Below are 57,671 nucleotides of genomic sequence, written 5' to 3'. Positions count from 1 at the left end.
CCACGACGTACCCTCTCTCCGTGTCGACAAACGGTACCGAGAGCATCGCCTTCGTAGCCGCGTAGTGCATGTGATAGCCGCGTTTCGCGCGCAGCGGTATGCGGTATCCGAGCGGCGCAAAAACCTTGTCGGACCACGGGCCGAGTGCCACGACCACCTCTTTGGCACTGATCCTGCCTTGCGACGTCTGCACGGTCCATGCGTCGGTTTCCAGACGTACCGTGGTCGCCTCTCCGGTCAGAAACGTGCCGCCGCCGTCTTGGAATAGTCGCGCATATCCCTTCGTCAACGCCCCCGGATTGGAAATACTCTTCGGGTCCTGCCAATGCAAAGCGCCACAAAAACCCTCTCCTAAGCCAGGTTCGCGCGCCAGAAGTCGCGCGGCATCGAGCGACGCCGCCCGCAACCCATATTGACGCGCCGTTACTTCGGCGGCTGCCGCCTGCCGTTCAAATTCCGTTCGCGTGCGGAATGCCTCCAGCCAGCCGCCGTCATGTGCGAGCCTTTCGAGGCCAGCACGCCCGATCAGCACGTTGTGCTCGGCGACGCTCTCGCGGATCAACGGCAGCATGTCGCGCGCGGCCGCCTCGAGCCGCTCCGGGGACGACGCCCACCAGAATCGCGCGAGCCACGTGGCGAAAGACGGCAAGGCCTTGTAGTCCCAGTAAAGGTCGGTAGATCGATTACGCATGTAGCGCAGCAGCGTACCGAGATCGCGTGGAAAGGCGTATGGGACCACCGACGAGCGCTCGATCAGACCTGCATTGCCGAAACTCGTCTCTTCTCCTGGGCCACGCCGATCGACGAGGGCCACACGGCGCCCGCCATCCTGCAGATGCAGCGCCGACGACACGCCGACGATCCCAGCGCCCAGCACGATCACATCGAAATCCATAAGCTCGCTCGAATCTGCGTATCGGACTCACGAGCCTGCATTTGATAACGCGCGCCCGAGTCCGGAAAACTCACTACAAGGTCTGAACGCCCGGTGCGATTCGTCTCGCACCGGGCCATGAACGCATTACTTCGCGATGATGTCGCGCTTGAAGTACTTCTGCGAAAGCATGCTGAGCGTACCGTCCTTTTTCAAAGCGACGAGCGCGGCATCGATCTTTCCGGCCAACGCCTTGTCGCCCTTGCGCAAGCCGAAGCCGGTCCCTTCGCCAAGCGTTGCCGGATCGCTGAGCGGCTGGCCGACAATCGCATAGTCATGGCCCGACGGCTTGTTCAGGAAACCATCCTCAACCGTCTGTGCTTCCTGAACAGCCGCATCCAGGCGCCCGGCAACGAGGTCGGCATACACCTGATCCTGGTCCTGGTACGAGACGATCGATACGCCGGCATTCGCCCAGTGGGCCTTGAGGAAATCTTCCTGCGACGATCCCTGCAGGACGCCGACGCGTTTGCCCTGGAGGCTCTTCACATCCGGCAGCAAGGGGGAACCACGCTTTGCCACCATCACGATCGGCACCACGTAGATCGGCGGCGTGAAATCGATGGACTGTTTGCGCTTGTCCGTGATGTTCATGGCGGAATTGATGACATCGAATTTGCGCGCCTGCAACGCGGGAATCAAGCCGTCGAACGAATTCTCCACCCACTCGCACTTCACGCCCATCTTCGCGCAGACCGCGTTGCCGACGTCGACGTCGAATCCCTGCAATTGCCCGCTCGGCGACTTGCTCTCGAACGGCGGATACGCTGCCTCGATCCCGAAACGCAAGGTGCTTTGAGTCTCCGCGCTGACGGTGCCGACCGAACCGATTAACGCAGCAGCGACGAAAAGTGTGAGTGAAAGCTTCAGAGGCATGGTGGTTCCCAGTGTAGTTGAAGGGTCGCGAATTCAGGGTACGGACGGTCGCTAACGGTGCAACCTCGAGAAGCCGCGTGAGATGCAAAGGAGACGGCCTCTCACACTCGCTCTGGAACAACAGTCTATTCTGGACATCCGCAAATGCAAGCGATTTTCACAATAAAAGTCCAGACTGGACTTTTTGACTTTAGAATTGTGTTGACGCCGCAAGCCGGCAACGATGTGGAGAGCAGGCCCATGAGCAGCACAGACAAAGTATTCCCGTTGATCGTCCAGCAGGACGCGGTGCGTAAAGCGCTGCCCCATCTCGATGTGCGCGGTGCGTTGACACGCATGTTTCTCGCGCTGGCGAACGACTCCGCGGTGCAGCCGCCGCAGACCTTCACCCCCTTTCCGCAAGGGGCCGGCGATTTCATTACCTACCTCGGGGTCATGGCGGACGCCAAGGTATTTGGAGCCAAGTTGTCGCCGTGCATCGTGACTGAATCGAAACCGGTCGTTACGGCGTGGACCGCACTGATGTCGATGGAAACGGGCCAGCCTTTGATGTGGTGCGATGCGGGTCTGCTCACCATCGAGCGCACCGCCGGTGCGACCGCATTAGCGGTGGATCACCTTGCGGTGCCCCACGCGCGCCGGCTCGCCATCGTCGGCGCGGGTGCGGTGGGACAGGCCCATTTGCGCCACCTCGCAGCGCTACGGCCATGGGACTCGATCAACGTGTTCTCACCCGAGCTTGCGGGGAACGAAGCGAAGCGCGCGGCGATCAGCGCCCTTCATGACCGTGTGCTGGTTTGCACCAAGCTTGAAGACTGCTTGCGCGATGCTGATGTGGTGGCGTTGTGCACGTCCTCAGGCACGCCGGTACTATCGGAAGAAATGCTGACGAAGCCGGCGCTCATTACGTCGATCAGCACGAACGTCGCGAATGCTCACGAAATTCCGCCCGCGTGGCTTCGAAACATGGATGTTTATTGCGACTACCGGCAAACCACGCCGGCCAGCGCGGGGGAAATGAAATTGGCGGCGCAGTTGCATGACTGGTCGCCGGCGAGCGTGCTCGGCGACCTGCCTGAGTTGGTGTCCGGCACTGCCAGAAAACCCTCCTGGCGACAGCACGCTTTTTTTCGCTCAATTGGACTTGGACTTGAAGACGTGGCGATCGCCAACGAACTATTCAGACACCTGGCCGGGCAGCGCAGCGATTAGGAAAACGTGATTGGGCAAGCCGGCAAGCGTCCCGTGAGAAAGAAAGATGCAGACAGTCTGCGATTCGATCTTTAACGACGGGTTGAAACCCGCCTGATGGCGGGTACGTCGCTCATGGCAAAATGGCGCACAACATGCGGATTCGCAGCACCGTGGCGCAACACGTTGCAGACTTTCCGGAAACTGGAATTGCACCCATCCCTATGCGAAAGACTAAGACAACGGCCGCACGCAGGCTTCTTCTGGATCGATACGGCCGTGTCGCCGACGGTATCGCCCTGCTCTTTTTTCCCTACGTTGAAATCGTCCTTCATGACTTGCAAAGCCAGACCGTTGCTTACATAGCAAACAACCTGTCCAAGCGCGAACTGGGCGACGAATCGGCACTGGAAGAAATCGACCATTCGGTGGAATCAGGCACGATTGGCCCATACGAAAAAATCAATTGGGACGGCCGGCGGATGCGCTGTGTCAGTACGGTACTCTTTGACGATGCTGGCGTTGCCGTTGGTGTGATGTGCGTGAACTACAACATTGCGGTCTTCGAGGACATGAAGCATGTCATCGACCGCGTGATCTCCGGCGCCGGCTTGATCAAGCAGCCTGAAGAATTGTTCAAGGACGACTGGCAAGAACGTATCAACACGTTTCTTCACGCATGGCTTCAGGAGCGTCAGCTGGCGCTGAACTCACTGACCCGCGACCATCGTCGCGAATTGGTCGAAGCTCTTTGGGCCGAAGGCGCGTTCAAAGGGAAAAGTGCCGCAAACTATGTGGCAAACGTGCTGGGGATGGGACGCGCGACCGTGTATCAACACATAAGAGATCTGCGCGACGCGGCAGCCTGAGAAGGCGCGGATAGGGGCGGCCAGGTTTTTGATTGTGGCGGCGACGCTGCTGCCCTGCATGGCCGTTGCATTGAAAAAACGAGCCCGGCGATCGGTCCTTAGCCGGAACGCGTTGGTCGACGCGCCGCCCCTCTTACCAGCGGCGCGTCGATACTACTCAGCCTTATTGGCCCGTATACCCGACCGGAACAGTCGCATTGGTTTTGGCAACCGTCGCGTTGTTCGAGACGATGTACTGCGGCACCTCGGTGAGAGTCAGCGTGACTTGGCCGTTGGTATAGGCAACCGTGCTGGTATTGCCGTAACCATCGATCTTCGTCACGTTGCCCGACGTACCGGGGCTGTCGACCTGAAGCGAATAGCTCGTCGAGTATGTCTGGCTATAAACGCCGCCACTCGCAGGCCACTGCGCATTGCTGTGCGCCCAAGCAGCAGTCACCACCTTGCCGTTACCGAGTTGCTGGAACGCATACGCAAAGGTTCCCGACGGCGTACCCGTGACTCGACCCAAGGTATTCGTGCCGTCCAGCACACGTGTCATCGTGGCAAAGGCCATCGCTTCGGGCTTCGGCGAGAGGTTCGTCGCACCGTAGGCGCCTTGTGCGTCATTCAGGTCGAAGAACGAGCCGTATCCGACTTCGCCCGGATAGTCAGGACCATAGAAAAGCGTCGTCAACTGTGCGCCACCGCCAAGCACAATGATGTGCGACCGCACGCCAACCGCGGCGTGAGCAAACAACTGGTTCTGCGACGGCACCGTGGGGCCGTAGTTAAGACCCGGATCGTAGCTCGTGCCAGCTTCGGTGAAGAAGAGCTTCATGTTCGGCTTGCCCGCTTGCATCACCGAACGCAACTGCGTCATCTGGTTGTCGAGCGCGTTTGCCTGATTCGCCGGATCCGGATCGGAATCCTGCAATTCAGGCGGATGAGCCGGATAGGTTCCCGCATTCCAGTAGCCATGCGTTGAGACTGCATCGATGTAATTCCACAGGCCCAGCGCACCGAACTTCTGCAGATAACCGGTTGTGCAGGTGTCGCAATTCGCAGGGAACGGGTTGCCGGTGCCCATCACGACGGCATTCGGATCGGTCGAGTGAATGCCCTGGTAAGCGGCCTTATACATGGCGACGAAGTTCGCGTCGCTATCCGCCCAGCCGAGGCTCGGCTCCCACGTCACCTGATAGTAGTTGCTTTGCTGGTTCGGGTAGCTTGCAGCGCGGATCAGACTCGTATCGGTACCGACCTTGGCCATGAAACTCTGGAACTCAGGCATGTTCAACGGCGCATAGTAGCTGTCGTTGAACTGGCCCGTCTTTGAATCCCATGCAGGCAGTCCATCGAGACGCACGATTCGCATCTGATCCGGATTAGCCTTATAGAACGGATCGAGGTCATTTACGCTCGGCGTGTACGTGTTGGGGCCATTGGGTTCCATGGCCGATACTTCACGGTCGTCGATGGTCCACGAGATTCCGAGATCGTGCAGCGCGGCGATGTTGCCGTTGAAGCCCTGCATGCCGAAGCGGTGCTGATCCTGATGCGCATAGGTAACGGTGCCGAGCACCGACGTCAGGTTCGGCAACACACCGAACGTCGCGATACCCACCGGACGCGTGCCGGTGTTTGGCAACGTGCCGCCGTTCGAGCGCAGCGTCGCGGTAAGCGCGCCATAGCCTGACCACGTCGACGTGCATGGAATCGAGTTGGTTTGCACGCCGGCGCTAACCGCAAAACTGCCCTGCGTCTTGATCGCGCCATTCGAGTCCGCCACGGACCAGACAACCGTGTCCGCGCTCGGCGCGTTCGTCGTAATCGCGAGTGTGAACGGTGCGTTGTTCTGGAAAATGCGCATGCCGTCGGTCGTGGGCGTATCTGCGCTGATCACTCCGTTCGCGGTTCCGCCAGCTGTGTGTGTGGGCGTGCCGCACGAGAGGGTCGAACTGCCCGGCGTTGGCGTTGGCGTTGGCGTTGGCGTCGGCGTCGGCGTCGGCGTCGGAGTCGGAGTCGGAGTCGGAGTCGGAGTCGGAGTCGGCGTCGGAGCCGGTGCCGGAGTCGGAGCCGGTGCCGGAGTCGGCGTCGGCGTCGGCGTCGGCGTCGGCGTTGGCGTCGGCGTCGGCGTCGGCGTCGGCGTTGGCGTTGGCGTTGGCGTTGGCGTTGGCGTCGGCGTTGGCGTCGGAGTCGGTGTCGGTGTCGGTGTCGGCGTCGGGCTAGCGGAAGCCGCTCTCATCCAGCATGATTTGCCGTAGCCGTATGCGGGATCTGTCTGCGATACCGCGCCGACATAGCATCCGACGCCGTTGCTGAAGGTAGCGGGGGCCGTCAACATAACCGACGGCGAGGTGGGCGGAACCGCACCGAACACCACCGAGGCTGTTCCGAGGAATTTGCAGGTGCCGTTCTCTTGTGCGCACGACTTGTATTGCAGTCCTGCGACGGTGATGGTGCTCGTTGCAGCCAGCGTGTTTTCTGCACCAAACCATGCAAACACTGTTGCTGCCGCAACCCCCAGAAGTTTGAAATTTCTCGTCATTGACCGTATGTATCGCTAAGAAGCAGGTTATCCCCGAGGATTCAGCAAGATCGATCTAAGCCGTCCAGCTTTGGCGTTTTTTGAGTACAGAGAGAGTTGAAGCGGCGAACGCGATGATCGCGTTCATTGCTGATGAAGCTGGCGCTGCCGATGTGTTATCCGCTGGCAGATACCGTTAGGCATTCGAGCAACGCTGAGCGCGGCCAGGCGACAGCGCGCTCAACATTTCGATCTGTCATGGGCCAACGGATATTTATTACGTAATCCTTACCATCAACCAAAAAGATCTGCGTGATGCCGTTCTATCAGTGATTTATGGCGAACCCGGCGGCCTCGATGTCGGTCGAGGAAAATCGAGGAAGCGGCAGGCACGTCCGGAACCCGAAACTAATTAGGTTTCGAGCCCAATTCCGGCAATGCAGCTCCGTGAAAGTCGCTGACAGGTCACGTTAAAGTCGCTCGACTCATTCGCAACCCATTCGTATGAAGGACGTTGACCCAGCACCGCGCGAACGCCTACCCGTGCAAGCTTTACTTGATCGATGCGGATTCCGGCACAGGCTCGGCATTACTTACAGCCATCTTTTTGGCAGACGAATTATAAACGTTTCATCTATGTAACGTGCCCACGACCCTGGGTGATAAGTAGTAGTTCAAAGAATTTTCCGAAAAATGCTCCCGACGATTTTCAAAATGAGAAGAAACGGAAAATCTCTGCCTCAACAGGGCGCGGAAAACGGAAGTCTTTGACTCTTGTCGAAGGAAAAATAAATCGGTCGAAGCAAAGAATAGCGTCTCTCGTTTTATATTATTAATACTAATACGAGCGAGCAGTAGATGCTTAGACGGAGAGAATCGAACGATGCGAATTCCACGAAGCGTGGAACGCGCACCGCCTTTCTTTTCATCTGATCATAGTCTCGAAGTAAGCCGATCAAGGCGTCCAGCGATAGACAATTACGCTGGAACCGTTGTAGTTGTCTTTCGTGATCACATACTCACCGGCCGCTCTGATGTACGCCCTGAGGCCATACATCGAATCCACGTCGTTGCCCACGTCGACCGTACCCGCACTCGAGTTGATCAGCGTCGTATCGAGGTGGCCCGTCGTGAGATTGAAGGCGTCGATGTTGGGCACCGTATGCACATAGCCAACGAAAAGATAATTCCCGGCGGCCGTGATCGACTTGGGATTGACACTGGTAAGGTTGATCACCGGATCGGGCTTCGTGGTGTTGCCCGCACTCCAGCCGTGATACACCTCGATCCTCGATTGCATCGCCGTCCAGTCCCAGCTCCCGGCGATGCCTTGCGCGAGAATCATGGTGTCGCTCTCGGGCAGGTAGATGATGCGCGTCAATGGCCGGATGCTCTGCGGAATGGAGATGGCAATTCCCGGTCCCCATGTCGGCTTGCCGCTGCCATCGAAGCTGACCAGCGGGTAGTGGTAGATGTGATTCGTCCTGTCCAGACCGGCCCATACGTCTCCTCTGCTGTCGATGCAAAATCCGCCTGTGACCTGCCGGGTCGTATTGAACGCGGGACCTGGAATCGACGCGTCCGGAATGGCGATGTAGCCGCTCGCCGCGTTGAAATGGAAGAAGTAAAAGATGCCTGGGTTCTGGCCGGACGCGACGAGGATCCGGTTTCCGCCGACGCTGACGAGCTGACCGAAGTGCTCGTCGCGCTGCGTATCGTTCATGTTGAGGCGTGGATCGGACGGATAGGTGATCGGGTCGACGGTGTTCGCGACGAAGGTGCCTCCAGCAGTGCCGGTGTAAATGTTGGTGCCGCTATAGAAGTAGGCGCCGTCTGTAACCGGGTCCGGCGCGGCGACCGCCTCGAAGTTGAGGGACTGAAGCTTCCATTGCAGATTGCCGGCACGGTCATACGCGTGAATATCGGTGCCGCCGTTGCGGCCAAGGTCCCAGCCTCCGCCCCATGGATTGTTGAGCACATACAGGTTGCCCGCAGCGTCTTTACCGATGCCGGCAACACGCGTGAAGCGCCTGTCGCCAACCTGGCCTTTGATGCCTGTGGTGTTGTCGAGATAGCCGCCCTGAATGCCGAACGTGCCGACCAGGGTCGGCGTACCCGAGACGTTGTAGCGTTTGATATTCATGTCGGGCCCTTCGTCACCGACCATGAGCTGTCCCGATGATGCATCAAAGTACAGCGCGGAAGGTCGCGAGGTCGCGGACATCTGGATAGTGTTCAGCGGCGCGCCGGCCGGACTGAATTCGACGACCGCGGCTGCGCTTTGCTGCGCGACCCAGAGATTTCCCGCGCCATCCAAAGCGAGTGCACCGGGGCTCGACACGTTGATGTCCTGCTGCCACACGCCGTCAGTAGTGTAGACGCGCACGCGATTGCCAAAAAAGTCGCTGGCATAGAGGAGAGAGCCGGTTGTCGCGAGTCCGGTGATGACATCGGCATGCTTGACGGCGTTCCAAACGCTCACCTGGATGAGAAGATCGCGCTTCTGAGTCACGCGGTTGTATCGTCCTACCGCCCCGCTGCCCTGCGCTTTGCTGAACTGCAACGCACCGAAGATCGACGTGGTATTCCCCGTGATAGCCGAACCCTGAAACTCGCTGTTGATTCCAATGGAACCGATGCTCTTGCCGTTCTGGTAGATCGCGACGCCACCCTCGTTTTCGTCCCATAGGGAGGCCGTATAGATCACGCCTTCGGGCGCGACCCACATCGAGCGCGCGGTATTGCCCACGTGCGCGGCAAGGGTTCCGAATGTGTTCGCCAGCCAGTCGGTGCTGTATTGCGCCTGACACGCTGGCGCAATCACGGTGATCACGATGATCACCGCGCCAAACAGCGCAGCACGGATTCGTTTCTTAACCATGAGTGATGCTCCCAGACAGTTGTCCCTCGATAACATAAATCGCCGTAAATCATCGAGTGAAACGTGAGAAATTCAGCCGGCATATTTTTGCCGGCCATTCGCAAGTTCGCGAGTATCGCTCAAGTTATTGCCATTGCGTGTCGTATATATTTCCAGATCCACCCCTTCGCCAGGACAGGACATGACATGGGCACGACCCCGCTCGTGTCGGGCCGCCGCGTGGGCGAAGGGCTGATTGATCAGGAGCGGCGGGACGCACCGTCGAAAGACTGGCACACGAACAACGGGCGGGACTGAAAAGTCCCGCCCGTTGTTCGTGCGCATGGGTTCCGTTACGGCCGGATCTTGCCCGGCGAAACCATCCCGTCCTTAGACCAATAACTCTCCCTGCCGTAAAACTCGTAAAGCGCCGTTTCGTAGTCCCGATCGACAGGAATCGCATCGTCGTACGCTGGACTGTGTTTGATTGCTTCGCGTGTCAATGTAGTGGAGACGGTCGAGCCAAACCAGTCGATCAGCTCGATCCAATCAGTCGCCAGCAGCACTTCCTTGCCGCCGGGCCACCAGTTACGTGTATCAACAGTCAAGTAGCGGATGACCCAGGCTTCATCGTCGAAGACGAAGCCGGAAACGTGGCCGATGGTGCCGTCAATCGTTTCGATGTGGTAACCCTTGACCTCCTCCGTGCTGCGCAGATGGATGTCCGCCGGCGGCTCGTCGGTGTCCGGCTCCACCGCCGGGGAAACGCTCAATGCACCCAAGGGCAGTCCCATCGTTGCAGAGGGACTGTCGAAGGCAGGATAGGCGCCCATTCCCCATACGTTGGCGCCGCCCCAATACGTCGGATAGCCGTAGTACCGCAGGTACTCAGTTTCATGCTGGCGCGACACAGGCTTGTGCGCATCGATATTCGGACTGTCGCGCACCTGTTGCCGCGTGAGTTTCACGTGCACGGCGCTTGAACCTGGATCGGTGTGAGAAACAGCATACGGCGAAATCAGCACCTGCCGGTCCCTGAGCCAGTCGCCGGTTTCAACAACCAGATAGCGAACGCCCCACTTTTCGTCATCAAAATAAACTTGCGTGACCTTCCCGACGTCGCCGTCGCGCGCCGTAACGGTGGATCCCTGCAGAAACTCTATGTTTCGCAACATGTTCGATACTCCGGTTCTGCTTCGCGACAGACTGTTCGCCGCCTCGGCTTCCCGCTGAAAGACGTGCGTTCAATGAATGTGGCTTCCGAAAAGCCCGAGCAGTCCAATCACGATCAGATAGATCGCTACGATGTAGTTCAACAGACGCGGCACGACAAGAATCAGGATGCCGGCGATCAGTGAAACCAGCGGACCGGCACTGGTGAGCATATGCATGATTGTCTCCTCGCTCCTCGCGCGCACGCGGCAGGCGCCGCTTGCGCGTCCCAGCCAGTCTGCGTCAAAGGGTCTTGAGCCGGCTGACCTTCGTGCCAACGAGTGTCGCCCCGGCCATGAGTCCAGTGTTGGTCAATACAAACGCGTCCACCTGCCCGGTTGCCGTACTCGTATCGAGGTTGCCGTTCGCACCGACCTTCAGCAAGGCCACTGATGCATCGCCGCCCGCTGACCAGCCTTCGCTGCTACGGAATTTCGCCAACGATTCTTCAGTCATGAACAGAAATACGATCGCCTTCGACTGTGCGCCGATTTGCCAGCCGATCGAACCCGTTGCCGTGCTGTAGTAGCCGACCGTGTGGCCGCCGACACGCAGCGAGCCCTCTCCGTACTGGCCGCCGACGACAAAGCCTGCGTCGATGACTGACGGGAACACCAGCACCCCGCGGGCCTTGCCGACCAGTTCGCGCGACCCGTTTGCGACGTTGTAGAGGCGTCCTAGAGTCGAATCCACTCCGGCGTCAATGCTGTGTCGCTTGTCCATCTGCGCGCTGCTGGCGTCGGAGGTGCCCGTCGTCGTACAGCCTGACACCGCAAGCCCGATCGCAAGGATCGAACCGGGTGTAGTCAAGATAAATGTTCTTCGCAGCATGATGGCCTCCACCATTCCAGATGATGGCTCCCACACTACGCCGGATCGAGCCGGTAAGCGGTACGTCAGCGTACAAACTGCCGGACGCGCTTACCCTCACCACGCCCGCCCCAGACGGACGCCGGCCCCGTCGGATAAGCCTTCAATTGTCTTCGGCGTCTTACCGCGGGTCTGTGTTCAAGATCCGAGGGCGGCCTTGATCGCACGCGCCGCCGCGTCCAACGCTTCGGCCGTTGCATGTGGCGCGCGAGGGATGGCGTTGCCTGCTGCAGTGCTCGTCGGGCGGGCGGCTTGATCCGGATATGATGAAAACTTGACGATCGTGATCCCGGCTACAGGATTCACGAGAATCGACTGGCCAAACCGCCCGCCGGCCGCGAATGACCTGTCACCATCGTTCACCTGGTACCTGTAGTCGTGATAGGCATATCCGGGCCGGCCTGCGGCAAGATTGCCCTTCGCGAATGCGCCGGCGTTGTCGCTGGGTTTTAGGGCAAGACGATGCAGGTTCATGGTTGTCGCTGTGTTGTCCCTGTCGCCTTAGCAGCAGCAAGGCTCGACGTAGCACGATATGAGGTTTCTCAATGCCACTAGAGCGACGGTCCGGAAACGCGAACGAAATTCTCCACAGTCTTGACGCCGTCGACTTGCCTCGCGGCATCAGCAGCCAACGAGACTTGCTCGTTATCGGTTACCGAGCCGTTTAACGTGACATGCCCATCGCGAACTTTGACGAGAATGCGGGCCGCGTTCAGTCCGCGGGTCCTTTCGAGCACGGTAGCAATGCGGTGGGCAAGCTTCCTGTCCGCAGCCTTCGAGGCCTTCGTGGAGACCACGGCAGAGGCACTAGCGGACGCCCCTTCTGCCGGCGTGGGCGTGGGCGTGGCCTGCGCCATGGCATTGCCGGCGAATACGAGAAGCGCCGCGGCAAACAGGGCATGCAGGTTCTGGTGTGGGTTAATCATGCCAGTCCTTCGGTCAATGTGAATAAGTAGGGAATACGAACGCTGATCAGGTCGCCATGAATGCCTAGAAGCGGGTCATCAGACCGACTGAAACGCCGGTCAATCCATGGCCGCCAGGATTAAGACCCAGGGCTGTGATGTTGGCAGCGTCATAGCGATAGGCGCCCGAGAAGCCGTTGTGATCCACCTCCGCATACAACTCGGTCTGCTTGGAAAGGAAATATTCGGCGATCGCAAATGTCGTGACCTTGTGGCCGCTAGCAGACTGAACATTGCCGAGGTCGTTGGCAATATCGTCAATGAACGCCGCCGTGACCTGGAATGAAGGCGTGACGACCCACACCAGGCCGCCGCCCGGAATTTTGTCGCGACGCCGGGGCGCGCTCGGCGTCGCGCCGGTGACCGTGAGGTCGGCATAGTTCAGGTAAAGGCGCGCCGGCCCGATTTGCAGCGTGCCGCCTGTCTGGAACGTTTGCGCCCACTCCATCGCGCTGGCGCTCCAGGTCTTCTGATAGGACACGCCGCCGAGCGCCGGTCCCCATTGATACATGGCGGCACCGGAGTAGTTTGTACCGGCGCGAGAGTTGCCGGCCACGCCGCCTGGCGAATAGCTGGCGCCGAAGCGAAATCCGCCGACCTGCCCGAGATACTTGATGGTGTTATTGAAGCGCGAATCGAGCGTGAAATAGTTCGCGCTGTACACCACGCCGGGTTCGATTGCGATGGACTGCCCCCGCCCGCCAGCAGGATCGATGAGAATGCCAAAGTCTTCGTTGGCGTTGAGTTGCCGGCCCAATGTCAGGCGCCCGAAATCGCCGGTCAAGCCGACATAAGCCGCCTGAGAAAACAGCGTACCCGTGGTTTTCACCGCCCCCGTGCCGCTATTGAATGCGCCCTCGAGCTTGAAGATCGCCTTGAGACCGTCGCCCAGATCCTCTTTGCCGGTGAAGCCGAACTGGTTACCGGCAATGATATTGTTGTTGAAGCCGACTACGCTACCGCCCTTGGCACCGTTCGTCCATCGGACGCCTCCACCGGTGTCACCGTACAGCGTGACGCTCGATTGCGCATGGGCTGCACCGGAAAGCACGCTCATCAGCGTCGCATACAAGACCTTCTTCATACGTCTCCTTGATTATTTTATATATGTTCATATGGATAACTAACAAAGCAGAAATCTGTCACGTATCCCGAGGTACGCGACGAGAAACATTCTTGCTGGTGCCGTCAGCCCCGCTCGACCAGGTTGAGCTCCCCCGCTACATGTGTCGTGCCGAGGGCGAGGCGGCGTTGCGAGCGTTGCGGGTCGAGGCAGAAAGCGCAGAGCACGCCGCATCCCAGCAACACCACGCCGCTCGCGACGCTCGCCTGTTCGAACCCGACCGCCGTCGACCGGCCGGCGCCTTCGATCAACAAGCCGGTCACGATTGGCGCGGCGAGTCCGGCGAGTGACGAAAAACCGTTGCTTAGCGCGAGAATGCCGCCACGCTGTGAATCGGGTGTCACTTCGCCGAGCATGGCTGGCCCAATCGAGTACGTCACGAGCGTCATGCCGCTGCCGAGCGTCAGCAAGACGAACCTGAGCATTGGCGGGAGACCCGGCCACGCCTGTGCGGCAAGCAGCGCACCCGCTACGACCAGCGTCACAGTCAGGAATCCGCCACGCCCAAGCCGCGACGGCACGCCGCGCGCCAGCAGCCGCTGGGACAACCAGGCCAGGCCCAGGCTAAGCGGCGCAGTAATCGCCACGAACAACGCGAACATTCGGCCCGCCATCTGGGGTGAGTAACCCATCCCCAGTTGCAGCCAGGTCGGCGTCCAGGTGAGCGTCATCGCGAGAATCCAGTTTGCAGCGAAATGCCCCGCGAAAACGCCCAGGACCGTTCGGTCCGTCAGCAGCAATCCATAAGGAACCCGCGCGGTATGGCCCGATCGCACCGGAGTCGACAGTTTCCCCTCGGCGCCGAACACCAGCCACGCGACGCACCAGAGGCTGCCAAGTGCGGACAGCACGAGAAAATTGACTCGCCAGCCCCAATGGGCGGTAATAGCCGGAATCGTCAGGCCGGCCACCAGCAGGCCGAGGGCGCTGCCTTGATGAAGTACCGCGACGGGCAGGTTGCGCTTTGAGTCGGGAAACCACTTGTAGAGCGCGTGCACGGCAACCGGCGACGCGGGCCCTTCGCCCGCGCCGAGCAGGACACGGCACGCGATCACGCTCCAGATCGAGCCGGCAACGAGCATCGGCAATTGCAGCGCGGTCCATGCGCCTGCCATCAGCAGCAACAGCCATTTTGTCGACGCGCGATTCGCCGCGAGGCCGCCGAGCACTGCCGAGATCGAGAACAGCCAGTTGAGGCTGCCGCCGATCAGCCCGAATTGCGTGGGCGACAGATGAAGCTCACGCATCATCGGTACGGATACGAGGCCAAGCACGACCTTGTCCAGAAAATTCACCAGCATCATCAAGGCCAGCATGATCGCAATGGACCACGCCCGCCAGGGCCGATACCGGTTTTGTTCGGTAGCCATTCGGTTTGCCTCCATGATTGTCGGAACGTCTTTGCGTCCCTGGTGTTGCGTTGCCTCAGCCGTCGTGCTGACCAAGCAGCGGGACGGTGTCGCTTGCGTCGGGCAGACCTGCGGAGAACTTCACGGGAAAGCGCACCGCCATGGATCCGTCGTGAGCGAACTCGCGGACTATGCCGCGTGTGCGCACGTGCGGATCGAGAAACAGCTCGTGTGCGTCAAGCAGCGGTGAAACCGGCAGATCGAAAGCCCTCAGCGTTTCGAGCCATTCGGCAAGCGTGCGCGCCGAGAACATGTGCGCGAGCAGCGCGTTGACCTCGCGCTTGAACTGTTGCCTGCCGAGGCGCGATGCGAACCGATCGTCCATCAACGCTGGGTAGTCGGCACCGAGTGCTTCGCGCAGGGTCAGCCAGAATTTGTTTTCCAGAATGCCGAGCGCGAGATGCCGCCCGTCCCGGGTTTCGAAAATGTCGTTCTCGGGCATGACCGTCGGCGAGGCCATGGGCTCCTCTGCATAGTCGCGCGACGTCCACGCGGCAGGCGCTGTCCACGCCATCACGCAGTCGTGGATCGACACGTCGAGATGCTGGCCACGGCCATCCTGGCGTGCGCTGAGAACCGCCACGGCCAGCGCGAGCGCGGCATGACTCGACGCGGCGTAGTCCGCGAGCCGAACCCGTGGACGCGCGACACGCTCGTTGACCTGAACCGGTATCGACCAGAAGCCGCCGAGCGCCAGATAGTTGAGATCGTGGCCGGGCAGCGCCGAGTACGGTCCGGTCTGTCCGAACCCGGAAATCGAGCACATGACGATGCGCGGGTTGACCTCGGCGAGCGTGGCGTAGTCGAGTCCGAGCCGCTGCATGACGCCCGGCCGGAAGCCTTCGACGACAGCATCCGCGTCCCGTATCAGATCGAGAAACGCCGCCTTGCCGGCGGCACTCTTCAGATCGAGCGCGACGGAGCGCTTGCCGCGATTGAGCTGCGCGAAAACCGCACCGCCAAGTTGCCGCGCCGGATCGCCCGTGCCCGGCGGTTCTACCTTGACGACGTCCGCGCCCAATTGCATCAGCATTGAAGTGGCGTGCGGCCCGGGCAACAATTGACTCAGATCGACAATCTTGACGCCGTTCAGGCATGACCAGTCCGGTTTCATCTGCATCGTTTCCTTGCGAAAGGTGCGGCGAGGTTCAGCGTACTGTGCTGACCTGTCATGCCGCGCTGCCGGCGGGGTCGAGAATCACGCGGGCGATCGTATTGCGCTGGATCTCGCTCGTGCCGGTGAAGACACGGAACATGCGCAGTTTGCGGAACGTCTGTTCGATCGGATGATGCCGCGTCACCCCGACGTTGCCGTGAATCTGCACGGCCTTGTCCGCGATTTCGAAGCAGCGTTCCGACACGAACAGCTTGCAGGCTGCCGCCTTCATGCGCAGATCGGCGCCTGCATCGGCGAGCGCGGCCGTCTGCGCAATCATGCTTTCGCATGCCCACAGCGCCGCGGCCATATCGGCGAGCATGTGCTGGATCGCCTGAAACCGTGCGATCGGGCCGCCGAACTGCCGCCGCGTGCGCGCGTAATCGAGCGACGCTTCATAGGCTGCGGTGGCGAGACCGAGCATCGTCGGACAGTGCAACAGCCGGTTGACGTTGATGCGCGACATGCCGAGCTTGAACCCGTTGCCCTCGCCGCCGAATACATTCGCGCGCGGCACGCGAACGTCGACGAAGCGGATGTCCGCATCGATGTGCTGCCCCGACATCGGCACGTATTGCTGTTCCACCGTCACGCCGGGCAGATCGAGATCGATGAGCACCGCGGTGATGGCGGGCGGCGTGGTCGTTGCATCAGTCACGCACATGACGATCGCGAAGTCGGCGAACGGTGCGCCGCTGATGTAATGCTTGACGCCATTGATCACCAGTTCGTCGCCGTCCACGACTGCCGTGGTGGAAATGCTCTGCGCGTCCGAACCGGAATGCGGTTCGGTCAGTGCAAAGCAGGTCGACTTCTCGCCGCGAATCACCGGCTCGAAATAGCGCGCGAGCTGGTCCGCGCTCGCGTACTTGAGCATGTTGCCGACACGCGGCGGACCGCCCAGGTCGCCAAGCACATGCGGCGCGAGCGCGGAACCGGATGCGGCAAGGTCCGCCTTGAGCGCGCACTGCTCGAGAATCGAGAGACCCTTGCCGCCCAGTGCGACGGGCAGGCATGCCGCGTAGAAACCCAGTGCGGCGGAGCGGCGCCAAACACGGCGCAGCGTCTCGCGTGGCCAGACGTCCTCGCTGCCGAGACCGAGCTCCTGCTCCATCGGCCGCAATTCTTCCGCGACGAAGCGGCGAATGCCCTCGCGGGTTTCGACGAACGCCGCACTATTCAGGTAATCGAACATAAGCTTCCTCTTCAATTGACTCGACGCGAGACGCCCTGCCAGTACTGCTCGCGAACCAGCTTGCGGGCGATCTTTCCGCTCGCGTTCTTGGGCAGATCGGCAACGAAGTTCACGCTCCGGGGGAGCTTGTAATCAGCGAGACGCGCGCGGCAATGGGCGATGATCTCGTCCGCAATCGTGTTGCGTCCGCTCTTCAGCACGACCACCGCTTTGACGCTTTCCCCCCACTTCTCATCGGGAACGCCAATCACGCACGCTTCCATGACGTCGGGATGCTGATAGAGCGAGGCCTCGACCTCGGTCGGATAAACGTTGAAGCCGCCGGAAATGATCATGTCTTTCTGACGATCGACGAGGTAGATGTAGCCTTCGTCGTCGACGCGCGCCAGATCGCCGGTCCGCAGCCAACCGTCGACGAGCACTTCGCGCGTGAGTTCCGGCGCACCCCAGTAGCCTTGAAACACATCTGCGCCACGAATGACGATTTCGCCCATCGCATCGCCGGTGACCTCGCGGCCGTGTTCGTCAACCACGAGAACTTCAGTCTCGCCCGTGGGGCGGCCGCACGACGCGAGCCGCTCGGGGCGATGGAGAATCGCGTCGGCATGGTCGGCGATGGAAAGACGCGTGACGCCCGAGGTCGACTCGCTCGCGCCGTAACCTTGCGACAGCACCGGACCGATACGGGTCCACGCTTCCTGGATACGCGCCGGTGCCATGGGCGCCGCACCGTAGCCGAGCATCTTCAGACTCGTCAGATCGGCCGTGTCCAGCGCGGGATCGTTGAGAAGCATATTGATCATCGCGGGCACCATGAACACGTGCGTGATCCGCAGCCGCTCGATTTCCCGCAAAAAGTGCGCGGGCTCGAACGTGTCGAACAAGACGAGCGTGGCGCCTGCATACAGGTACGGCTGCATCAACATGCCGGACGCGTGGGTGACCGGACCGATCAGCGCGAGACGGTCGCCGGGTTTCGCAGGACAGTCCATGCCCAGCAGGATCTTGCGCAGCGACGCGAGGCGGTTGCCGTAGGTTTGCATGGCCGCCTTGATCTTGCCGGTCGAGCCGGAGGAGAAGTGCAGCACGGCGAGATCGCCGGACGACAACGCGATTTCGGGCAAATGCGGGCTGGCACGCGCGATCAATGTTTCGTAGTCGATGTATCCATTCGCGGGAGCGCCGAGAGAAATAAACGACTCGACCGAACCGAACCCGGGCGACGCACGATCGTAAGCCGTGAATCCCTCGCCGGCGATCATGACGCGCGGCGCGCAATTCTCAACGACGTCAGCCGCTTCGTGCGCCGTGAAGCGCGGATTCAGCGCGGCCTTGACGAGCCCCGCCTTGTATAGCGCGCATTCAATTTCCACCAGCTCCGTGCAGTTGCGGGCCTGAACCGCAACCCGGTTGCCTTTCGCGAGCCCCAAGCCGAGTAGTGCATTCGCCAGCAAGGTCGAACGCTCGTCGAGCTGACGGTACGTCAACTCGCGGTTGCGATGAATGACCGCAACGTTGTCGCCCCAATAACGCGCGGCGCGGTGCAGAAAGTAAGCAAAGCCCAATCGGTGTCTCCTTTATCAATGCTGGCGTTAGTCTGTAAGATGCATGCCATCACCACAATGCGGCATTGGCTATAAAGCCATAGCCAACAGGAATGCCCATGGAGACCCGGGATCTGGATTACCTGCTTGCGGTAGAGGAGCACGGCGGCATCGGCAAGGCCGCGGAGGCGCTGGGCATGAGCCAGCCGGCGCTCACGAAAGCCATTCAGCGTGTCGAGGCGCAGACCGGCCTCGCGTTGTTCCAGCGCACGGTGAATGGGGTCACGCCCACTCAGGCGGGTGCGCTATTTCTCGCTCGCGCGCGACGGATTGCACTGGAATACGAGGACGCGCTGAAGGAAATGCACGCGATCCGCAGCGGCGAACAAGGCGTGCTGAGTCTTGGCTATTCGCCGACGGTGCCCGCGGCGCTCGTTCTGGGCGCATGCCGCCAGTTGCTGAAGGAACGGCCTGCTGCACGCCTGCGACTGCGGCGCCGGCTTGCACGCGACCTTGTCGACTTACTCGTTGCGGGTGAACTCGACCTGATCGTTGCTCCCGAGCCGAAACCAGATGCAAACGGACTGTCGTTCGTCGAACTCTTTCGCGATAGCCTGTCCGTGCTGGCCGATGACTCGCATCCGCTGCACCTCAAGCGCAATTTGCGGCTGGCCGATCTGGTTGATCAGGAATGGCTGCTACCGGGGCCGACCATACCCGTTCGTCAGCAAGTGGACGCGGCCTTCGCGAGACAAGGTCTCGACCTGCCAAAGCTACGCGTTGAAACCGACTTCGGCAGCACCTCGCTACTGCATCTGCTGCGCGGCAGCGCGATGCTCTGCGTAGCGGGCACTGAATCGTTTGACGCGCTAGAAGGATTGCGTGCGCTCAATGTCGACACCAACGAACTCGACTTGCGCCGGCACATTGGCGTGGTGTTTCGAAAGGAGGCTTACCTGTCGCCGCTCGCACAGCGCGCGATGGCGCTGCTGCAGGAATGGACGAGCTGAAGGATGCGTGAAGCACCGGCCTCAATGCCCGTTGCAGAAAATGGCTGTGAGAATAAGCGGAATCACTTCGTGAACGTCAGCATCGCTGCCTGCCCGTCGTACGCTCGCCTCAACCGACCCGGCGGAGCCGGTCACCACTACGCCGTACGTCGGGGGCGTAACCGCCTGGCCGCTGCCTTGTTTGAACATGGGATCGTTTTGCTCATACCCGAAGACGGCATAGACATGAAAGCCGAATGCCGTCAGGTTACTGCCGCGCGAGGGTCGAAATGCGTTAACCGAATTCGCTTCAATGCGCATTGGCTTCGGATCGATCGACTGCTCGTCCAGAAGCGGAGCAATGAAATCATGCGGGCTCGACTGGCAGTCCAGTTGTGCATCGAGCGCATAGGCATTGCATGCGGCCGAAGAGAGTCCTACGCCCAGCGACGCAACGGCGGTCAGCATGCGGAGAACGGACGGTTTCATCGTAGTAGCGCGATCGTTCTGCTGGATTGCTAGAAAAGCTCGAGGACATGCGGCAGCAGAGCGTTGAGACCCCATAATCGTCCGGCTGACCCGGCAAGTCTGTACGGTGACGCTCAGAACGGTGAAAGCCGGCGAACGGCACGCGAACGAGGGCTGTCGCGCCGATTAGAATCGCTCGATCAAGCCAAGCTGCACGCCCTTGACCGGCGCCCCGGGGTATGCGACCGGCAGCCCGGTCACGTTGACGCCGCGCAGGGTAAATGCTGCATCGTCGTGATTCGACAGATAAGCCGCGCTGAAATAGAACAGCACGGTGCGCGAAAGATCATATTCGAAGGCCGCACTGAACTGGTCGGCACTCGCCCCCGCCCCGGTAAAATCACGCACGTGCGCATAGCCGACAGAGGCCCTGGCGTGCGAAGAAAGGCTGTATTGAGCCGAAAGGGAGCCGCCCGCGCCGTGATACAGGGGCGTGCCGCCATCGCCGTTGAAGAAGGCAAGCCATACACGGATTTTTTCAGTCCCGTACGTTGCTCCGCCGAGATTCGCGCGCAGTGCGCCGCCACCATGGGTCTGCTGACGGCCATAGAGAAACTTCAGCGTGTCGATCTGATATTGGGCAGTAACGTAGTATCCGTCGATGCCGTTACCGTCGTTTTCCGACTGATCGCGCGTAGCGAACATGACCGTGCCGTTGAATCCGGCGACCAGCGGCGAAAGATACGTGATGGCGTTATTCGCGTACGGCGTGATCTTCGACAGGTTGTTGAGTCCTGAGGCGATCGTGCCTGCGCCAAACGCATCGAGGTTGCCTTTGAACGGTATGTAGAGCGGCGAGTATTGCCGGCCCACCCTTACCTCTCCCCACGTGCTACGCGTCCCTATCCATGCCTGACGATTGAAGAGGACCCCGGGTGTCTGGAATGTGCCGTCGTTGCTGCCAAAGCCGTTTTCCAGCACGAACACCACGGCGGTGTCGGCGGTGATGGGCTCACTGCCGCTCAGCCCGACCCGCGAGCCTCGATAGGCACCGGAATCAAGACGCGCGGTCCATCCGGAGCTGGGATTGGTTACTTCGATGCTGGTGTCCAACAGGCCGTACAGCGTGACGACGCCCGTCTCCTCGGCTGCGCCGACACGCATGCACGTCAGCAATCCGGCGCCACCGATGCTCGCGCACATGACCACACGATGAACCCACCAGGCACCGCGCGTCACCGGCTTGCGCTCGCGTGACGGTTGTTCCCGGCCCAAGGCGGCGGTACCGCAAAGATGGGTTCGACCATAAGCTTCCTGGAAAATGGCGTTGCGAAAGAGAGCGTCGTCGTGAGGCAAGCTTACTATGATGCGCGGGCCGCTTCACTTTCTGACTGGGAGCGAAGGGCCGCACGCATCGACACACACCGGCGTCAGGAAAGGTGATGCACTTCCTGGAGGCCGTAAACCGGCGTCGCAATGCCCTCCATGCGTGCCTTCAATTGCAGAGATAAATACTGCGAGTAGTGGCGCGACTGATGCAGATTACCGCCATGGAACCACAAGGCAGGCTGCTGCGTCGGCTTCCACATGTTGCGCTGCTCGCCTTCCCATGGCCCCGGGTCTTTCGTCGTATTCGAACCCAGCCCCCACACCTTGCCCACTTTATCCGCCACTTCACGTGAGATGAGATCGGCGGCCCAGCCGTTCATCGATCCGTAGCCGGTTGCATAGACGACGAGATCCGCCTCCAGCTCAGTGCCATCGCTCAGCAGGACAGAGTGCTCTTTCAGTTCGACCACATCCACGCCGCTCTTCAGCTTGATCTTGCCGTCCGCTACCAGGTCGGCGGCGCCCACATCGATGTAATAACCCGACCCACGGCGAAGATATTTCATGAAGAGTCCCGAGTCGTCATCTCCGAAGTCGAGCATGAAACCTCGCTTTTCCAGACGGTCGTAGAACTCCGCGTCGCGCTCCCTGATCGCATCGAATACGGGCTTTTGAAACGTGTGCAGGATCTTGTACGGGATCGACGCAAACGTCAGGTCGGCTTTTGATGTCGTCATGCCTGACGCAACCGCGCGCTCGGAATAGAGGTCACCCAGAGCAAGCTCCATCAGCGAATCCGATTTGACGATATGCGTAGACGAACGCTGAACCATCGTGACGTCGACGCCGGCCTCCCACAACGCTCCGCAAATGTCGTGCGACGAATTGTTCGCACCGATCACCACCACTTTCTTGCCCTTGTACGCATCGGGTCCCGGATGTTTCGATGAATGATGCTGCTCGCCCTTGAACACATCCATGCCTTTGAACGAGGGGATATTCGGCTTACCCGACATGCCCGTAGCCAACACTAGCTGCTTTGGCCGCAGCGTCAGCGTCTCGCCGTCGTGCTCAACCTCGACCACCCATTCAGCCGCCGTTTCGTCGTATCGCGCGGACTTGCAAACAGTCGACCCCCAATAGTTCAACTCCATAACCTTGGTGTACATCTCAAGCCAGTCGCCAATCTTGTCCTTGGGCGTGAAAACCGGCCAGTTGTCCGGGAACGGCAAATAAGGCATATGGTCATACCAAACCGGATCATGCAGACACAGTGACTTATAGCGGTTACGCCACTGGTCGCCGGGACGTGGATTCTTATCGACGATAATCGTCGGCACACCCAACTGGCGCAGACGCGCGCCCAGCGCAATCCCGCCCTGCCCTCCGCCTACGATCAAACAGTAGGGTTGCTCCGCGCGACCCAGCGCCTGCGCTTCGGCTTCACGACGTTCCTTCCAGCTGGTGCGATCCATACGTGCGCCATGTTCCGCGCCCATCGGGCGACGGTTGCCTTTGGGTTCTTCATGGCCTTTCAGTTCACCCATGGTGGTCAGCAAGGTCCAGATCAGACCATCCTTCACGCGGATAAAGCCGCTGCCGCGGGCGACTTCCGTTTCAAAGGTGATCCACGCCTGGGCTAAGCCGTCGGCTTCGGTCGGCACTTCATTTTCAGCGACCCTCAGCCGGGTCGGTTTAATGGCGTCGAGTTGTGCGTCGAGCATGGCGCCGATCTGATCCCGGCCCTCCATGGTTTTGATATTCCAGGTGAAAGCCACCAGATCGCGCCAATAGCACTCGGGTTGAAACAACGCGACGGCCGCAGCAGTATCACCGCGTTTCAGCGCCGACTCCAGGGATTCCAGAACATGGGTAATAGTCTGGCTTGCATTATTTTCAGGCATGGTTGCTCCTCCATTCGATGCGGATTAGTGAAACGTCGAAGTAATGCGCGGGTTCTTTGCCCGCTCGGTAACCTTGGACCGCTAGCGCCGGTGAGGCGGGACAATGCCGAACTTCGCGATCCGTCTGTAAAGCGTCGCGCGCGAGATGCCCAGGGTTTGGGCTGTCTCGTCCGGGCGCCATTTCGCATCCGTCAAGGCGGCGACGATGCGGTCGCGCTCAATGGCGTCGATATCGGTGAGTGTGGGTTGCGCCTCGCGGGCGGGATCCCGCCGCTTCGGCGCAGGTTGCCGTTGCGAGCGAATGACGGGCGGACGAACACGTGCATAAAGAGGCGAGCCGTTGCCCACCAGTTTCATCGAGACCATGTCGCGACCGGGCCTGGCATCCAGAAGACGTTCGGCGCGAACATCGAATAGCTCGGAGACAGGTCGCGGCAGCCGGTCAAGGCCTGGCACGCACTCTTTGGCCCGGCGATTTGCCGCGACCGCATTTCCGCGAGCATCGAAGGCGATCAGAATTTCCGGCTGGGCTTCCACGTAGTGGCGATTCCGGTGCGCCAGCAAAACCCAGCAATGCGTGGTCGCGTTGAGAAAGAAACTGTCCTCGATCAATACCGCGCTATGACGCACGATGTGGTTGATCAGCCGCTGGCTTTCGCGTTCATCAGGCGAGCGAATCGCTGATGCATCCAGCACGCCGATCAGTTCGCCTTCCAGTCCGAAGATCGGCGAAGCGCTGCAGGTCAACGTGGTAAACGCGGCGCGAAAATGATCTGTCTTGTGAACCGTAATCGGTTGTGAATCGAGCAGCACGGCCGCAACGCCGCAGGTTCCCTCTTCCCGCTCGGACCAGCACGAGCCCGAATAAAGTCCCGCTCGTTTGAAGTCGTGGCGCCGATCCCGGTCAACGCGATAATCGATCGTCACGCCCTGCGCGTCAGTGAGCATCACGCAGTAGTCTGCTTCGCGCACCGTCTCATGCAGACGCGAAAGACACTCTCCTGACGCCCGTAAAACCGATTCTTCCCGTTGTTGTATGTCACGTAGTTCCGGCGCGGTCAGAATACGCGGCCCGTCTGTCAGGCCAGGATCGAGATGATATTGCTCAAGCGAGCGCCAATACGACGAGGCCAGCCGCGAAGCATCGCCGCCGCGATCAGGCGTTCGGCCTTCGATCAACCTGCGGATCCGGTCGATGTGTCTCACTTGCGGAACATAGGGCATGAATGTCTCCGGTCGGCTCGGCGCCTATCGCTGAGTAGCGCGCTTAGGATGACTTTTAGCATGCGGGTTGCGGAAGATCACCCCGCAGTGCAGCATCGGACCGGATGAGACTTTTGTCTCAGCTTTTTTGTTGTGAGGACGGAGTGCGGCCTGATTTCTGACGTAAGGAAAACGTGGACGCGTTAGGCCCACTGCTAGAATACTTGCCTTTTTCTCTGGAGACGCACATGTCCTGGTTCATCTATGAAGTGCCCGAATACAACGAAGACGGGGCGCGCATCGAACCCTTCAGCGACCTGCGCAGCCGCGTCCAGAAAGTCAGTGGGCCGGCAATGGCCGACGAGCTGGAAAGCGTCCGCGAGAACGCCGCCACGACAGCGGATACCCCGGCGCACCCGCTACGCACCGCAGACAATCCTCACGTATTCCCGATCCCGTATGCCGACTCCATGATTCTGGTCGGGTTCATCTTCGAATTGAAACGGGAGTCCCGGCATCTGGTGGTGTCACCCGTGGAAATGCCCTGGCTGAAAGACGCGTAAAAACGAGCTAACAGGTTCAGGGTTAGAACATACGCCAACCGTTTCCCTGGCGCGCGAAGTCCAGCAGCTAACGCGCCAGGCCGTCGAGCCGGCCAGTGATCAGGTACGTTTCGCCAGATAGGCATCGACCAACTCGACCAGTCGTTCTCGCCCGAAGCTCGCGTCGTGTCCAGCGTGGACCACTTGCACGGGCAATTCGCGCAAGCGTTTCATGGTGCGCACATAGGTCGGAATGTCCGCGCCACCGATCTCATCCAGCAGCGGGCCGTCGTAGATCGCATCGCCCGAGAACAGCGTGCCGGATGCCGCTTCCCATAGGCCAATGCTGCCCGGTGAGTGCCCGGGCAGATGCAGAACTTCAAAATGACGGTTGCCGAGATCGACGATGTTCCCTTCATTGACGATCTCCGTGACCGTTGCGGCCCGCACGCGATAGTCAGACATCGAGTAATCAGCGCTGGGAAGGGCCGTAATCAGATCGCCGTCGAACGGATAACCTGCTTCGCGATACCGGCGAATGGCGTCGTCGCCCAATACCGACGCCAGGAGGGTGCCTCGCTCGCGCGGCGAGCGCAGGTTGTCTGCCTCCAATTCGTGAACCAGCGTGTGTTCGAACTCATGATGTCCGCCGATATGGTCCGAGTGCGTATGCGTCGCCACTGCGGTGACGTCCTTCTGCAGCAGGTGTTTCGCTGCATCCTGCAGACTGACAATGCCCATTCCTGTGTCGATCATCAGATCGCGTTCGCGGCCACGCACATGCCAGATATTGCAGCGCATCAGCGGTACGACGTGGGGTTCCCACAATAGCGTGATGTCGTCGCTAATGCGTTTGAGTTCGTACCATCGGTCGGCAATCGGTAATCGGGTCATGCGAGGTCGCTCCACGAGTAAGAGTCGTTACTCTGACACACTCCGCACCGCACTTCGAGGGCCTTGAGGCCGGCATCTCGTCGCCAACGAATCAGGCATAGCGCGCAAGAAACATATCGGCAGCCGATTCCGCAACTTGCCGTTGTTCAGCCGCGCTGAGGGTTGGCTGGCCCATCGTCACCTGCGGCCAGAAAGCGAACGCTTTTACCAGGCCCTGCAACTGCTGCGAGGCGAACATCGGGTCCGACGTCTTGAGGCGGCCATCGGCAGCAGCTGCGCGAATCCACACCGTCAAGTCTTCCTCCCGCTCACCCATGCGGGTCACCATCTCTCTCGCGCGCTCCGGTGAATGAATGCCCGCCGCGATCGCAACGCGCGCAAGGGCCAGAAACGCCTCGTCATTCAAGAGGCCCAGCTTTTTCAACAGAAGCTGGAGCAACTGCGCACGCAACGGATGCACGGCGGAATAAGCCGGCGCCTCTCCGGTGTCACTCGACTCCCACAACTGCCGCAGGATCGCTGCGAACAGCGCTTCCTTGCTGGGAAAATGGTTGTAGACCGTACGTTTCGAGACGCTCGCGCGCGCCGCGATGCGGTCCATGCTGGTCGCGTCAAAGCCGGCCGCGAGAAATTCTTCGATAGCCGCCCCGATTACGGCAGCGCGCTTGCGGTCGGTCAGGCGGAGAGGGGTGTCACTGGTGTTCATCGTAAAATTTTACACCGGGCAGTTTACTTTTCTCAAAAATAAACTACACTCAACAGTCTACTTTCCGTATCGAGGCGGTTTGCATGACATCGTTCACCGGTTCTATTCGCCGCGCCTTGGGCCTGACGGCTGCGCGACGCGGGCGTGAATTGTTCGACGCGTCGGCTCAGCACGACGGCGAGCGCTTTCGGAACGTCAAACCGCGTCCTGTTGAAGGAATCGGCAAGAGCTTGAGCATCGTGTGGAATGTGTTGTTCAACAAACCGGACGGCACGGTGCCGGCGGGCACCCTACCCGTCGACGCCCTGTCGCGTGAACAACTCAACGCCGCGCCTGACCGGAGCCTCTATCGCCTCGGGCATTCGACCATGCTGCTCAAGCTGCGAGGTCAGTTCTGGCTGACCGACCCGGTCTTCGCTGAACGTGCATCGCCGTTCCGGCGGTTCGGTCCGAAGCGCTTTCATGCACCGCCCATGGCGCTCGAAGACTTGCCGCCGCTCTCCGGCGTGATTCTGTCGCACGACCATTACGACCATCTGGACCGCGAGACCGTGCTTGCCCTCGCAGCTAAGACGGCCGTATTTCTGACGCCGCTGGGTGTCGGCGACCGCCTGATCGAGTGGGGTATCGAGGCGTCGAAGGTACGCCAGTTCGACTGGTGGCAGAGCGTTGAGATCGACGGTCTGGCGTTCACGGCCACACCGGCGCAGCATTTCTCCGGCCGCAGTCTCTTTGACGGCAACAGCACCTTGTGGGCCTCGTGGGTGATTGTCGATGACGCCCTGCGCGTGTTCTTCAGCGGTGACACGGGCTACTTCGACGGCTTCAAGGCCATTGGCGAGCGGCTGGGTCCATTCGACGTGACGCTGCTCGAAACGGGCGCCTACGATGCCCAATGGCCGTACGTCCACATGCAGCCCGACGAGACCATACAGGCACACGTCGATTTGCGCGGGCGCTGGCTGGTGCCGGTTCACAACGGCACGTTCGATCTGGCGATGCATCGCTGGCAAGAACCGTACGAGCGCGTGGTCAGTCTCACCGCCGCGCGCGGCATTCCGCTCGCGACGCCCCGTATGGGTGAGCGCTTGGATTTGGGCGCGCCGCACCGCGGCGGAAAGTGGTGGCGCGAGGTTGCCGAGGTTGTGAAAGAGCCCGCGACGTCGCGGCGCTGGTTCTCCTGCCGCCAGAGTCGCCAAGCGAGTTCGTGACGCCAGCTATTGGCGCTCGCGGATAGAGCGAGCTACGGCGCCTTCTAGCGCCTCTATCGCGATCTGCACCCCGCACACACGGTGGATCCTTGCACTCGCGATGAAACCGGAGTGCCGGTCAGTCACGTCATCTTTTCACGTCGCAGACAATATTTCTGATCGTGAAACGTCTACAGACGTATGGAACCGCCGCGCACCCCGAACCCGATGATCGAACGAGATAAAGACATCACCGCAACCGTGTTGCGTGAGCGTACGAAGCTCGGCAATTTCATTCGGCGTCGCGTACACGACCAGGGTGAAGCTGAAGACATCTTGCAGGATGTATTTCACGAGTTCGTGCAAGCGTACCGGCTCCCGGCACCGATTGAACAGGTAAGCGCGTGGCTGTTTCGCGTGGCGCGCAACCGCATCATCGACCGCTTTCGCAAGCGCCGGGAGCAACCGCTGACCGACACGGTCGACGACCCCGACGACGCAGACTATCGACTGGATCTCGCACTGCCGGCAACCGACGCCGGCCCGGAAGCCGTCTATGCAAGGTCAGTGCTGCTGGAAGCCCTGCAAGACGCGCTCAACGAATTACCAACGGATCAGCGCGACGTCTTCGTCGCTCACGAACTCGAAGGGCGCAGCTTCAAGGAGCTGGCATCCGGGAGCGGTGTCGGCGTGAACACGCTATTGGCACGCAAGCGATACGCGGTACTGCATCTGCGGGCTCGCTTGCAAGCCGTGTATGACGATCTGGATATCTAAAGGAGCAGATAAATGAGTTTCAAACTGAGATGCTTTGGCAAAGCACTGTTGGTGCTGGTGGGTATTGCCGTGCTGGGATGGATGGTGATGGCGCTATGGAATTGGGTTATCCCGGCGCTATTCATTGGCGGCCGCTCGATCGATTATCCGCATGCAATGGGCCTGTTGATCCTGAGCCGAATTCTCTTTGGCGGATTTCGAGGGCATGGCGGTTGCCACGGACGCCGGCATTGGCGTCGGTGGGAACGGATGACGCCGGAGGAACGCGAAAACTTTCAGAAGAACCTATCGTCCGGTGATGGCAAGCGCAACGAGGATCGAACATGAGCCACACTCCGACCTCCGCCTGCAAGCAGCCCGCAGGCGTGATCGCTCCCGTAGTCAATTTGAAGCGGTGCGAAGGCAAGGGCGATTGTGCAGTAGTCTGCCCCGAGGACGTTTTCGAAATCCGCCGGATCGACACGGCTGACTACCAGCAGTTGGGAGCGCTGCACAAATTCAAGCTGCGTGTACACGGCATGAAAGTCGCGTACACGCCAAACGCCGATGCGTGCCGGGCATGTGGCTTGTGCGTGACTGCATGCCCCGAACGTGCCATTACGTTGGCCAGGATCGGGACGCAATAAAGCAGCGTATTGCTTCGCATCGATCGCGCAGACGCAGAGGCGGGACCACGAGCGCTGTGGTCTCAACTCGGTGAGTCCATTGCCGATTGCTGGTAATTCTGAATCCCGACCTTATCGATCAAAGCCAGATTCGTTTCGAGCCAGTCGATATGGTCTTCCGTATCGTCGAGAATATGGGTCAGGATTTCGCGCGAGACAAAGTCGCGAACCGTCTCGCAGTATGCAATTGCTTCCTTACAAGTAGTCTGCGACATCTGCTCGAGCTTAAGGTCGCACTCCAGAACCTCTTTCGTTTCCTCGCCAATCAGCAATTTATGCAGGTCCTGCAGGTTGGGTAAGCCGTCCAGCATGAAGATGCGCTCGATCAACAGGTCCGCATGCTTCATCTCGCCGATTGATTCGTCATACTCGTGCTTCTCAAGGCTCTTCAGGCCCCAATGCCCGTACATTCTGGCATGCAAAAAATACTGATTGATTGCGCTCAGCTCGTTCTTCAACTGGGCGTTCAGATATTCGAGGACCTTGGGGTCTCCTTGCATATAGCCTCCTTGAATGGTGACGCGCCGCGTTAAAGTACAGGGCGTTGCTCAGGCGTCCTGCTCCGTCTGATGCGACCTACAGCTCAACCGCCGACGCGCGAATGTCCGGTGCCACCAGTCCAGCATAGTGTATTGCTCATGCGACGTGAAAAATGAGAACCAGAATCGTTACTGGGAGATTTCCGTTGTTGATATTTGCCAGAAAACACTGGGAAGACCCCGGGCTGCTCAGCAACCGCGATTCGGGCAAGCTCCTTGCGAGCCGGAATGATCACGTTTTCGCCACCGTCGTCCACGGACTAACGTTGCGTGTCATACAGCCGGTCTGGAACAAAAAACGCGGTGACGCCGCTTAGAAAAAACACGCCACCCACCGCAAGAAATCCGATTCCGATAGAAAACTGGGTGGCAATGTAGCCAATAACGATGGGGGCCGCGCCCGAGCAAAAGCGACCGAGGTTATAGGAGCCGCCCACGGCTGTCCCGCGGATAGCGGTAGCGAAGCTTTCGGACATGAAGGTGCCGATCGTTCCCAGCGGCACACCATACAAAAACCCGAAAACAAGCATAAGGTACGCAATGTTCTCGCGCGTATGCCAGAAAACGATCACCGGCAGAAAGAGCGCGGCGCCTACGCAGCCAAGAACATAAACACCGCGCCGACTCCAGCGGTCACCGAGCCATCCCGCAAAAATCTTGCCAATGAAGGCGACCACGAAAGTGCCGATCATGTACCCGGCCATTGCGCCGAATTTGATGTGCAGTTCCTTTTCCAGGTAAGTCGGCAACCAGTTGTTCAGACCGTAAAATCCGGAAAGTGCGAATAGTGAGGCTAAGGTCCACAGGATGAATAAGGTTCGTGACTGCCGGTTACTGAAAATCAGATAGTAGCGGCTGGTGCGATGCCCACGTTCGCCCTTGCGGTCGGCCGCGCGGCTCGCCTGCCATGCTGCCGGCTCGGGCACGGCAAATTTTATTGCCAGCGCCAGCAGCACAGGAAGGGCCGACACGTAATAGAGCGTACGCCAGCCGTAGTGCGGCAAAATCCAGTTGCTCAGCGAGATGACAACGATGTAGCCCGCGGAAATGCCGGTCTGCAAGACGCCAAGAATCAGTGAACGCCGCTCCGTGGGTACGTATTCGGCAACCAGCGTGGTGACCAGCACCATGCAACCAATGCCCAACGAACTGATAAACCGCACGACCGCAAATTCGAGAAAACTGTGCGTAAGTCCCAGCAGTCCTGCCCCGAGCGAAAAAAGCGCCAATGCCCAGGCCACGACCCGAACCCGCCCCACGCGATCACTGGCCCAGCCGCCCAGAATGCCGCCAATCGCCATGCCAACCTGGGTCAGGCTGCCCAGTGCCCCCGCTTCGACATTGCTTAATCCAAATTCGTCCTTGATTCGCGTAAGCGTCAGGCCATACATCATGACGTCTGCGCCATCGGCCAGTAAGGCAAGGTAGCCCAGGATGAAGACAAGCACCCAGGTGCGTTGCGATTCAGAATATCTGTTCAAGGTTGTGCTGGTATGCATTTGATCGTAGTGACGTCAGAGACGCGTGACGCTATCGGTGTGCATCACGTTGCACTTGATTAGCGCAGGTGCAAGGAAGGAACCGATCAGCATGCCCATTTCTTCATGCCTGCCCGTGTACCACCCTTCCTTGTGTGTCATGTTCATCGTGCCGATACATACTCCGTCGTAGGCGACCGGAATGTTCAATATCGACCCGAGGCCCATGCCAGTCATCACCGCGTGGTCGTCAAACGCCTCCCGGATGCCTTGCGTCGTTTCTGCACGAAATGGCTTGAGATCCTGCAATACCTGGTTTGCCCACGCGGTGCCATGTTTTCGCTTACGGCCTCCAACCGGATACACGTCCGGCATGTTTGTATAAACGCGCTCGACCTCCTCGCGTTGCGCGTCGTAGGACATGATCGTGAAAAGGCCGAGGCCTATCGCGTTCGCGGCCAACGCGTGAACTGCACGGAAAATCTCCGCGGGTTGGTTTCTCAGCCGCATGACTATTGCTAGTCGTTCGAGGTCTGAAATATCCAGCGTTTGCAGGACTGGCGAGATTGGATCGATCGGATTGCCTGGCATTGTCTGTCCGCAAAGGTTGGGAAATCGCGCACGCTCAGCCGCGCATTTCGGTCGAACTGAGCGAGCCCTGCAAATCATGAGGCTGGCTGGCGCCGCCCTCCTCGATATCTTCGAGCGACCGGTTGCGGGTCTCGATACCCAGGAAGAACACCACACAGGCTCCCACCAGCAAGACCGCGGTGGTCATGGCGAACACGCCCAGGAATCCGAGCACCGGATAGACAAGGCCAACCAGAATAGGCGCGCTCACGGAACCAATCCGGCCGAAAGACGAGGACGATCCAGTACCGGTTGCTCGCACAGCGGTCGGAAAAACTTCAGGGGTGTACGCATACACGCCTGCGAACGCACCATTCATGAAGAACGATAGACCAATGCCCGCAGCCATGATCTGTAACCCGGTGTGGGAAAACGCCAGCGCGATCGCAGCAATCCCGCCCAACAGCATGTAAGACGCCACTACGCCCTTTCGGCCGAGCCGTTCATTGAGCCATGCCGCCGAGAAATAGCCAGGAACCTGCGCCCCGTAAATCGCGATCGAATAACCGAAGCTTTTCGTCATCGTGAGCCCTTCCTTGAGAAGCAGGCTCGGGATCCAGGAGAAAAACGAGTAATACGCGAACGCAACCGAGAACCACATCAGCCAGCTCACCGCGGTCGTACGCGCCAGTCGCGGCGACCACAGCGTCAGCACATTCTGTAACGCGTTGCCCTTTGCAGGCGTCGATGCAGGCAAGGTGCCAAGGGAGGGAATGGGTGCCAGACGGATGCCTTTGCCAGCAAACCATGACTCGATTGCACTCACGATACTGTCCGCCTCAGCGGCCCGCCCCTGGCTTTCAAGCCAGCGTGGTGATTCGGGCAAAGTTCTTCGCCACCAGAGGAGCATGACGACAGGCAACGAAGTCGCCACCGCCAGATATCGCCAGCCATCGGCAAAGTTACGCACAATGGTGAAGCCGAGAATGGATGAACCCAGATAGCCGAACGACATGAAACCGACCAGCGCACCGCAAAAGATGCCCCGGTACCGGCGTGGCACGAACTCGGCGAGAAACGGTGCGATCACCACGGTCTCCGCACCGGATCCAAAGCCTGCGACGATGCGTAACGCGAAAAAGGTGTGCCAGTCAGTAGCGCTCGCGCTCGCGAGCGACGCACAGCAATAAATCGCCAGCGCGCTCATCATGATGCGACGACGCCCGATCACATCGGCAAGCACACCCGACAGAAACGCTCCAAAGAAATATCCGATATAGGTGCTGCTCGCGACGAGCCCTGTCTCGGCACTCGTCAGATGCCATAGCTTGCTCACGACGGGCAGCAGGAATGCAAGCGATGACGAATCGAGCCCGTCGAACATATAACCCAGCCCACCGATCAGCAGGAGCTTGCGATGAAAGCCTGATAACGGCAGTCTCTCGAGACGGGCGGCAATAGCAGACACGGCATATTCTCCCTGACGGAAATGGATACGATTTCTGGGCCGCGAAACTTATCGCCCGATTGCGTATGCCTGCATTTGACGAGGTGTTGCCGCGCCACGCATCAGACCATTTCTGATCCCGACTGCGCAGACGCGGCCCAGCGACCAGGGCTCCGCCACGGTCAGGTCATGTCCTCGCGCACGCAATCCGGCAAGCGTCTGTTCCGGAAAATTGGACTCTGCGGACATCTTGCCCAATTGCATCGACCGCGGATAAAACGAGCCGGGGAAATGCGCCGTCTGGAACGAGGGGGAATCCACGGCAGCCTGGAAGTTCATGCCGGCGTGCACGTGCCTGAGAAATAGCTGAATCGACCACTGATCCTGCTGGTCGCCACCCGGCGTGCCAAATGCCGCGTAGGGTTTGCCCTCGCGAGTAACAAGCGTGGGCGAGAGCGTTGTGCGGGGGCGACGCCCCGGGCCGAGCGAGGACGGCAGCCCCTCCTCCATCCAGAACATCTGTGCGCGCGTAGTCACGTTAAAGCCGAGACCGGGCACGGCCGGCGAGGCCTGCAGCCAACCACCCGATGGTGTTGCGGAGACCATGTTGCCCCAGCGATCGACCACGTCGAGATGAACCGTATCGCCGCGCAGTTCAGGCAGAGGAGCAAACGTCGGTTCGCCCTGGCCGAAGCCGCCCGACTGTTGCCTTCCCGCATTGGCCATAATCAGCGCGGCACGCTGTTCGCTGTCGCCCAGCATGCCGGGCCGGAATTCGAACGACGCATGGCCGGGATCGATCAGCCGGCGGCGTTCGTCGTTGTAGGCGTCGCTCAGAAGCACATCCATGGGCACATGCGCAAACGCGGGGTCGCCGTAAAACACCTCACGATCGGCGAACGCGAGCTTCGAGCATTCGATTATCGTGTGCACGAAATCGGGTCCCATCGGGTCCATCGCACTGAGATCGAAACCCTTAAGGAGCGCGAGTTGCTGCAGGAACATCGGTCCCTGGCCCCATGGGCCAGTCTTGTGAACGCGTAAGCCCTCATAGTCGTATGAGACCGGATCTTCATAGGAAGGCTCCCAACGGGCGAGATCATCCGCGTTGAGCAGACCATGATTGCGCTGACCGGAGGTGTCGAGAACAGCAGTTGACCGGAAGTACTGGTCAATAGCGTCGGCCACGAATCCGCGATAAAAGACCTTGCGGGCGAGTTCGCATTGCTCGGCCCGATCACTGCGGGTGTTCGCCTCCTCCAGGATGCGCCTGTACGATTGCGCAATCGCCGGATTGGCGAACAGTTGGTTCGGCATCGGTGCGTCGCCATTGCGCAGCCATTGTTCAGCCGAAGTGGGCCATTCAGTCTGGAAGAAATCCTTGATTGCGAGGATCGACGACGTCATGCGTGGGAGAACGGGATAGCCGTTTTCCGCATAGCCGATCGCGTAGCTCAAGACGTCCTCGAGCGGCAGTTGGCCATAGTCGCGCAGCATGACCATCCAGGCGCCAAATGCGCCGGGCACTACAGCAGGCAGCAACCCCGTGCCTGGAACGACTTCGAGGCCCAATTCACGCATGCGCGCTATCGTCATTCCCGCCGGCGTCACACCCTGCCCGCACAGAACCCGAACACGTTCTTCGCGAGCGCTGTAGAACACGACCGGCAACTCGCCGCCGGGACCATTCAGGTGCGGTTCAACGATCTGCAGAACAAAGCCGGCAGCGGCCGCCGCATCGAACGCATTGCCCCCTTTCTCCAGAACGGCCATCGCTGACGCGCTTGCCAGCCAGTGCGTCGAGGCCACCATGCCGAATGTGCCAATCAGCTCCGGACGGGTTGTAAACGACATGCGCAACTCCTTTTGCGACGACCAACGATCAGTTATTGATGAACCAATTAATATTGGTTCAGATCTCATAAGCTATGAGATTACGGCGAACAGCGTCCGGTTGCACCAAGCGTTAACCCGAAACCAGATATACAGTAACAGGTCAAAAAAATCGGTTGGGCTCACTTCAGCCGGTTTATCTATGGTATGGTTTGAACCAATTAACATTGGTTCATGCAAACGAAGATGGCAAATTCGATACTGGACAGGCTGCTGGACTATATTGCCGACCATCAACTCAAGGACGGCGATGCACTGCCACCTGAAAGAAAGCTCGCCGAAGACCTTAAAGTCAGCCGGAGAGAACTGCGTTCGTCGCTTGCTTCCCTGGAGGCGTCGGGACGTGTATGGCGCGGCGTCGGTCGGGGCACCTATCTGGGCGCGAGACCGCTGAAGTTCGCCCCGACGCTGCGCGGACTTCGCGCGGGCGCCAGTCCAGCAGACATCGCGGAAATGCGCCTGTTGTTCGAGCCGGCACTCGCACAGCTCGCCGCGACGAAAGCAAGTCGGGACGACTTGCTGGAACTTGAAAAATGCGCACGGAAGAACGCCGCAGCAAAAAATGATGAAGAGTGGCAACAATGGGACCATCGATTTCATTTGCTGATCGGACAGGCCACCCGCAATCCCGCACTCATCTCCTTGATGGAAGTGATCAATGGCATGCGCGTCAAACCCGACGTACGCGAAAAGACGTCAGCCCAGGAAACACGCAGTTATTTCGCCCAGCAGCACCAGGAGATTGTCAGTGCCATGAAGGCGCGTGATGGTGAAGCCGCGGCCCGATGTATGCGCGAGCACCTGCTCAGCGTTCAGTGGCGCGCTTCCGCCAGAAGCGACGAAGCGGCTCTGCGCCACGATTGAGAAGCCCGGAGAAGGCAGCATTGCCGCTTGCGCTTGCGTGATGCGCGCGCGGCTGTCTTCGATACAGATTGATCAGGTTACCGTACCTGAATCAACGTTTCTCTCATCACTCCCCGTCGACCAATCTACTGTCCTATCCCGGGAACTGAATCGGCTCACAAACTGTTCAAAACCCTGAATCGGAAGCGGCTTGCAAAAGAGGAAACCTTGATAGGCATGACATCCTGCTACTGCAAGGAAATCTCTTTGCGCTTCGGTTTCGACGCCCTCAGCGATAACCCCCAGGTTAAAACTTCGGGCAAGCGCGACGATGGTTCTCGCGATGTCAGCATCGTTGGGGTCGACCAGAATGTCGCGCACGAACGAGCGGTCGATCTTTAACTGGTCCAGCGGCAATCTTTTCAGGTAAGACAGCGAAGAGTAGCCAGTCCCGAAGTCATCCAGCGAGAAAGTCACACCTCGAGCGCGAAGGGCGCTCATCTTTTCGATAACGTCCTGCACGTTCTCAACGAGAACACTCTCGGTCAATTCGAGCTTCAGCCTGTCCGCTCTCGCCCCAGTCCGGTTGATGACCGCGAGCACACTGTCTACGAAGTCTGGCTCGCGAAATTGCCGGGCGCTGACGTTCACTGCCATAGACAGATGCGCCATCGATGGCCGCGTCGCCCACAGGGCCAGTTGGGCGCATGCGGCAGCCAATACCGTTCGCCCCATCTCGAGAATCAGCCCCGACTCCTCCGCGAGCGGGATAAATTCACCCGGAGGTATCAAGCCGCGCTCAGGATGCTCCCAGCGCACGAGCGCTTCCGCCCCCGTTATGTGATTACCGTCGACGACCTGCGCCTGATAGTGAAGGACGATCCGATTCTCCTCAATGGCATTGCGCAATCCCACCTCCAGCTCGGCTCGCCTCAGCACCGCCGTTTGCATCGCGGGGTCGAAGAAGCACATGGCATTGCGGCCGCGCTCCTTCGATTTATACATGGCGAGATCGGCCTGCTTGAAAAGCTCGTCGGTAGACGTCTGCTCCCCATTGAATACAGTGATGCCAATGCTGGCGGTGCTCCGAAACTGGACACCATTGAGCTGGTAGGCGCACCCCAGCACGGCGAGAATTTTTTCTCCCACCGCCACGGTTTCCATTGTCGCCTCTGCCTCGTCCAGACTCAGATTGCCCAGCACCACCACAAACTCGTCACCGCCGACCCGGGCGACCGTGTCTCCCTCATTGACACTACTCGACAGTCGGTACGCGACCTGCCGCAGAAGCAGATCGCCTTTGTCATGCCCAAGCGTATCGTTCAGCGTTTTGAAGTGGTCGAGATCGATGAACATCAGGGCACCGCAGACCTTGTTCTGCCGGCTGTCCACCATTGACTGCCTCAGCCGGTCCAGAAGCAGTGCGCGATTGGGCAGGCGGGTCAGCGTATCGTAGAAGGCAAGTTCCCGGATCTTCTCCTCCGACTTCTTACGCTCCGTAATATCGCGGCCGCTTGTACGAAAACCAATGAAGTCGCCCCTCTGATTGCTAATCGGAACCCATGAGACCGACAGCCAGAGAAGCGATCCATCCTTGCGCACGCAACGAAACTCAAGATCGTCGCCGCGAGAACCCTGAAGCCCCTTTTTAAACTCCGGCGCAACGCGCGGAATGTCCTCCGGGTGGATTAGCGTGCGGGCGAAGTCGGGCATCGCCATACATTCGGCGACTGTGTAGCCCGTGTAGTACTCAACCGACGAATTGATCCAGCGAGGTTTGCCGTCCGGTCCCCACCAGATCTCCAGGTTCACCGTGCAGTCGGCAATGGCGCGAAATTTCTCTTCGTTTTCGCGCAACTCCCGCGTCATTGCCGAGGCGAGTCGCATGGCACGCCCCCGCCCGGTCATCATGAGCCAGGTCAGAAGCGCCAGCAGGAGACTCAACCCCGTGCCCGCGCCTGCAATTAACGCCTCAGCATTACGTCCCAACCGGGATCGAAACGCGTCGGAGGCGCTCATCGATAGTGTCCAGTCGTGCCCGTCCACAACCAGATATTCGCTTGCGGAGATGAGCGCGGGCGCATGCCGGTTGTTTGCATCTGAAGTGCGATGCAGCAGCGCCGCCTCCAATGGCTCAACGCCATCGTAAATGGCCAGCGAGATGCCGGGTGGCTGCTCTCCGTAGAGACTGGCCATCACATCGTGCATACGGAACGATAAATAGACCCAACCAACAATGTTCGCCCGACGCTGCAGAAGGTTGTCCTGCGCCTTGCCGGAAGCGTAGATCGGAAGGTACATGATGAAACCCGGCCGAAAATCAGCGTCCAGGTCGACCGAAAGGCGCACCTTTCCCGAGAGGGCCGCCATACCGGAGTCCCGGGCCCTCTCCATCGCGGCGCGCCGCACCGGCTCGTCCCAGGCGTCAAAGCCGGGCGAGCTGCGTGCGAGACCAACAAAGGGCTCGCGCTGAATGATCGGGGCATAATCCGCGCGCGGCCCGTCGGGACGAATCGTGTACTCCGGGATGCCGGCCCGGCGCATGTCCGCTATATGGGCCGCTTTACGCGCCGCAGGCACCCATTCGATCACACCGACGCCGTGGACCCCGGAAAAATTCGCGTCAAGATTGAGCGCGCTCACATAACGCTGGAACCTGTCACGATCGATCGCTCCGTTCGCGGCAAACAGGCTCTGCACGCCGCGCAGCATAAGCTCGTAGGTCGCCATGCGCTGTTCGACGCGGCCCACCACATCACTCATGGTGTAATCAAACTGGGTGCGAAGCTCTTTGCCAGTCGCCTGCCGTTCGTGATTCCATACGATCCAGGTCACGCAGAGCGATGCGAACAAAACCAGCAACGGCAACAGGACAGAGCGTACCCGGATCACGGCGACGCCTTGAAGTTGACCATGGAATCGGCCAGATCTGGCCTGAAGTACTTTTCGAAAATACGACGCACCGTTCCGTCAGCACGCATTTCATCTACCAGCGCCCGCCACTTCTCCCGTTCGGCGGCCGGCAGCGCTTTCTTGGACATGATCAGACCGTGCGGCACCGAAGGATCGTTGAACTCAACGATCGTCGTCACGTCGCGGATCTTTTTCTCATCCAGCGCGGGGTAATCGAAGGGCTCGATAATCATGCCCTGGATCTGTTGGAGAATAAGCGCCTGGTAGAGCGGTTCGAGCCCGCCCGCCAGGCTTACCCGGTTTTCCGATGTCAGTCTGTCGACCAGTTCGTTGGCCGATGCGCTGTAGCGAAAACTGCGGATCACGCCGAGCTGGGCGTGTTCATTGTGTTCGAAGTCCGCGACGTTATGGATGCCGGCGTCTTTCCGCACGAGCAGATAGTATTTATCGCTGAAGTACCACGCAAACGAAGCGTATTGATTGCGTTCGTCATTCGCAATTCCAGAAAGACTGAAGTCCAGTGCGCCCGACTCGATCAGTTTCCAGATACGTGCGCGCGACATCAGACTGACCCTGATCTGGCAACCGCTACGCCGGATCAATTCATCTGCAAAGTCTTTGTCGATACCGCTATCGGTGTCGAGCGAATAGAGCAGGCCGTGGTCGTGCAATCCAAGCGTAAACGGCCGGGAACAATCCGGTCCGCCCGCGAAGGCATTGCTTACGAAACACACTGCAAACAACACCCCGCCAAGCCAGTTTCGAATCACAACGCCTCCGTAGCGGAACGACGCCCAGTTAAATTCTTATTCGCGATCACAATCCGACGGCATGTTCAGTCAGGCTTCTTGCCGGGCACCTGACTTTTATCACACATTCCGGGACATTTTTCTGATCCCATGCGCTGCCGACGCGTGGCGAGCACGTGGGATTTTCTTTCGCAATACGTCGATAAGCAAGAGCGACAATACTTTGTTGTTCTTGAGCGCGCCCCTGACGACTTCTTTCCGCAAACTAACGTTCGCTAAATGCGAAGTCTCGATGCACTCCAGTCAGACTCGCGAGCAAGTGTGACGAACGCCGCCAGATAATCGATTGCCTCGTCCGCATCGCGGGTGCCGAGATAAATCTGCTTGGCGATACCCTTTTTTCCAAGCTTAAGCGGCACGAGCGGCATCGAGTCTGCATACTCTTCCGCCAGCCATCGCGGTAGAGCGGCGACACCGCGCCCGCTCGCCACCATCTGAAGCATGATGTCAGTCGTTTCGATCACCTTGTGCCGCTTCGGCACAACGTTAGCCGGCGTCAGGAACTGGTTGTAAATATCCAGCCGGTCGGTTTCGACCGGATAGGTAATCAGCACCTCGGCTGCCAGTAGTTCGGGCGTGACGTACGCGACATCCGCCAGCGGATGTTCTTCGCTGACGACAAGGACCTGCTCATAGTCGAATACCGGCTCAAAGCGCAATCCAGGCCGCTTCAACGGGTCCGGGGTAACGAGCACGTCAATGTCATATCCGAACAGCGCACCGATTCCGCCGAACTGAAATCTTTGTTTGACGTCGACATCCACGTCCGGCCAGCGCTTCAGATAAGGCGACACGACTTTGAGCAGCCACTGATAGCACGGATGGCATTCCATGCCGATACGCAGTGTGCCTCGCTGGCCCTGCGCGTACTGCTTCATGCGGTCTTCTGCGTGTTCCATCTGCGGCAGCACACGGTTCGCCAGCGCGAGCAGGTACTGGCCGGCCTGGGTCAGCCGCAAGTGGCGGCCTTCACGATCCCATACCGCGGTTCCAAGCTGTTGCTCCATCTTCTTGACGGTATGGCTCAGCGCCGATTGCGTCAGGCACAGGACATTGGCGGCGGCCGTCAGGGAGCCCTGGCGGTCCACCTCCCGAATGATCACCAGATGGGTTCGTTCCAGCATCGCGGGCCCATGAATAAAGTTAATCGAACAATGAAATAATGCCATTATATTTCATGGACCGTTCCCCCTATGATCGACCCCGTTCATCCAATCAGGATCAGGAGCGGTTCATCATCATGGCGACAACACATAACCTGGGTTTCCCCCGTATCGGCGCCAGGCGCGAACTCAAATTTGCGCAGGAAGGCTACTGGAAGGGCCAATCGTCACGCGACGAATTGACGGCGCTCGGCGCGCAACTGCGTCAACGCCACTGGGAATGCCAGGCAGGACTCGATCAGGTGCCGGTCGGCGACTTCTCGTTCTACGATCAGGTCCTCGACATGAGCTTCTCGCTCGGCAACGTCCCACAACGGGTTCGCGGCTTCGAAGGCAATCAGCTGGACAACTATTTCCGCGTCGCGCGCGGCCGCTCCGCTCATGATTCAGCGTGCGGCTGCGGCGTGCAGGCGGGCGAGATGACCAAGTGGTTCGACACGAACTACCACTACATCGTGCCGGAGTTCAGTGCGGCGACCGAATTCTCGCTGGACGCGTCGCGTCTGGTCGATCAGCTCGCGCAAGCCCGCGCGCTCGGCGTCAAGGCGAAGCCGGTCATCATTGGCCCGGTCACGTATCTGTGGCTCGGCAAGGCGAAGGACGATTCCGACAAGCTCGCGCTATTGCCGCGTCTGTTGCCGATTTATGCGGCCTTGATCGAGCAGTTGGCGGCACAAGGCGTGGAGTGGATCCAGATCGACGAGCCGGCGCTTGTCACGGAGCTGGATGCGAACTGGCAGCAGGCTTTCGTCACGGCCTACGAGGCACTGAAGACTGACAAGGTCAAACTGCTGCTCGCGACCTACTTCGGTCAACTGCAGGACAACCTCGCGCTTGCCTGCAATTTGCCGGTTCATGGTTTGCACATCGACGCGATCAATGCACGAGCGGAAGTCGAGCAAGCCGTTGCGCGCCTGTCGGCCGACAAGGTGTTGTCGCTCGGCGTGATCAATGGGCGCAACATCTGGAAAACCGACCTGAACGCTGTACTCGCCTGGCTTGAGCCGATTCATCGCACGTTGCAATCGCGGCTGTGGATCGCACCGACGTGCTCGTTGCTGCATGTACCGGTCGACCTGAACAGCGAACAGAAACTCGATCAGGACATCAAATCGTGGCTCGCCTTCGCGCTGCAAAAACTCGATGAACTGAAAACGCTCGCTCAGGCGTTGAACGGCGGCCGGGAATCCGTGCAAGCTGCGCTCACCGCCAACCAGGCTGCGATTGAGAGCCGCCGCCAGTCCCCGCGCGTGCACAATCCGTCGGTCAAGGCCGCGATCGCCAAGATCGACGCGGCGCTGGGCCGTCGCGATAATGCCTATCCGCAACGCGCGGCGAAGCAGTCCGCCTTGTTGAAGTTGCCGCCCTACCCGACTACCACCATCGGCTCGTTCCCGCAGACCGCCGAAATCCGCCAGGCACGCAGCCAGTTCAAGAGCGGCGAACTGGACGAAGCCAGCTACAAGACGGCGATGCAGCGAGAAATCGCCCGCAGCGTGCATGAACAGGAAGCGCTGGGCCTCGACGTGCTCGTGCACGGCGAAGCAGAACGCAACGACATGGTCGAGTATTTCGGCGAGCAACTCGACGGTTACGCCTTCAGCCAGTTCGGCTGGGTGCAGTCCTACGGTTCCCGTTGCGTCAAACCGCCCATTCTGTTCGGCGATATCAGCCGTCCGAAAGCCATGACCGTGGAGTGGATCGAGTACGCACAAGCGCAGACGGCCAAGCCGATGAAGGGTATGCTGACCGGCCCCGTCACGATCCTGAACTGGTCGTTCGTGCGTGACGACCAGCCGCGCTCGGTGTCGTGCTACCAATTGGCACTCGCCATCCGTGAAGAAGTGCTCGACCTGGAAAAGGCCGGCGTACGCGTTATCCAGATCGATGAAGCCGCGCTGCGTGAGGGTCTGCCGCTGCGTAAGTCACAGTGGAACGACTATCTGCAATGAGCGGTGGCGTCCTTCCGGATCACCGCAAATGGCGTTCAGGACGAGACGCAGATTCACACGCATATGTGCTATTCGGAATTCAATGACATCATCGCGTCGATCGCTGAGATGGACGCGGACGTGATCACGATCGAGACGTCGCGCTCGGATATGGAGTTGCTGGACGCGTTCGACAACTTCAACTATCCGAATGAAATCGGACCGGGCGTGTATGACATCCACTCGCCGAACATTCCCAGCGAGGAGCACATCGTGCAACTGATACGCAAGGCGGCTGAACGTATCCCGGCAGAGCGCCTGTGGGTCAATCCGGATTGCGGCCTGAAAACGCGCGCTTGGGAAGAGGTGATCCCGGCGCTGAAGAATATGGTCGCGGCGGCCCAGACCCTGCGAAACCAGCCTGCGAAGTGATGCCGCCCCAACGGCTGTGGGTCAATCCCGACTGCGGCCTGAAGACACGCGGCTTGCCCGAGACGGAAGCCGCGTTGAGCAATAGGGTTCAGGCCGCGAAGACGTTGCGTCAGAAGCTCGCCGACAACCGCGCCTCGACAACAGCCACGCGGGCCTGTCACTCGCAGGCGAAGGGCCAGGAGGCGAAGTACAACGGGGCCATCGAAAGTCGTTCTGAAAGGTAGGGCCGGTAGCATACGAGGCAATCTCGCGAGCTCTCCTTTCAATCACGTATCGCTTACATTTCATTTTCGATGGCTACCTACATCCTACTTGGCGGCGGCTTCGCCGCGGCTTTACTCATTGCAGCATGGGGAATCTGGCGGTTGAGGTAGCGGAAGATCGCTCACGCGCAGAAGTTGCTGTCACCAATACGCCGCACGTCTACGGAAACATCCGTAGGCCGCGCGTCCGCGGAAATACTCAACTTAGAACCCCAATGTCCTCCACTTCTCTCAGCGCGGCCTCCTCTGCAAAAAAAGCGGCGCCCGGCCTCGTGCTCGGCGCCATCGGGGTTGTGTTCGGCGATATCGGAACCAGCCCGCTCTATACGCTGCGCGAATGCCTGAAGGCGGCAGGCGGTATCACGCAAACCAATGTGTTCGGCATTGTGTCGCTGATTCTGTGGTCGATCATCATTGTCGTCACGCTGAAGTACGTCAGTTTCGTGATGCGTGCGGACAACGAGGGTGAGGGCGGCATCCTGGCGCTCACCGCGCTTGCATCCGGCGTCGCACCCGTGCGATTGCGCCGCGTTTTGTTGACGCTCGGGGTATTCGGCGCAGCCATGTTCTACGGCGATTCGATGATCACGCCGGCAATCTCGGTGATATCCGCAGTGGAAGGCGTGACGCTCGTGGACCCGCATCTGAGCGAATGGATTGTCCCCATCTCGCTCGTCATCCTCACCGGTCTTTTCAAAATTCAGAAACGCGGCACGGGCGCGGTCGGCAAAGTTTTCGGACCGGTGATGATCGTATGGTTCGTGACACTGGCGGCGCTCGGCATATCCCATATCGTCACGCATACCGCCATTGTGCAGGCCGTGTCGCCGCTCTATGCCGTCAAATTCATCGCACACGCACCAGCCACCGCGTTCGTCGTGCTGGGCTCGGTCTTTCTGGCGCTGACCGGCGGCGAGGCCCTCTACGCCGACATGGGTCATTTCGGAAAAGAGCCGATCCGTCTCGCGTGGCTGCTTCTCGTGCTACCGAGCCTGGTGCTGAACTATTTCGGTCAGGCGGCGCTGGTTCTGGAAAAGCCCTCAGCGATCGCTCAACCATTTTTTCAGTCTGCGCCTGACTGGGCGCTCGTACCGCTAGTCCTGCTCGCCACGGCGGCGACCATCATTGCGTCGCAGGCCGTCATCTCGGGCGCCTTTTCGATGACCAAGCAGGCCGTGCAACTCGGCTTTCTGCCGCGCATTCCGGTCGTGCACACGTCGACACACGAGATGGGGCAGGTGTATGTCCCGTTCATCAATGTCTCGCTTTACGCAGCCGTCGTTTTTCTCGTGGTGTTCTTCAAGTCCTCTGACAATCTGGCGGCGGCTTACGGTATCGCCGTGGCATCGACCATGCTGCTGACGACCTTGCTGATGTACTTCATTACCCACTGCCTGTGGCACTGGAAGCCGCTTGCAACGGTGGCTGTCATCGGGCCTCTCGCCCTGGTCGACGCGGTGTTCGTGTCGAGCAACGTCAGCAAGGTACTCGAAGGCGGCTGGTTTCCGCTGCTCGCCGGCGGCGTGTTATTCACTGTGATGACAACCTGGCATAAGGGACGTGAAGCGGTTGTCGACAGGATGAAATCCGACAATATGCCGCTGGTCGCGTTGATCCACTCCCTGTGCGACGGCGCGCACTCACCGCCGCGCGTGAACGGCACGGCCGTTTTTCCGGGAGGGGTCGTAGACATGGCGCCATCCGCATTTCTGCATAACCTGAAGCACAACGGCGTCATGCATCAGACCAACATCTTCCTTGCTGGTATGACGGACAACGTGCCGCATGTTCCCGACGAGCGGAAAGCGGTTGTCGTCGACCTCGGGCACGGATGCTACGCCGTCACGGTTCACCACGGCTTCATGGAGATTCCGAACGTTCCCGCTATTCTCGAACTGGCGGCGCAACAGATGCCGAACTGGAAATACGAATCTGCGGATACGTCGTTCTTCCTTGCACGCGACACCATCATGGCGACCGGTGAAAGTAAAACGATGCCGCTCTGGCGCGAAAAGCTGTTCGCGTTTCTTGCGAGAAACGCGGCGCAGGCTGCCGAGTATTACAGCCTGCCCGCTAACCGCGTGGTGGAAATGGGCGGTCAGATCAATATCTGAGCGCCGGCGGCACGACGGGCTGCACACTGAATGAACCCATCAACAGACGTCGCATATCGAATTGCACCACCCTGCGGTGGCCCGCGTGCACCGCATTTTTTGCGGCCAAAACCGTCGAAAATAACCTTATATAAGGGAAAACCCGTATAATTCAGGGCAAGAGGTCAGACAACTATAGGACACAATAGGCGTCAAGACCCAGGCCCGCGCCCTGCCGCGCGGCGCCTGCCCTGCAAAGCCCTCCTCGCTCAGACCCGTGAACCCGACTGCGACTGCCCTGCCTTTCCGAAACGCCCTGCTAGCCATGCTCGGCATCGGCCTTGTCAACATGCTGGTCGCACTCGACCAGACCGTCGTCAGCACCGCCCTGCCTTCGATCGTCGCCGAGCTGCACGGCTTCGAGTACTACGCATGGATTGCCAGCGCGTACTTGTTGGCGTCGGTGGTGACCGTTCCCGTGTTCGGCCGTCTCGGCGACTATTTCGGCCGCAAGCGTTTCGTGATCGCCGCGGTCATCACGTTCACGGTGGCGTCGGTGCTCTGCGGGGTCGCGAACAATATGCTGTTCCTCGTGATCGCGCGCGGCTTGCAAGGCGTCGGCGGCGGAATGATGGTGGGCACGGCCTTCGCGTCGATACCGGATCTTTTCCCCGATCCGCGCGCACGGGTGCGTTGGCAGGTGGTGATGGCAGCCGCGTACGGGATCGGCACCGCGGCGGGTCCGTCGCTAGGTGGCTGGATGAGCGAGCATTGGGGCTGGCGTTCCACCTTTCTGATCAACCTGCCGGTCGGCGTTGCGGCGCTCTATTTCATCTGGGCGCATCTGCCCAACTTCGCGCGGCCGCACGAGGGCGAGGTCAAGATCGACTGGCTCGGCGCCGCGCTGGTCGCCGCCGTGTTGGGCGGCTTCCAGGCTTTCATCGAAGCCGTGCCTAAAGACGGTCTGACGGCCGGCAACCTGGCGTTGGCCGCCTTCGTGATCGTTGGGGCCATCGGGTTGCTGGTGTGCGAGAAACGCGCCACGCATCCGATCATTCCGCTCGACCTGTTCAAGGATCCGCAACTCGTCACGCTGTTCACCCTCGGCTTCCTGTCCGGCTTCGTGATGTTTTCGCTGATCTTCTTCGCGCCGCTGCTGTTGCAAGGCGGCTTCGGACTGTCGCCGCAACAGGCCGGTCTGCTCGCTACGCCGATCGCCGCCTGCATCGCGCTCGGCAGCCTGCTGAATACGCGCATCGTCCTTCACATGAAGAAGCCCACGCGGATTCTGTCGATTGGGTTCGCGCTGCTGCTGTTCGCAGCGATCGCGTTGGCGTTTGCCAATCCGGAGACGCCGCACATGTGGATCGAATTGCCGATGGGGGCCGTCGGCATCGGCCTGGGTTTCATCCTGAACAATCTGAATGTGTTCGGCCAGGAGATTGCCGGGCGCGAACGCTTCGGCATCACGACCGCATTGCTGCAGTCCACGCGGATGGTGGGCGGGATGCTGGGTACGAGCATTGTGGCAACCGTCGTGCAGCACCACTACCGCGATGTGGTTACGCGCACGATGAGCGTGCTCGGCGAACCGGCTATATCGCAATGGGAGCCGCGCTTCGTCGATCTGCGCATCCTGATCGATGAAGCGTCGCGCCTCAAACTGATTGCGGATATGAAGTCGTCGGGGCTCAACACGCTGGCGCTGATCGACACGGCACGCGATGCACTGGTGCAGTCGATTCATATCGGGGTGTGGCTGACGGCGGTGGCGGCACTTGCGGCCGCGCTGCTCGTGCAGCGCATCTCGCACGTTGTGTTTCGCCGGAGCTGAACGCGGCAGAACCGCCGCCACGGCCTGCGCCGCTTATTGCGTCGCTTATTGCGTCGCTTATTGCGTCGCTTATTGCGCGCCGAGCTTCTTGATCAGCACGTCGAGTTGCGCCAACTCTTCTTCGGTCAGATCGGTCAGCGGCGCACGCACCGGACCTGCGCTGTGGCCAACCAGCTTCGCGCCGGCCTTCACGATACTGACCGCATAACCCGCACGGCGATTCCGGATTGCCAGATACGGCAGGAAGAATTCGTCGATCAGCTTGCCGACGGTAGCGTGATCATCGGCGGCAATCGCGCGATAGAAATCCATCGCGGTCTTCGGGATGAAGTTGAAGACCGCCGACGAGTACACCGGCACGCCCAGCGCCTTATAAGCCGCGGCATAGACTTCAGCGGTCGGCAGGCCGCCGAGATACGAGAAGCGGTCGCCGAGACGCCGGCGAATCGTCACCATCGCCTCGATTTCACCCACCCCGTCCTTGAAGCCGATCAGGTTCGGGCAACTGTCCGCGAGACGTTCGAGCATGTCCGCGTTCAGCTTTGAATTCGCGCGGTTATAGACGATCACGCCGATGTTCTTCACCGCCGTGCATACCTGCTCGACGTGCGCGGCAATACCTTCCTGCGATGCCTCGGTCAAATAGTGCGGCATGAGCAGCACGCCGTTCGCGCCGAGACGTTCGGCTTCCTGTGCGTATTCGATTGCCACGCGCGTCGGGCCACCCGCGCCGGCAAGAATCGGCACCTTGCCTCTGCACGTCTCCGTCGCCGTGCGAATCACGTTCGTGTAGTCGCTTTTGGTCAGCGAGAAAAATTCACCCGTGCCGCCGGCGGCAAATAGCGCGGTCGCGCCATACGGAGCGAGCCATTCCAGGCGCTCGGCATAGGTATCGGCGCGGAAATCGCCTTGTTCGTCGAAGTCGGTCACCGGAAAGGACAGCAGGCCTTCGGAAACGATCGCTTTGAGTTCTTGAGGTGAGGTCATAGCTTGATAGCGTGATAACGCGAATGGTGGATGAGAGGCGAGCGGCCACACGGACCGCCCCCGGATCATGGGAGACTCAGCGCACCAGACACGGGCGCTTGTTATCGAACGTCCAGTTCGGAATCAGGTACTGCATGGCCACGCCGTCGTCGCGTGCGCCGAGGCCATGTTGCTGATACAGCGCGTGCGCCTTCTCGATCTCGTCCATGTCCAATTCGACACCGAGGCCGGCGGCCTGAGGCACCTTGACCTTGCCGCCCACGATCTGCAGCGGCTCACGCGTCAGACGCTGACCGTCCTGCCAGATCCAGTGTGTGTCGATCGCCGTGATCTTGCCGGGCGCCGCCGCCGCGACATGCGTGAACATCGCGAGCGAAATGTCGAAGTGATTATTCGAGTGCGAGCCCCAGGTGAGACCCCACTCGTTGCACATCTGCGCCACGCGCACCGAGCCCTGCATGGTCCAGAAGTGCGGATCGGCAAGCGGAATATCCACGGACTGCAACTGGATCGCGTGCCCCATCTGGCGCCAGTCGGTAGCGATCATGTTGGTCGCTGTCGGCAAACCGGTCGCGCGGCGGAATTCGGCCATCACCTCGCGGCCCGAGTAGCCGTTTTCCGCGCCGCACGGATCTTCCGCGTAAGCCAGCACGTCGTGCTTGTCGCGGCACAGGCGCACCGCTTCCGCGAGCGACCATGCGCCATTCGGGTCGAGCGTGACGCGGGCGTTGGGGAACCGCTCGGCAAGCGCCGTGACCGCTTCGATTTCAGCGTCGCCAGGCAACACGCCGCCCTTTAGCTTGAAATCGTTGAAGCCATAGCGCGCTTGCGCGGCCTCGGCAAGTCGCACCACCGCCTCGGGCGTCATCGCTTCTTCGGTACGCACACGCTCCCAAGCGTCGCGCCCTTCCGCGCCACTGGCATAGGCCAGATCGGTTTTCTTGCGGTCGCCGATATAGAACAGATAGCCGAGCATTTCCACTTCGTCGCGCTGCTGGCCTTCGCCGAGCAGTGCCGCGACAGGCACGCCAAGATGTTGACCGAGCAGATCGAGCAACGCGGCTTCGAGCGCGGTCACCGCGTGAATGGTGGTGCGCAGATCGAATGTTTGCAGACCGCGGCCACCGGCGTCCCGGTCGGCGAACTGCGTACGCGCTTTGTTCAGGATAGCTTGAAGATTACCGATCGACTGACCGACAACCAGCGGACGTGCGTCGTCGATGGTCTTGCGGATGCTCTCGCCGCCCGGCACTTCGCCGACGCCGGTATGGCCGGCGCTATCGCGCAGGATGACGATGTTGCGCGTGAAGAACGGGCCGTGCGCGCCGCTCAGATTCATCAGCATGCTGTCACGGCCGGCGACGGGCACAACGCGCAGCTCGGTCACGATCGGCGTAGCGTTCGATTGGGATGAGTTCGTGGACATGAGATTGGGACCAGGTGAGTTAGTAAGCCGACTGGCGGGAATCATGGCGTTGCGTGATCGCATTCGACACCAGCACCGGACAGAAATCGGGAAGTGCGTGATTCAAGATGGACGGTTTCGGCAGTTAGTGAGCTTTGCTATGGAGCGACTCCGGCAGCGCGTCGCGGTTCACGCGACGATTGCGAGTCAGGAAGCCGGCCGCTGCCGCGATCAGCGAAGCCACGCCCAAGGCGTACAGGCCGCCGGTGATCGAGCCGGTGTGTTGCTGCAGATAACCGAACGCGGCCGGGGCGAAGAATCCGCCGAGGTTGCCCACCGAATTGATCAGCGCAATCACCGCAGCAGCCACACGTGCATCCAGATAGCCCTGCGGGATCGGCCAGAAGAGCGAAGCCGCAGCCTTGAAGCCAATCGCCGAGAAGCAGATCGCGACGAACGACAGCACCGGATTGCCCGAGGTCGAGGCGAACAGCCCACATGCCGCAATCACGAGCGCCACAGCCAGCCACGCCTGCTGGAAACGCCATTTCGCCGACAGCACCGCGAAGCAGTACATCGCGAACATGGCGATGAGCCACGGGATCGCATTGAGCATGCCGACTTCAAAGTCGGAGAGTCCACCCATCTTGCGGATGATCGTCGGCAGCCAGAAGGTGGCCGCGTAAATGGTCAGTTGAATCGCGAAATAGAGGAAGCAGAACAGCAGAATCTGCGGATCCTTCAGCAGCTTCATGGCCGGCAGATGCGCGCCGCCATGCGCCTCGCGCTCGGCCTGCTCCGCCGCGATCGACGTTTCGAGGATAGTCCGCTCTTCAGCAGTCAACCACGAGGCATCGCGAATGCGCGACTTCAGCAGCATCCAGCTGACACCGCACAGCACGATCGAAAAGCCGCCTTCGACCAGGAACATCCATTGCCAGCCATGCAGGCCGAATCCGCGAATGGACAGCAGGCTGCCCGTGATCGGGCCGGACAGCACCGACGCCAGCGCGGAGCCGGCGAGAAACACCGCCACGGCCTTGCCGCGTTCTTTCTGCGGCAGCCATTGGGTGAAGTAAAACACCACGCCCGGGAAGAAACCGGCCTCGGCGACACCGAGCAGGAAGCGCAGCACATAGAACGAAGTGTCGTTCCAGACGAACGCCATGGCCGCCGCGACCAGCCCCCAGGTACCCATGATGCGGGTCAGCCACGCGCGCGCACCGTACTTCTGCATCAACACATTCGACGGCACTTCGAACAGCGCATAGCCGATGAAGAACAAACCGCTCCCCAGCCCGTATGCGGCAGCGCCGATGCCAAGGTCCGTCTGCATGTGGGAATTGACGAAACCGATGTTCACGCGGTCGATGTAGTTCGCGACGAACATGACCAGAAATAGCGGCAGCACATGCCGCTTGACCTTTGAGACGGCGGATTCGAGCGGGTCGGTCGCCGTGGTGAGAGCAGATGTCAAGGTTGTCTCCAGTTTCGGCCACTCGGGCGGCCGGATCGAATGCAACGCGGCGCATTCGAGCAGACGGGTGATCTCGTCCTAAAACGCGTGATACGTTGTCTGACGACAGTCTACCCCCTTCTATTCATTACTTCCAATAAGGTGTTTACCCTGCTATTCGAGCCTTATATACTGGGGAACAACCGCCAAGATAGCATCTCGCCACTAAAAGCAGCATGCAAACATAAGACGTCCGACAACATGAAAACTGGAGTCTCTGGCTGCACCGACTATAACGGTCAACGTGTCATCCCAGCCCGCACCGGGAGCGCGAGATTCAAATCGTTATCATTCGGACTGAAGCTATGATGGCTATGTCCAGACGTCAAACGACGTCACTCGCACACACAACGTGTATTTCCAGCCGATTAGTCAATAAGCCGCAGAAATGAGCAGCCTAACTGAGAAGGTGGTCGCCACCCTTTCCGATGAAATCCGCCGCGGCGCCCTGAGGCCGGGCGACCGCATCCCTACGGAAGTCGCGATGATGAAGCAGCTCTCGGTGAGCCGCTCCGTGGTTCGCGAAGCGATCTCGCGCCTGCAGGCGGCTAAAGTAGTCGAGACGCGCCATGGCATCGGCACGTTCGTGTTGGCGCCGGTCGCGGAAAAGCCGGTGCAACTGCCCGCCGCCGACCTCTCCAGCATGCTGGACGTGATGGCGATCATCGAATTCCGCATCGACGTAGAGGCAGCCTCAGCCGCGCTCGCAGCGGCACGACGCACCGAGCAGAATCTCAAGCAGATTCGTGGCGCGCTGGAGCGTTTCGAATCCGAACTCGAGCGGGGCAGTACCGACACCGTGGCGCACGACATCGAGTTTCATCTGCAGATCGCGCGCGCGAGCGGCAATCGTTACTTCTTCGATGTGCTCAGTCAACTCGGCCGCGCGGTGAGCCCGCGCACGCGGCTCGGCACCGCCGAGATCGCCGAGCTCGACCATATCGAACACTTGCGCAACGTGCTCAGCGAGCATCAGATGATTTATCGGGCAATCGAACGTCAGGACGCAGATGATGCGCGCGCCGCGATGCGCATGCATCTGAGCAACAGCCGCGAGCGACTTCGGCGCGCGCACGAGTTGAGCAAGGCGGATGGCTGACAGATAGCGCCAACGTACGACGCGAAGCGCTCGCCTCGCACCGTGCGGCAGCCCACCGGCTCACTTCAACGCAACGTTTCCCTGCACGCCCGCCGGCGATCCGCGTTGCTCCGGCTCGAAGCAGACCTACGAAGCGGGTTCTTCCACATCCAGCCCCATCAAAGCCGAGCTCAACGATTTGCCGTGTGCGTCGAGTGCAAGCGAGCGCGTCACGCCTCCGCCGAGCGCCTGACCGAGTACGAAGTTGAACGCGGCAATACCGGGCAATTCATAACGCACGACGTCACCGCGCACCACGTCGCCCAAGTGCGCCTTGACCCGCTCCGGTGTCAACACCGCTTGCAGATGCTCGTAGTGCTTCGCGTCATAACAGATGACGGAGATATTCAGCGTATTGCCCTTGTCGCCAGTCCGCGAATGAGCAAGCTCACGTAGTTTCATGTCACGCCTCCACCAGCGAGAATGTCGGTTTGGCATGCTCACGCGGCAGCAACACCGATTGCACCGCAACGACTTCGCGCGCTGACTTCGTCACACCGCCACCGCCCGCCGGGCCGTTCGTGTAAAGCGTCTCCACCTCGTTGCCGATCCGCACTGCTTGCGCCAGCGATTCGGTGCGCCCCGCGACCCGCGCGCGCACTTCATAAGGCTCGGCGTAACCGGCAGCCACCGTTTCGCCATGCAACGCATTCACGCCGATGAGATCGAAGCGCAATTCACGCGTTTCAACTCCGGTCAGGGCAAGCCTTTCCCGCACGATATCGAGCGCCAGCCGGGCACGTGCCAGCGCGCCGGGACCGCCGTATGAGATCTGCCCTTCGCCGATACAGCCATCGAAGTAAGCGACCGATACCTTCAACGTGCCGGTACGCGGCGTGCCGCGCCCGCCGCTCACGCGAATGCGATCCGGCGCTTCCTGCGCGACACGCACCTGGGTGAAATCGGCGACCACGTCCGGCTGCAGATAGCGCTGCGGATCGTGAATCTCATACAGCAGTTGCTCTTTGCAGGTTGCCTCGGTCACCCGTCCGCCGGCCTGCGCGAGCTTGGTGATGACCACCGAACCGTCCGGCGCCACTTCGGCGATGGGAAAGCCGAGCCTCGCGAGGTTGGGAACGTCCTTGAAACCCGGATCTGCAAAATAGCCGCCGGTGATTTGTCCCGCGCATTCGAGCAGGTGGCCGATCACGGTCGCCTGGCCGAGCGTCTGCCAGTCGTCCATCTGCCAGCCGAATTCGTGGATGAGCGGCGCGACGAACAACGACGGATCGGCGACACGTCCGGTCAGCACGATTTGCGCGCCGGCCGCAAGCGCCTCGACAATTGCCGCCGCGCCGAGATAGGCATTCGCGGACACGAGGCGGTCCTTGTACGAAGCGACGCTGTCCCCGGATTCCTCGAAATGGAAATTACCCTGCCGCACGACGTCGAGCACATCGTCGCCGGTGACGGCGGCAATCTTCAGGTCGCCGAGACCGAGCGAGCGCGCGATCTCAGCCGTCTTACGCGCCGCCGCGAGTGGATTGGCCGCGCCCATGTTCGAAATGATCCGCACGCCGTTGCGAATCGCAGCGGGGAGAACCGCCTTCATGCGCGTTTCGAGCAGCGGATCGTAGCCGAGATCAGGGTCTTTGCTGCGCGCCTGCTGCGCAATCGCAATGGTCCGTTCGGCCAGGCATTCAAACACGAGGTAATCGAGCGCGCCGTGTTCCGCCAGTTCGACCGCGGGTTCGATACGGTCGCCGGAATACCCTGCGCCCGCGCCGATTCGCACCGGCGGTCTATGTGGAGTGGCTATCATGGTGGTCGCATCCGTTCAGTGAAACAGTGAAGCTCACAACGAGAATATCCCCAGCACGACGCAGGCAATCGTCATCACGATCGAGGCGCCAAACAGCAGGGGGAACGTGAATTTCTGATGATCGGCGAGATCGATGCCGCACAGGCCGACCACGAGGAAAGTCGCCGGCGTCAGCGGGCTGACCGGAAAACCGGTGGTCATCTGGCCAAGCAGCGCAGCCTGGCCGACATGCACGGCGGGCACGCCGAGTTGGCCGGCCACTTCGGCAATCACCGGCAGCACACCGAAGTAAAACGAGTCCGGGTCGAACAGCATGCTCAGCGGCATCGACATCAACCCGAGCGCGACAGGAATGTGGCCTGCCATCGCGGGCGGCACGAAGCCGACTGCCGCCTGGGCCATCGCTTTCAGCATGCCGCTGCCCTGCATCACGCCGGTGAACACGCCGGCCGCAAGCAGAATGCCGGCCATCATCAACGCAGCGCGCGCATGAGCGTCGATCCGCTTACGCTGCATGTCGACGTTCGGATAGTTCACCATCAACGCGACGCATAGCCCGACCATGAACATGATCGCCGGCGGAATCTTCTCGCCCATGACGACCATCGTGCCGAGTACGACCAGCGTCAATACGATGTTGAACCAGAAGTTTTTCGGCCGGCGCAAGGCTTGTTCCTCGGGCGTCAGCTCACGTTTTGGCATCGGCAAGGAAGGGCTCGCGGCTGTGAGACCGAGCCGCTTTTCCTCGCGCCGCCCGAGCCAGAACGCCATGCCGAAGACGAACACCAGCCCGATTAACTGCACGGGAATCAGCGGGTTGAACAACGCAGAAATCGGCAGATGCAGCGACGCCGACGCGCGGATCATCGGCCCCGTCCACGGCAGAAAGTTGATGCCGGCGGCCATCGAAACGGCCGCGGCCAGCACGCGCCGGTCCATCTTCAGGCGGTCGTAGAGCGGCAACATTGCGGGAATCGTGACGAGAAAACACACCGCGCCGGAACCGTCCAGATGAATCAGCAGCGCGAGCAACGTGGTGCCCATCACAATGCGCGTGGGCCGCGTGCCGACGGCTCGCAGGATACGGTCGATGATCGGATCGAGCGTGCCGGCGTCGGTGACGATGCCGAAGTAAAGAATCGCGAACACGAACATCCCGACCACGGGCGCGAGATTCTTGAGCCCGTCGATCACGAACTTGCTTGTCTGAAAGCCGAAACCGCCGATGAGCGACGCCGCAATCGGCACGATGATGAGCGCCACGAGCGGCGACATCCGTTTCGACAGAATCGCGCCGAGCAGCACGACGATAGTAGCCAGCCCCAGGAATGGCAGCATGTGCTTGTCTCCAATGTTGTCTTTTACTGCGATCCAGCGTAAGTTCGGGGCAACAATAAATCAATTGAAATGAATTGATCGCAGCCATTACGAATCATTATGGATTTGAATCTTCGGGACATCCGCGCGTTCATCGCCGTCGCGCAAACGGGCAGCTTCACGCGTGCGGCGACACGGTTACACCTTTCCCAACCGGCCTTGACGGTGCAGATTCGCCGCCTCGAGGAAACCGTGGGCATGCGGCTCTTTGATCGCAACAGCCGCAATGTCGCGCTGACGCCGACCGGCCGCGAGCTGCTGCCGCTGCTGCAGAAGTCGCTGCACGATATGGAACATGTGCTGATCGACGCGCGTGCGCTCGGCGAGGGAACCAGCGGCACGGTACGGATCGCGTGCTTGCCCACTTTCGCGGCGAGCGTCTTGCCCGAACTCGTGCAGGAGATGAAGAAGGCCGTGCCGCGCGTGAGCTTCCATGTGCGCGACGTGGTCGCCAGCATGGTCAACACGCTGGTACGCAGCGAAGAGGTCGATATCGGGCTGACCGGTGGAGAACTGGACGATACCGGCTTCGAGGTGCTGCACGCGGGCATTGATCGTCTGGTGGCGGTTTTTCCGAAGCGCCACGCGCTGGCACGGCGGCGGCGCATCACGCTGGCCGACCTCGCCGCGGTGCCGCTCGTGTTGACAGCACAAGGCACGAGCGTGCGGGCCGTGGTCGATAGCGCCTTTGCAAACGCCCGCTGTGCGCCGGAGATCGCCTGTGAGCCGACCTACATGATGAGCGCCGTCGCGATGGTGCGCGCCGGGCTCGGCGTGACCATCCTGCCGGCATCGGCCCGCGAGGTCAGAGCGGAACCTGAGCTGGTGGTCCGCCCGGTCGACGATCCCGCGTTCACCCGCCCGATCGCCCTCATCAAGAAGCGCGGCAGGACCCTGCCGCCCGTCACGGAAACCTTCGTTGCGGTGTTGATCGAAAAGCTCGGCAAAATTTCAGCGCCCGGGCAGATGTGAGATCGAGCTCCGCCCAGACTCGCCAGTTCGCCGCGCCGCGTTGCGCTACGGAACAGCCGCCGAGGAAGTCAGCGCCCGATTGACCCCTATGCGTATTAAATGATTCAATCGACAACGCAACCGGACGGAGACAAAGTCTGGTGCCGCTTGCCGGATGAGCCGGCCACCCAGGAGAGTCAGGCACGTGTCGAAAGGACAGGTTCTAACCTTGCGCATGGCAGACAAGCGATGTGCAATACCAGGTTTAAATATCGATGAAAAAATATCGGAGCGGCGCAGTAACAGCCGCGCCAGGAATTATCTGTCACGCATCATCTGAAAGGGCAGCGATGAATACCGTGGATTCCCACTCGCGGTCCTTACTCCGTTACTCCCTTACTCCATTCACAAGCCCACCGTTTGGTTTCCCGCCGGCCGGCGTTCAATTTCAAATAGAACCCGAATAGCCTCGTTATTCGTCTGTTTTAATCGAACAGACGCAAGCTAGTATTAACATCGCGTGGGCGCGAGGAAACGTTCGCGCGCATTTTCCGAAAAACTTCGAAAACCAAAAAATGATAATCAGTAAATTTCGAATGCTCGTGGTGGCTGCGGCCTCAGTCGCCACGATCGCTCCAGCGTATGCAGGGTTAGGCGGCGCACCGACCTACCCCGTAACCGCCAGCAGTACCAGCGCAGGGGCGGCCAGCCAGAGCGCCACCGCTGTGGCGCGCTACGCTGCAAGCGCCAATGCCGCTGCGCCGGCTTACACCGTGAGTCAGACCACGCTGCCATCGGGCACGGTGGTGAACGAGTACATCGCGGCGGGCAACACCGTATTCGCGTTGAGCTGGGAAGGCCCGACCATGCCACCGCTCAAGACGCTGCTCGCCACTTACTTCCCGTCTTACGTGCAGGGCCTCACCGACGCGCATGCAGCGCAAGGC

The 57,671-nt window shown here is 60.2% G+C and carries 48 protein-coding genes and 2 pseudogenes (2 of these 50 cut by a window edge); 16 read left to right on the top strand and 34 right to left on the bottom strand.

Annotated features, from left to right (window positions below; all coding sequences use genetic code 11):
• Window positions 1-895, bottom strand: the 5' portion of a protein-coding gene (locus HHL24_RS02475; RefSeq protein WP_169483799.1) for an NAD(P)/FAD-dependent oxidoreductase. 347 nt of this gene lie to the left of the window's left edge; 895 of the gene's 1,242 nt are visible here — the first part of the coding sequence; its start codon is at window positions 893-895; its stop codon lies beyond the left edge, outside the window.
• 126 nt (window positions 896-1,021) lie between these two features.
• A complete protein-coding gene (locus tag HHL24_RS02470; RefSeq protein ID WP_169483798.1) occupies window positions 1,022-1,810 on the bottom strand; it encodes an ABC transporter substrate-binding protein in 789 nt (262 codons plus the stop codon).
• Window positions 1,811-2,050: 240 nt separating this feature from the next.
• On the opposite strand from HHL24_RS02470, the gene HHL24_RS02465 reads away from it, so the two are divergent.
• Together HHL24_RS02465 and HHL24_RS02460 are read left to right on the top strand one after the other, a co-directional pair.
• On the top strand, window positions 2,051-3,022 hold the full coding sequence (locus HHL24_RS02465; protein ID WP_169483797.1) for an ornithine cyclodeaminase family protein: 972 nt from the start codon (window positions 2,051-2,053) through the stop codon (window positions 3,020-3,022).
• A gap of 203 nt (window positions 3,023-3,225) precedes the next feature.
• Window positions 3,226-3,870 carry a helix-turn-helix transcriptional regulator gene (locus tag HHL24_RS02460; protein ID WP_169483837.1) on the top strand — a complete coding sequence of 215 codons (645 nt, stop codon included), beginning with the start codon at window positions 3,226-3,228 and terminating at the stop codon, window positions 3,868-3,870.
• Window positions 3,871-4,033: 163 nt separating this feature from the next.
• Here HHL24_RS02460 and HHL24_RS02455 read toward each other — a convergent pair whose 3' ends face one another.
• The 12 genes from HHL24_RS02455 to HHL24_RS02400 all read right to left on the bottom strand — a co-directional run bounded on the left by HHL24_RS02455 (window position 4,034) and on the right by HHL24_RS02400 (window position 18,734).
• Window positions 4,034-6,400, bottom strand: a complete 2,367-nt coding sequence (locus HHL24_RS02455; RefSeq protein ID WP_169483796.1) for a hypothetical protein — start codon at window positions 6,398-6,400, stop codon at window positions 4,034-4,036.
• A gap of 934 nt (window positions 6,401-7,334) precedes the next feature.
• A complete protein-coding gene (locus HHL24_RS02450) occupies window positions 7,335-9,260 on the bottom strand; it encodes an NHL repeat-containing protein (RefSeq protein ID WP_169483795.1) in 1,926 nt (641 codons plus the stop codon).
• A 332-nt stretch (window positions 9,261-9,592) separates the two neighbouring features.
• A complete protein-coding gene (locus tag HHL24_RS02445) occupies window positions 9,593-10,414 on the bottom strand; it encodes a PRC-barrel domain-containing protein (protein WP_169483794.1) in 822 nt (273 codons plus the stop codon).
• Between the two features lie 69 nt (window positions 10,415-10,483).
• Window positions 10,484-10,630: a DUF3096 domain-containing protein gene (locus HHL24_RS02440; protein WP_074288095.1), complete on the bottom strand. Its 147-nt coding sequence runs from the start codon at window positions 10,628-10,630 to the stop codon at window positions 10,484-10,486.
• Window positions 10,631-10,694: 64 nt separating this feature from the next.
• Window positions 10,695-11,282 carry a BPSL1445 family SYLF domain-containing lipoprotein gene (locus HHL24_RS02435; protein ID WP_169483793.1) on the bottom strand — a complete coding sequence of 196 codons (588 nt, stop codon included), beginning with the start codon at window positions 11,280-11,282 and terminating at the stop codon, window positions 10,695-10,697.
• 177 nt (window positions 11,283-11,459) lie between these two features.
• Window positions 11,460-11,795: a hypothetical protein gene (locus tag HHL24_RS02430; RefSeq protein WP_206002674.1), complete on the bottom strand. Its 336-nt coding sequence runs from the start codon at window positions 11,793-11,795 to the stop codon at window positions 11,460-11,462.
• A gap of 77 nt (window positions 11,796-11,872) precedes the next feature.
• Window positions 11,873-12,247 carry a BON domain-containing protein gene (locus tag HHL24_RS02425; RefSeq protein ID WP_169483792.1) on the bottom strand — a complete coding sequence of 125 codons (375 nt, stop codon included), beginning with the start codon at window positions 12,245-12,247 and terminating at the stop codon, window positions 11,873-11,875.
• Between the two features lie 64 nt (window positions 12,248-12,311).
• Window positions 12,312-13,370, bottom strand: a complete 1,059-nt coding sequence (locus tag HHL24_RS02420; protein WP_169483791.1) for a porin — start codon at window positions 13,368-13,370, stop codon at window positions 12,312-12,314.
• 104 nt (window positions 13,371-13,474) lie between these two features.
• Window positions 13,475-14,779, bottom strand: coding sequence for an MFS transporter (locus HHL24_RS02415; RefSeq protein WP_169483790.1), 1,305 nt, complete (start codon window positions 14,777-14,779; stop codon window positions 13,475-13,477).
• 55 nt (window positions 14,780-14,834) lie between these two features.
• Window positions 14,835-15,932 carry a CaiB/BaiF CoA transferase family protein gene (locus HHL24_RS02410; protein WP_169483789.1) on the bottom strand — a complete coding sequence of 366 codons (1,098 nt, stop codon included), beginning with the start codon at window positions 15,930-15,932 and terminating at the stop codon, window positions 14,835-14,837.
• Between the two features lie 55 nt (window positions 15,933-15,987).
• Window positions 15,988-17,169, bottom strand: coding sequence for an acyl-CoA dehydrogenase family protein (locus HHL24_RS02405; protein ID WP_169483788.1), 1,182 nt, complete (start codon window positions 17,167-17,169; stop codon window positions 15,988-15,990).
• 11 nt (window positions 17,170-17,180) lie between these two features.
• Complete coding sequence (locus HHL24_RS02400) at window positions 17,181-18,734, bottom strand: AMP-binding protein (protein ID WP_169483787.1); 1,554 nt, start codon at window positions 18,732-18,734, stop codon at window positions 17,181-17,183.
• Window positions 18,735-18,832: 98 nt separating this feature from the next.
• Here HHL24_RS02400 and HHL24_RS02395 point away from each other — a divergent pair, with 98 nt between their 5' ends.
• Window positions 18,833-19,723 carry a LysR family transcriptional regulator gene (locus tag HHL24_RS02395; protein WP_169483786.1) on the top strand — a complete coding sequence of 297 codons (891 nt, stop codon included), beginning with the start codon at window positions 18,833-18,835 and terminating at the stop codon, window positions 19,721-19,723.
• 21 nt (window positions 19,724-19,744) lie between these two features.
• Here the strand turns inward: HHL24_RS02395 and HHL24_RS02390 are convergent, their stop codons facing one another.
• From HHL24_RS02390 to HHL24_RS02375, 4 genes are all read right to left on the bottom strand, one after another.
• A complete protein-coding gene (locus tag HHL24_RS02390) occupies window positions 19,745-20,170 on the bottom strand; it encodes a hypothetical protein (RefSeq protein ID WP_230417311.1) in 426 nt (141 codons plus the stop codon).
• 186 nt (window positions 20,171-20,356) lie between these two features.
• Window positions 20,357-21,373, bottom strand: coding sequence for a porin (locus tag HHL24_RS02385; protein WP_169483836.1), 1,017 nt, complete (start codon window positions 21,371-21,373; stop codon window positions 20,357-20,359).
• Window positions 21,374-21,600: 227 nt separating this feature from the next.
• A complete protein-coding gene (locus HHL24_RS02380) occupies window positions 21,601-23,403 on the bottom strand; it encodes an NAD(P)/FAD-dependent oxidoreductase (protein ID WP_169483784.1) in 1,803 nt (600 codons plus the stop codon).
• Between the two features lie 81 nt (window positions 23,404-23,484).
• A complete protein-coding gene (locus tag HHL24_RS02375; RefSeq protein WP_169483783.1) occupies window positions 23,485-24,627 on the bottom strand; it encodes a sigma-54-dependent Fis family transcriptional regulator in 1,143 nt (380 codons plus the stop codon).
• 227 nt (window positions 24,628-24,854) lie between these two features.
• Between HHL24_RS02375 and HHL24_RS02370 the strand changes: the two genes are divergently transcribed.
• Window positions 24,855-25,169 (top strand): helicase, encoded by a 315-nt coding sequence (locus tag HHL24_RS02370; protein ID WP_169483782.1) that lies wholly within the window; start codon window positions 24,855-24,857, stop codon window positions 25,167-25,169.
• 99 nt (window positions 25,170-25,268) lie between these two features.
• Here the strand turns inward: HHL24_RS02370 and HHL24_RS02365 are convergent, their stop codons facing one another.
• Window positions 25,269-26,042 carry an MBL fold metallo-hydrolase gene (locus HHL24_RS02365; RefSeq protein ID WP_169483781.1) on the bottom strand — a complete coding sequence of 258 codons (774 nt, stop codon included), beginning with the start codon at window positions 26,040-26,042 and terminating at the stop codon, window positions 25,269-25,271.
• A 91-nt stretch (window positions 26,043-26,133) separates the two neighbouring features.
• Window positions 26,134-26,748 (bottom strand): TetR/AcrR family transcriptional regulator, encoded by a 615-nt coding sequence (locus HHL24_RS02360; RefSeq protein WP_169483780.1) that lies wholly within the window; start codon window positions 26,746-26,748, stop codon window positions 26,134-26,136.
• Window positions 26,749-26,831: 83 nt separating this feature from the next.
• On the opposite strand from HHL24_RS02360, the gene HHL24_RS02355 reads away from it, so the two are divergent.
• The 4 genes from HHL24_RS02355 (at window position 26,832) to HHL24_RS02340 (ending at window position 29,341) form a co-directional block, all read left to right on the top strand.
• A complete protein-coding gene (locus HHL24_RS02355; protein ID WP_169483779.1) occupies window positions 26,832-27,959 on the top strand; it encodes an MBL fold metallo-hydrolase in 1,128 nt (375 codons plus the stop codon).
• A 180-nt stretch (window positions 27,960-28,139) separates the two neighbouring features.
• On the top strand, window positions 28,140-28,715 hold the full coding sequence (locus tag HHL24_RS02350; RefSeq protein WP_169483778.1) for an RNA polymerase sigma factor: 576 nt from the start codon (window positions 28,140-28,142) through the stop codon (window positions 28,713-28,715).
• Between the two features lie 12 nt (window positions 28,716-28,727).
• Window positions 28,728-29,042 (top strand): hypothetical protein, encoded by a 315-nt coding sequence (locus HHL24_RS02345; RefSeq protein ID WP_169483777.1) that lies wholly within the window; start codon window positions 28,728-28,730, stop codon window positions 29,040-29,042.
• Entirely contained in the window at window positions 29,039-29,341 is a 303-nt protein-coding gene (locus HHL24_RS02340; protein ID WP_169483776.1) for a 4Fe-4S dicluster domain-containing protein, read from the top strand. The genes HHL24_RS02345 and HHL24_RS02340 overlap by 4 nt, the downstream gene beginning before the upstream one ends.
• Before the next feature lie 62 nt (window positions 29,342-29,403).
• On the opposite strand, the gene bfr is transcribed toward HHL24_RS02340, so the two are convergent.
• The 5 genes from bfr to HHL24_RS02315 all read right to left on the bottom strand — a co-directional run bounded on the left by bfr (window position 29,404) and on the right by HHL24_RS02315 (window position 35,268).
• Window positions 29,404-29,880 (bottom strand): bacterioferritin, encoded by a 477-nt coding sequence (bfr, locus tag HHL24_RS02335; RefSeq protein WP_169483775.1) that lies wholly within the window; start codon window positions 29,878-29,880, stop codon window positions 29,404-29,406.
• Window positions 29,881-30,179: 299 nt separating this feature from the next.
• On the bottom strand, window positions 30,180-31,400 hold the full coding sequence (locus HHL24_RS02330; protein ID WP_407947466.1) for an MFS transporter: 1,221 nt from the start codon (window positions 31,398-31,400) through the stop codon (window positions 30,180-30,182).
• Window positions 31,401-31,433: 33 nt separating this feature from the next.
• Window positions 31,434-31,988: a GAF domain-containing protein gene (locus tag HHL24_RS02325; protein WP_169483773.1), complete on the bottom strand. Its 555-nt coding sequence runs from the start codon at window positions 31,986-31,988 to the stop codon at window positions 31,434-31,436.
• Between the two features lie 34 nt (window positions 31,989-32,022).
• A complete protein-coding gene (locus HHL24_RS02320; RefSeq protein WP_169483772.1) occupies window positions 32,023-33,435 on the bottom strand; it encodes an MFS transporter in 1,413 nt (470 codons plus the stop codon).
• Between the two features lie 48 nt (window positions 33,436-33,483).
• Window positions 33,484-35,268 carry a gamma-glutamyltransferase family protein gene (locus HHL24_RS02315; RefSeq protein WP_169483771.1) on the bottom strand — a complete coding sequence of 595 codons (1,785 nt, stop codon included), beginning with the start codon at window positions 35,266-35,268 and terminating at the stop codon, window positions 33,484-33,486.
• A gap of 225 nt (window positions 35,269-35,493) precedes the next feature.
• Here HHL24_RS02315 and HHL24_RS02310 point away from each other — a divergent pair, with 225 nt between their 5' ends.
• A complete protein-coding gene (locus tag HHL24_RS02310) occupies window positions 35,494-36,171 on the top strand; it encodes a FadR/GntR family transcriptional regulator (RefSeq protein ID WP_169483770.1) in 678 nt (225 codons plus the stop codon).
• A gap of 72 nt (window positions 36,172-36,243) precedes the next feature.
• Here HHL24_RS02310 and HHL24_RS02305 read toward each other — a convergent pair whose 3' ends face one another.
• The 3 genes from HHL24_RS02305 to HHL24_RS02295 all read right to left on the bottom strand — a co-directional run bounded on the left by HHL24_RS02305 (window position 36,244) and on the right by HHL24_RS02295 (window position 40,996).
• Window positions 36,244-39,042: a bifunctional diguanylate cyclase/phosphodiesterase gene (locus HHL24_RS02305; RefSeq protein ID WP_169483769.1), complete on the bottom strand. Its 2,799-nt coding sequence runs from the start codon at window positions 39,040-39,042 to the stop codon at window positions 36,244-36,246.
• Window positions 39,039-39,833, bottom strand: coding sequence for a substrate-binding periplasmic protein (locus HHL24_RS02300; protein WP_169483768.1), 795 nt, complete (start codon window positions 39,831-39,833; stop codon window positions 39,039-39,041). The genes HHL24_RS02305 and HHL24_RS02300 overlap by 4 nt, the downstream gene beginning before the upstream one ends.
• Window positions 39,834-40,087: 254 nt before the next feature.
• A complete protein-coding gene (locus HHL24_RS02295; protein WP_169483767.1) occupies window positions 40,088-40,996 on the bottom strand; it encodes a LysR family transcriptional regulator in 909 nt (302 codons plus the stop codon).
• Window positions 40,997-41,112: 116 nt separating this feature from the next.
• Here HHL24_RS02295 and metE point away from each other — a divergent pair.
• The 4 genes and pseudogenes from metE to HHL24_RS02275 all read left to right on the top strand — a co-directional run bounded on the left by metE (window position 41,113) and on the right by HHL24_RS02275 (window position 47,588).
• A pseudogene (gene metE / locus HHL24_RS02290) lies at window positions 41,113-43,398 on the top strand (5-methyltetrahydropteroyltriglutamate--homocysteine S-methyltransferase).
• Window positions 43,386-43,622 (top strand): annotated as a pseudogene (locus HHL24_RS45295) (hypothetical protein); the annotation flags it as partial. The pseudogenes metE and HHL24_RS45295, both read left to right, overlap by 13 nt.
• Before the next feature lie 254 nt (window positions 43,623-43,876).
• Window positions 43,877-45,775 (top strand): potassium transporter Kup, encoded by a 1,899-nt coding sequence (locus HHL24_RS02280; protein WP_169483765.1) that lies wholly within the window; start codon window positions 43,877-43,879, stop codon window positions 45,773-45,775.
• Window positions 45,776-46,079: 304 nt separating this feature from the next.
• Window positions 46,080-47,588, top strand: a complete 1,509-nt coding sequence (locus HHL24_RS02275; protein ID WP_169483764.1) for an MFS transporter — start codon at window positions 46,080-46,082, stop codon at window positions 47,586-47,588.
• A gap of 69 nt (window positions 47,589-47,657) precedes the next feature.
• Here HHL24_RS02275 and kdgD read toward each other — a convergent pair whose 3' ends face one another.
• The 3 genes from kdgD to HHL24_RS02260 form a co-directional block, all read right to left on the bottom strand.
• On the bottom strand, window positions 47,658-48,575 hold the full coding sequence (gene kdgD, locus HHL24_RS02270) for a 5-dehydro-4-deoxyglucarate dehydratase (RefSeq protein WP_169483763.1): 918 nt from the start codon (window positions 48,573-48,575) through the stop codon (window positions 47,658-47,660).
• Window positions 48,576-48,651: 76 nt separating this feature from the next.
• Window positions 48,652-50,001, bottom strand: a complete 1,350-nt coding sequence (gene gudD / locus HHL24_RS02265) for a glucarate dehydratase (protein WP_169483762.1) — start codon at window positions 49,999-50,001, stop codon at window positions 48,652-48,654.
• A 124-nt stretch (window positions 50,002-50,125) separates the two neighbouring features.
• Window positions 50,126-51,457 (bottom strand): MFS transporter, encoded by a 1,332-nt coding sequence (locus tag HHL24_RS02260; protein WP_169483761.1) that lies wholly within the window; start codon window positions 51,455-51,457, stop codon window positions 50,126-50,128.
• Between the two features lie 427 nt (window positions 51,458-51,884).
• On the opposite strand from HHL24_RS02260, the gene HHL24_RS02255 reads away from it, so the two are divergent.
• Window positions 51,885-52,595, top strand: coding sequence for a FadR/GntR family transcriptional regulator (locus HHL24_RS02255; protein WP_169483760.1), 711 nt, complete (start codon window positions 51,885-51,887; stop codon window positions 52,593-52,595).
• Window positions 52,596-52,721: 126 nt separating this feature from the next.
• Here HHL24_RS02255 and HHL24_RS02250 read toward each other — a convergent pair whose 3' ends face one another.
• Genes HHL24_RS02250 through HHL24_RS02240 form a run of 3 tightly spaced genes read right to left on the bottom strand, consistent with a single transcriptional unit; the run spans window position 52,722 to window position 55,734 of the window.
• The gene (locus HHL24_RS02250) at window positions 52,722-53,036 is read right to left on the bottom strand and encodes an AtuA-related protein (protein ID WP_169483759.1); all 315 of its coding nucleotides are present in this window, start codon (window positions 53,034-53,036) and stop codon (window positions 52,722-52,724) included.
• 1 nt (window position 53,037) lies between these two features.
• Window positions 53,038-54,396, bottom strand: a complete 1,359-nt coding sequence (locus HHL24_RS02245) for an acyclic terpene utilization AtuA family protein (RefSeq protein WP_169483758.1) — start codon at window positions 54,394-54,396, stop codon at window positions 53,038-53,040.
• Between the two features lie 33 nt (window positions 54,397-54,429).
• Window positions 54,430-55,734 carry a CitMHS family transporter gene (locus HHL24_RS02240; protein WP_169483757.1) on the bottom strand — a complete coding sequence of 435 codons (1,305 nt, stop codon included), beginning with the start codon at window positions 55,732-55,734 and terminating at the stop codon, window positions 54,430-54,432.
• Between the two features lie 99 nt (window positions 55,735-55,833).
• On the opposite strand from HHL24_RS02240, the gene HHL24_RS02235 reads away from it, so the two are divergent.
• Both HHL24_RS02235 and HHL24_RS02230 read left to right on the top strand, forming a co-directional pair.
• A complete protein-coding gene (locus HHL24_RS02235) occupies window positions 55,834-56,745 on the top strand; it encodes a LysR family transcriptional regulator (RefSeq protein WP_169483756.1) in 912 nt (303 codons plus the stop codon).
• A 554-nt stretch (window positions 56,746-57,299) separates the two neighbouring features.
• Window positions 57,300-57,671 carry the 5' portion of a DUF2844 domain-containing protein gene (locus tag HHL24_RS02230; RefSeq protein ID WP_230417309.1) on the top strand. It continues 135 nt past the right edge of the window, so the window shows 372 of its 507 coding nt (coding positions 1-372); it begins with the start codon at window positions 57,300-57,302; its stop codon lies beyond the right edge, outside the window.

The organism is Paraburkholderia polaris, from assembly GCF_012927345.1.
GTDB lineage: Bacteria > Pseudomonadota > Gammaproteobacteria > Burkholderiales > Burkholderiaceae > Paraburkholderia > Paraburkholderia polaris.
Note: the sequence above shows the minus strand (reverse complement) of the source record. Positions and strands in the feature narration are given on the sequence as shown.

Bases quoted from the DNA above. Each gene is read 5' to 3' on its own strand.
- HHL24_RS02435 (WP_169483793.1), bottom strand. From the start codon at position 11,282: ATGCTGCGAAGAACATTTATCTTGACTACACCCGGTTCGATCCTTGCG.
- kdgD (WP_169483763.1), bottom strand. From the start codon at position 48,575: ATGACCTCACCTCAAGAACTCAAAGCGATCGTTTCCGAAGGCCTGCTG.
- HHL24_RS02385 (WP_169483836.1), bottom strand. From the start codon at position 21,373: ATGTGCGCGAGCATCGGTGGCGCCGGATTGCTGACGTGCATGCGTGTC.
- HHL24_RS02420 (WP_169483791.1), bottom strand. From the start codon at position 13,370: ATGAAGAAGGTCTTGTATGCGACGCTGATGAGCGTGCTTTCCGGTGCA.
- HHL24_RS02240 (WP_169483757.1), bottom strand. From the start codon at position 55,734: ATGCTGCCATTCCTGGGGCTGGCTACTATCGTCGTGCTGCTCGGCGCG.
- HHL24_RS02250 (WP_169483759.1), bottom strand. From the start codon at position 53,036: ATGAAACTACGTGAGCTTGCTCATTCGCGGACTGGCGACAAGGGCAAT.
- HHL24_RS02445 (WP_169483794.1), bottom strand. From the start codon at position 10,414: ATGTTGCGAAACATAGAGTTTCTGCAGGGATCCACCGTTACGGCGCGC.
- HHL24_RS02345 (WP_169483777.1), top strand. From the start codon at position 28,728: ATGAGTTTCAAACTGAGATGCTTTGGCAAAGCACTGTTGGTGCTGGTG.
- HHL24_RS02430 (WP_206002674.1), bottom strand. From the start codon at position 11,795: ATGAACCTGCATCGTCTTGCCCTAAAACCCAGCGACAACGCCGGCGCA.
- HHL24_RS02460 (WP_169483837.1), top strand. From the start codon at position 3,226: ATGCGAAAGACTAAGACAACGGCCGCACGCAGGCTTCTTCTGGATCGA.
- HHL24_RS02470 (WP_169483798.1), bottom strand. From the start codon at position 1,810: ATGCCTCTGAAGCTTTCACTCACACTTTTCGTCGCTGCTGCGTTAATC.
- HHL24_RS02405 (WP_169483788.1), bottom strand. From the start codon at position 17,169: ATGTTCGATTACCTGAATAGTGCGGCGTTCGTCGAAACCCGCGAGGGC.
- HHL24_RS02425 (WP_169483792.1), bottom strand. From the start codon at position 12,247: ATGATTAACCCACACCAGAACCTGCATGCCCTGTTTGCCGCGGCGCTT.
- HHL24_RS02465 (WP_169483797.1), top strand. From the start codon at position 2,051: ATGAGCAGCACAGACAAAGTATTCCCGTTGATCGTCCAGCAGGACGCG.
- bfr (WP_169483775.1), bottom strand. From the start codon at position 29,880: ATGCAAGGAGACCCCAAGGTCCTCGAATATCTGAACGCCCAGTTGAAG.
- HHL24_RS02390 (WP_230417311.1), bottom strand. From the start codon at position 20,170: ATGCTGACCGCCGTTGCGTCGCTGGGCGTAGGACTCTCTTCGGCCGCA.
- HHL24_RS02280 (WP_169483765.1), top strand. From the start codon at position 43,877: ATGTCCTCCACTTCTCTCAGCGCGGCCTCCTCTGCAAAAAAAGCGGCG.
- HHL24_RS02325 (WP_169483773.1), bottom strand. From the start codon at position 31,988: ATGCCAGGCAATCCGATCGATCCAATCTCGCCAGTCCTGCAAACGCTG.
- HHL24_RS02360 (WP_169483780.1), bottom strand. From the start codon at position 26,748: ATGAACACCAGTGACACCCCTCTCCGCCTGACCGACCGCAAGCGCGCT.
- HHL24_RS02365 (WP_169483781.1), bottom strand. From the start codon at position 26,042: ATGACCCGATTACCGATTGCCGACCGATGGTACGAACTCAAACGCATT.
- HHL24_RS02410 (WP_169483789.1), bottom strand. From the start codon at position 15,932: ATGAAACCGGACTGGTCATGCCTGAACGGCGTCAAGATTGTCGATCTG.
- HHL24_RS02370 (WP_169483782.1), top strand. From the start codon at position 24,855: ATGTCCTGGTTCATCTATGAAGTGCCCGAATACAACGAAGACGGGGCG.
- HHL24_RS02315 (WP_169483771.1), bottom strand. From the start codon at position 35,268: ATGTCGTTTACAACCCGTCCGGAGCTGATTGGCACATTCGGCATGGTG.
- gudD (WP_169483762.1), bottom strand. From the start codon at position 50,001: ATGTCCACGAACTCATCCCAATCGAACGCTACGCCGATCGTGACCGAG.
- HHL24_RS02235 (WP_169483756.1), top strand. From the start codon at position 55,834: ATGGATTTGAATCTTCGGGACATCCGCGCGTTCATCGCCGTCGCGCAA.
- HHL24_RS02450 (WP_169483795.1), bottom strand. From the start codon at position 9,260: ATGGTTAAGAAACGAATCCGTGCTGCGCTGTTTGGCGCGGTGATCATC.
- HHL24_RS02310 (WP_169483770.1), top strand. From the start codon at position 35,494: ATGGCAAATTCGATACTGGACAGGCTGCTGGACTATATTGCCGACCAT.
- HHL24_RS02350 (WP_169483778.1), top strand. From the start codon at position 28,140: ATGGAACCGCCGCGCACCCCGAACCCGATGATCGAACGAGATAAAGAC.
- HHL24_RS02255 (WP_169483760.1), top strand. From the start codon at position 51,885: ATGAGCAGCCTAACTGAGAAGGTGGTCGCCACCCTTTCCGATGAAATC.
- HHL24_RS02295 (WP_169483767.1), bottom strand. From the start codon at position 40,996: ATGCTGGAACGAACCCATCTGGTGATCATTCGGGAGGTGGACCGCCAG.
- HHL24_RS02340 (WP_169483776.1), top strand. From the start codon at position 29,039: ATGAGCCACACTCCGACCTCCGCCTGCAAGCAGCCCGCAGGCGTGATC.
- HHL24_RS02415 (WP_169483790.1), bottom strand. From the start codon at position 14,779: ATGGCTACCGAACAAAACCGGTATCGGCCCTGGCGGGCGTGGTCCATT.
- HHL24_RS02455 (WP_169483796.1), bottom strand. From the start codon at position 6,400: ATGACGAGAAATTTCAAACTTCTGGGGGTTGCGGCAGCAACAGTGTTT.
- HHL24_RS02395 (WP_169483786.1), top strand. From the start codon at position 18,833: ATGGAGACCCGGGATCTGGATTACCTGCTTGCGGTAGAGGAGCACGGC.
- HHL24_RS02380 (WP_169483784.1), bottom strand. From the start codon at position 23,403: ATGCCTGAAAATAATGCAAGCCAGACTATTACCCATGTTCTGGAATCC.
- HHL24_RS02355 (WP_169483779.1), top strand. From the start codon at position 26,832: ATGACATCGTTCACCGGTTCTATTCGCCGCGCCTTGGGCCTGACGGCT.
- HHL24_RS02245 (WP_169483758.1), bottom strand. From the start codon at position 54,396: ATGATAGCCACTCCACATAGACCGCCGGTGCGAATCGGCGCGGGCGCA.
- HHL24_RS02440 (WP_074288095.1), bottom strand. From the start codon at position 10,630: ATGCATATGCTCACCAGTGCCGGTCCGCTGGTTTCACTGATCGCCGGC.
- HHL24_RS02375 (WP_169483783.1), bottom strand. From the start codon at position 24,627: ATGCCCTATGTTCCGCAAGTGAGACACATCGACCGGATCCGCAGGTTG.
- HHL24_RS02275 (WP_169483764.1), top strand. From the start codon at position 46,080: ATGCTCGGCATCGGCCTTGTCAACATGCTGGTCGCACTCGACCAGACC.